The sequence below is a fragment of the Alcanivorax hongdengensis A-11-3 genome (assembly GCF_000300995.1).
GTDB classification, from domain to species: domain Bacteria; phylum Pseudomonadota; class Gammaproteobacteria; order Pseudomonadales; family Alcanivoracaceae; genus Alcanivorax; species Alcanivorax hongdengensis.
Map to the genome: position 1 here is coordinate 56,583 of NZ_AMRJ01000007.1, position 57,671 is coordinate 114,253.

47 protein-coding genes and 4 tRNA genes (2 of these 51 cut by a window edge) are annotated in these 57,671 nt (G+C 60.6%); 33 read left to right on the forward strand and 18 right to left on the reverse strand.

All coding sequences use genetic code 11. The features are described from left to right. The 11 genes from trpA to A11A3_RS06575 all read left to right on the forward strand — a co-directional run. Positions 1 to 677: the 3' portion of a tryptophan synthase subunit alpha gene (gene trpA / locus A11A3_RS06525; protein WP_008928485.1), read on the forward strand. 130 nt of this gene lie to the left of the window's left edge; the window shows 677 of its 807 coding nt (coding positions 131–807); its start codon lies beyond the left edge, outside the window; its stop codon occupies positions 675 to 677. Between the two features lie 11 nt (positions 678 to 688). Further along, positions 689 to 1,567 carry an acetyl-CoA carboxylase, carboxyltransferase subunit beta gene (gene accD, locus A11A3_RS06530; RefSeq protein WP_008928486.1) on the forward strand — a complete coding sequence of 293 codons (879 nt, stop codon included), beginning with the start codon at positions 689 to 691 and terminating at the stop codon, positions 1,565 to 1,567. After that, positions 1,560 to 2,789, forward strand: coding sequence for a bifunctional folylpolyglutamate synthase/dihydrofolate synthase (locus A11A3_RS06535; protein WP_008928487.1), 1,230 nt, complete (start codon positions 1,560 to 1,562; stop codon positions 2,787 to 2,789). Before accD ends, A11A3_RS06535 begins: the two co-directional genes overlap by 8 nt. A 32-nt stretch (positions 2,790 to 2,821) precedes the next feature. Continuing rightward, entirely contained in the window at positions 2,822 to 3,400 is a 579-nt protein-coding gene (locus A11A3_RS06540) for an SPOR domain-containing protein (RefSeq protein ID WP_040296826.1), read from the forward strand. Between the two features lie 135 nt (positions 3,401 to 3,535). Next, positions 3,536 to 4,030 carry a CvpA family protein gene (locus tag A11A3_RS06545; RefSeq protein ID WP_008928489.1) on the forward strand — a complete coding sequence of 165 codons (495 nt, stop codon included), beginning with the start codon at positions 3,536 to 3,538 and terminating at the stop codon, positions 4,028 to 4,030. 12 nt (positions 4,031 to 4,042) lie between these two features. Continuing rightward, positions 4,043 to 5,566 carry an amidophosphoribosyltransferase gene (purF, locus tag A11A3_RS06550; RefSeq protein WP_008928490.1) on the forward strand — a complete coding sequence of 508 codons (1,524 nt, stop codon included), beginning with the start codon at positions 4,043 to 4,045 and terminating at the stop codon, positions 5,564 to 5,566. A 23-nt stretch (positions 5,567 to 5,589) separates the two neighbouring features. After that, positions 5,590 to 6,801 carry an O-succinylhomoserine sulfhydrylase gene (locus A11A3_RS06555; protein ID WP_008928491.1) on the forward strand — a complete coding sequence of 404 codons (1,212 nt, stop codon included), beginning with the start codon at positions 5,590 to 5,592 and terminating at the stop codon, positions 6,799 to 6,801. Between the two features lie 31 nt (positions 6,802 to 6,832). Beyond that, on the forward strand, positions 6,833 to 7,747 hold the full coding sequence (locus tag A11A3_RS06560; protein ID WP_008928492.1) for an AAA family ATPase: 915 nt from the start codon (positions 6,833 to 6,835) through the stop codon (positions 7,745 to 7,747). Positions 7,748 to 7,752: 5 nt separating this feature from the next. Further along, entirely contained in the window at positions 7,753 to 8,709 is a 957-nt protein-coding gene (locus A11A3_RS06565) for a DUF58 domain-containing protein (protein WP_008928493.1), read from the forward strand. Then, entirely contained in the window at positions 8,709 to 10,748 is a 2,040-nt protein-coding gene (locus A11A3_RS06570; RefSeq protein WP_008928494.1) for a transglutaminase TgpA family protein, read from the forward strand. The genes A11A3_RS06565 and A11A3_RS06570 overlap by 1 nt, the downstream gene beginning before the upstream one ends. A 67-nt stretch (positions 10,749 to 10,815) precedes the next feature. Next, the gene (locus tag A11A3_RS06575; RefSeq protein WP_008928495.1) at positions 10,816 to 11,553 is read left to right on the forward strand and encodes an iron-containing redox enzyme family protein; all 738 of its coding nucleotides are present in this window, start codon (positions 10,816 to 10,818) and stop codon (positions 11,551 to 11,553) included. A 94-nt stretch (positions 11,554 to 11,647) separates the two neighbouring features. Here A11A3_RS06575 and A11A3_RS06580 read toward each other — a convergent pair whose 3' ends face one another. Then, entirely contained in the window at positions 11,648 to 12,214 is a 567-nt protein-coding gene (locus A11A3_RS06580; RefSeq protein WP_008928496.1) for a hypothetical protein, read from the reverse strand. A gap of 135 nt (positions 12,215 to 12,349) precedes the next feature. Here A11A3_RS06580 and hrpB point away from each other — a divergent pair, with 135 nt between their 5' ends. Further along, entirely contained in the window at positions 12,350 to 14,788 is a 2,439-nt protein-coding gene (hrpB, locus tag A11A3_RS06585) for an ATP-dependent helicase HrpB (protein ID WP_051011760.1), read from the forward strand. A 9-nt stretch (positions 14,789 to 14,797) separates the two neighbouring features. Here hrpB and A11A3_RS06590 read toward each other — a convergent pair whose 3' ends face one another. Further along, positions 14,798 to 16,102, reverse strand: coding sequence for an MFS transporter (locus tag A11A3_RS06590; protein WP_051011761.1), 1,305 nt, complete (start codon positions 16,100 to 16,102; stop codon positions 14,798 to 14,800). 237 nt (positions 16,103 to 16,339) lie between these two features. Continuing rightward, positions 16,340 to 18,037 (reverse strand): sulfatase family protein, encoded by a 1,698-nt coding sequence (locus tag A11A3_RS06595; protein ID WP_008928499.1) that lies wholly within the window; start codon positions 18,035 to 18,037, stop codon positions 16,340 to 16,342. Positions 18,038 to 18,153: 116 nt separating this feature from the next. On the opposite strand from A11A3_RS06595, the gene A11A3_RS06600 reads away from it, so the two are divergent. Then, positions 18,154 to 19,056, forward strand: a complete 903-nt coding sequence (locus tag A11A3_RS06600) for a LysR family transcriptional regulator (RefSeq protein ID WP_008928500.1) — start codon at positions 18,154 to 18,156, stop codon at positions 19,054 to 19,056. A 68-nt stretch (positions 19,057 to 19,124) separates the two neighbouring features. Here the strand turns inward: A11A3_RS06600 and A11A3_RS06605 are convergent, their stop codons facing one another. Both A11A3_RS06605 and A11A3_RS06610 read right to left on the reverse strand, forming a co-directional pair. Next, complete coding sequence (locus A11A3_RS06605) at positions 19,125 to 21,725, reverse strand: bifunctional aconitate hydratase 2/2-methylisocitrate dehydratase (RefSeq protein WP_008928501.1); 2,601 nt, start codon at positions 21,723 to 21,725, stop codon at positions 19,125 to 19,127. A gap of 156 nt (positions 21,726 to 21,881) precedes the next feature. Then, on the reverse strand, positions 21,882 to 22,796 hold the full coding sequence (locus tag A11A3_RS06610; RefSeq protein ID WP_040296829.1) for a lysophospholipid acyltransferase family protein: 915 nt from the start codon (positions 22,794 to 22,796) through the stop codon (positions 21,882 to 21,884). A 109-nt stretch (positions 22,797 to 22,905) separates the two neighbouring features. Here A11A3_RS06610 and A11A3_RS06615 point away from each other — a divergent pair, with 109 nt between their 5' ends. Then, positions 22,906 to 23,514 (forward strand): MiaE family protein, encoded by a 609-nt coding sequence (locus A11A3_RS06615; protein WP_008928503.1) that lies wholly within the window; start codon positions 22,906 to 22,908, stop codon positions 23,512 to 23,514. 147 nt (positions 23,515 to 23,661) lie between these two features. Here A11A3_RS06615 and A11A3_RS06620 read toward each other — a convergent pair whose 3' ends face one another. The 3 genes from A11A3_RS06620 to A11A3_RS06630 are packed head-to-tail and all read right to left on the reverse strand — an operon-like array spanning position 23,662 to position 25,478. Next, a complete protein-coding gene (locus tag A11A3_RS06620; RefSeq protein WP_008928504.1) occupies positions 23,662 to 24,393 on the reverse strand; it encodes a UDP-2,3-diacylglucosamine diphosphatase in 732 nt (243 codons plus the stop codon). Continuing rightward, entirely contained in the window at positions 24,390 to 24,974 is a 585-nt protein-coding gene (locus tag A11A3_RS06625) for a peptidylprolyl isomerase (RefSeq protein ID WP_008928505.1), read from the reverse strand. The genes A11A3_RS06620 and A11A3_RS06625 overlap by 4 nt, the downstream gene beginning before the upstream one ends. A gap of 6 nt (positions 24,975 to 24,980) precedes the next feature. Continuing rightward, on the reverse strand, positions 24,981 to 25,478 hold the full coding sequence (locus tag A11A3_RS06630; RefSeq protein WP_008928506.1) for a peptidylprolyl isomerase: 498 nt from the start codon (positions 25,476 to 25,478) through the stop codon (positions 24,981 to 24,983). A 129-nt stretch (positions 25,479 to 25,607) separates the two neighbouring features. Between A11A3_RS06630 and A11A3_RS06635 the strand changes: the two genes are divergently transcribed. Next, a complete protein-coding gene (locus tag A11A3_RS06635; protein ID WP_008928507.1) occupies positions 25,608 to 27,290 on the forward strand; it encodes a glutamine--tRNA ligase/YqeY domain fusion protein in 1,683 nt (560 codons plus the stop codon). 93 nt (positions 27,291 to 27,383) lie between these two features. Here the strand turns inward: A11A3_RS06635 and folD are convergent, their stop codons facing one another. Next, positions 27,384 to 28,229, reverse strand: a complete 846-nt coding sequence (gene folD / locus A11A3_RS06640) for a bifunctional methylenetetrahydrofolate dehydrogenase/methenyltetrahydrofolate cyclohydrolase FolD (protein WP_008928508.1) — start codon at positions 28,227 to 28,229, stop codon at positions 27,384 to 27,386. Between the two features lie 207 nt (positions 28,230 to 28,436). Between folD and A11A3_RS06645 the strand changes: the two genes are divergently transcribed. The 10 genes from A11A3_RS06645 (at position 28,437) to A11A3_RS06690 (ending at position 37,699) form a co-directional block, all read left to right on the forward strand. Further along, a tRNA-Pro gene (locus A11A3_RS06645) sits at positions 28,437 to 28,513 on the forward strand. Positions 28,514 to 28,550: 37 nt separating this feature from the next. Further along, positions 28,551 to 28,627, forward strand: a tRNA-Arg gene (locus A11A3_RS06650). Positions 28,628 to 28,785: 158 nt separating this feature from the next. Continuing rightward, positions 28,786 to 28,861, forward strand: a tRNA-His gene (locus A11A3_RS06655). A gap of 158 nt (positions 28,862 to 29,019) precedes the next feature. Next, entirely contained in the window at positions 29,020 to 30,333 is a 1,314-nt protein-coding gene (tig, locus tag A11A3_RS06660; protein ID WP_008928509.1) for a trigger factor, read from the forward strand. A 284-nt stretch (positions 30,334 to 30,617) separates the two neighbouring features. After that, positions 30,618 to 31,274, forward strand: coding sequence for an ATP-dependent Clp endopeptidase proteolytic subunit ClpP (gene clpP, locus A11A3_RS06665; RefSeq protein WP_008928510.1), 657 nt, complete (start codon positions 30,618 to 30,620; stop codon positions 31,272 to 31,274). 118 nt (positions 31,275 to 31,392) lie between these two features. Continuing rightward, positions 31,393 to 32,676, forward strand: a complete 1,284-nt coding sequence (gene clpX / locus A11A3_RS06670) for an ATP-dependent Clp protease ATP-binding subunit ClpX (RefSeq protein ID WP_008928511.1) — start codon at positions 31,393 to 31,395, stop codon at positions 32,674 to 32,676. A 29-nt stretch (positions 32,677 to 32,705) separates the two neighbouring features. Beyond that, positions 32,706 to 35,102, forward strand: a complete 2,397-nt coding sequence (gene lon / locus A11A3_RS06675; protein ID WP_040296831.1) for an endopeptidase La — start codon at positions 32,706 to 32,708, stop codon at positions 35,100 to 35,102. A 183-nt stretch (positions 35,103 to 35,285) separates the two neighbouring features. Further along, the gene (gene hbs, locus A11A3_RS06680) at positions 35,286 to 35,558 is read left to right on the forward strand and encodes a non-specific DNA-binding protein Hbs (RefSeq protein WP_008928513.1); all 273 of its coding nucleotides are present in this window, start codon (positions 35,286 to 35,288) and stop codon (positions 35,556 to 35,558) included. Positions 35,559 to 35,568: 10 nt separating this feature from the next. After that, positions 35,569 to 35,645 (forward strand) — tRNA-Asp (locus tag A11A3_RS06685). A gap of 110 nt (positions 35,646 to 35,755) precedes the next feature. Then, the gene (locus A11A3_RS06690) at positions 35,756 to 37,699 is read left to right on the forward strand and encodes a SurA N-terminal domain-containing protein (RefSeq protein WP_008928514.1); all 1,944 of its coding nucleotides are present in this window, start codon (positions 35,756 to 35,758) and stop codon (positions 37,697 to 37,699) included. A 77-nt stretch (positions 37,700 to 37,776) separates the two neighbouring features. Here A11A3_RS06690 and A11A3_RS06695 read toward each other — a convergent pair whose 3' ends face one another. The 8 genes from A11A3_RS06695 to gloB form a co-directional block, all read right to left on the reverse strand. Next, a complete protein-coding gene (locus A11A3_RS06695) occupies positions 37,777 to 38,580 on the reverse strand; it encodes an enoyl-ACP reductase FabI (protein WP_008928515.1) in 804 nt (267 codons plus the stop codon). A 102-nt stretch (positions 38,581 to 38,682) separates the two neighbouring features. Further along, entirely contained in the window at positions 38,683 to 40,275 is a 1,593-nt protein-coding gene (locus tag A11A3_RS06700) for an ABC transporter ATP-binding protein (protein ID WP_008928516.1), read from the reverse strand. Beyond that, entirely contained in the window at positions 40,272 to 41,300 is a 1,029-nt protein-coding gene (locus A11A3_RS06705) for an ABC transporter permease (protein WP_008928517.1), read from the reverse strand. Before A11A3_RS06705 ends, A11A3_RS06700 begins: the two co-directional genes overlap by 4 nt. Beyond that, positions 41,300 to 42,382 (reverse strand): microcin C ABC transporter permease YejB, encoded by a 1,083-nt coding sequence (locus tag A11A3_RS06710; protein ID WP_008928518.1) that lies wholly within the window; start codon positions 42,380 to 42,382, stop codon positions 41,300 to 41,302. Before A11A3_RS06710 ends, A11A3_RS06705 begins: the two co-directional genes overlap by 1 nt. After that, on the reverse strand, positions 42,379 to 44,217 hold the full coding sequence (locus A11A3_RS06715) for an extracellular solute-binding protein (RefSeq protein ID WP_008928519.1): 1,839 nt from the start codon (positions 44,215 to 44,217) through the stop codon (positions 42,379 to 42,381). The genes A11A3_RS06710 and A11A3_RS06715 overlap by 4 nt, the downstream gene beginning before the upstream one ends. 9 nt (positions 44,218 to 44,226) lie before the next feature. Further along, the gene (locus tag A11A3_RS06720) at positions 44,227 to 46,026 is read right to left on the reverse strand and encodes an extracellular solute-binding protein (RefSeq protein ID WP_008928520.1); all 1,800 of its coding nucleotides are present in this window, start codon (positions 46,024 to 46,026) and stop codon (positions 44,227 to 44,229) included. Positions 46,027 to 46,051: 25 nt separating this feature from the next. After that, positions 46,052 to 47,653 (reverse strand): lytic transglycosylase, encoded by a 1,602-nt coding sequence (locus tag A11A3_RS06725; RefSeq protein ID WP_008928521.1) that lies wholly within the window; start codon positions 47,651 to 47,653, stop codon positions 46,052 to 46,054. A 72-nt stretch (positions 47,654 to 47,725) separates the two neighbouring features. Further along, positions 47,726 to 48,499, reverse strand: coding sequence for a hydroxyacylglutathione hydrolase (gene gloB / locus A11A3_RS06730; protein WP_008928522.1), 774 nt, complete (start codon positions 48,497 to 48,499; stop codon positions 47,726 to 47,728). A gap of 56 nt (positions 48,500 to 48,555) precedes the next feature. Here gloB and A11A3_RS06735 point away from each other — a divergent pair, with 56 nt between their 5' ends. From A11A3_RS06735 to dnaQ, 3 genes are read left to right on the forward strand one after another with little or no spacing between them, the layout of a single operon-like run. Continuing rightward, positions 48,556 to 49,341 carry a class I SAM-dependent methyltransferase gene (locus A11A3_RS06735; protein ID WP_008928523.1) on the forward strand — a complete coding sequence of 262 codons (786 nt, stop codon included), beginning with the start codon at positions 48,556 to 48,558 and terminating at the stop codon, positions 49,339 to 49,341. A gap of 20 nt (positions 49,342 to 49,361) precedes the next feature. Continuing rightward, entirely contained in the window at positions 49,362 to 49,808 is a 447-nt protein-coding gene (rnhA, locus tag A11A3_RS06740) for a ribonuclease HI (RefSeq protein ID WP_008928524.1), read from the forward strand. Further along, entirely contained in the window at positions 49,796 to 50,533 is a 738-nt protein-coding gene (dnaQ, locus tag A11A3_RS06745; RefSeq protein WP_008928525.1) for a DNA polymerase III subunit epsilon, read from the forward strand. The genes rnhA and dnaQ overlap by 13 nt, the downstream gene beginning before the upstream one ends. Here the strand turns inward: dnaQ and nhaB are convergent. Next, positions 50,527 to 52,122 carry a sodium/proton antiporter NhaB gene (nhaB, locus tag A11A3_RS06750; protein WP_008928526.1) on the reverse strand — a complete coding sequence of 532 codons (1,596 nt, stop codon included), beginning with the start codon at positions 52,120 to 52,122 and terminating at the stop codon, positions 50,527 to 50,529. The genes dnaQ and nhaB overlap by 7 nt on opposite strands. 392 nt (positions 52,123 to 52,514) lie before the next feature. On the opposite strand from nhaB, the gene A11A3_RS06755 reads away from it, so the two are divergent. The 5 genes from A11A3_RS06755 to A11A3_RS06775 all read left to right on the forward strand — a co-directional run. Next, positions 52,515 to 54,200, forward strand: coding sequence for a FimL-related protein (locus A11A3_RS06755; RefSeq protein WP_008928527.1), 1,686 nt, complete (start codon positions 52,515 to 52,517; stop codon positions 54,198 to 54,200). Positions 54,201 to 54,204: 4 nt separating this feature from the next. Further along, positions 54,205 to 55,014 carry an NAD(+) diphosphatase gene (gene nudC, locus A11A3_RS06760; protein WP_008928528.1) on the forward strand — a complete coding sequence of 270 codons (810 nt, stop codon included), beginning with the start codon at positions 54,205 to 54,207 and terminating at the stop codon, positions 55,012 to 55,014. Between the two features lie 4 nt (positions 55,015 to 55,018). Beyond that, positions 55,019 to 55,666 (forward strand): hypothetical protein, encoded by a 648-nt coding sequence (locus tag A11A3_RS06765; protein WP_008928529.1) that lies wholly within the window; start codon positions 55,019 to 55,021, stop codon positions 55,664 to 55,666. 74 nt (positions 55,667 to 55,740) lie between these two features. Beyond that, positions 55,741 to 56,793 (forward strand): protease SohB, encoded by a 1,053-nt coding sequence (sohB, locus tag A11A3_RS06770; protein ID WP_008928530.1) that lies wholly within the window; start codon positions 55,741 to 55,743, stop codon positions 56,791 to 56,793. A gap of 9 nt (positions 56,794 to 56,802) precedes the next feature. Next, a protein-coding gene (locus tag A11A3_RS06775) for a YhdH/YhfP family quinone oxidoreductase (protein WP_008928531.1) crosses the window boundary here: on the forward strand, positions 56,803 to 57,671 show its 5' portion. 124 nt of this gene lie beyond the right edge of the window; the window shows 869 of its 993 coding nt (coding positions 1–869); it begins with the start codon at positions 56,803 to 56,805; the stop codon falls past the right edge of the window.

Here is a 57,671-nt window from a genome sequence, read left to right on the forward strand (position 1 = left end):
GGGCCGATATCATTGAGCTTGGCGTACCGTTTTCCGACCCCATGGCCGACGGCCCGGTGATCCAGCTGGCCTGTGAGCGCTCCCTGGCAGCGGGCACCTCGCTGCACGACGTGCTCGATATGGTTCGTGAGTTCCGTCAGCAGGATAACCAGACTCCGGTGGTCCTGATGGGCTACCTGAACCCGGTGGAAGTGATGGGCTACCCGGCCTTTGCAAAGGCTGCCCAGGATGCCGGTGTGGATGGGGTTTTGCTGGTGGACCTGCCGCCGGAGGAGGCGGTGGAGGTCAAGCCGCTGTTTGATCAGCAGCAGTTGGACATGATCTTCCTGGTGGCGCCGACCACCACCGACGCGCGTATCAAGCTGATTGGCGAGGCTGCCTCCGGTTACCTTTACTACGTTTCCTTGAAAGGGGTGACCGGTGCCGCCACGCTCAATGTGGAGGAGGTGGCCGGCCGGGTTGAAACAATTCGCAACCTGGCCAAATTGCCCATCGGGGTCGGCTTTGGTATCAAGGACGCAGACTCTGCGCAGGCAATCAGCCGAGTGGCCGACGGTGTCGTGGTGGGCAGTGCCCTGGTCAACCAGGTCGCTGCCAATCAGGCAACCCCGGATGCCATCAATGGGGCGGTGAGCGAGGTTCTCGCCGCCATGCGCAACGCCATGGATCAGCATTGAGATAGGTGCCAATGAGCAACAGCAACTGGCTGGAAAAAATTCTCCCGGCGGTGCGCCGTCCCCAGGAAAGCCGCCGTAACAACATTCCTGAAGGTCTGTGGCGAAAGTGCCCGCGCTGCGACGGGGTGCTGTACCGGCCGGAGCTGGAGCGCAACCTGGACGTTTGCCCGAAGTGTGATCATCACTTCCGCGTCAATGCGCGCCGCCGCCTGAAGCTGTTCCTCGACGAGGGTCCGCAGACCGAAATCGGTGCCGAGCTGGCGCCGGTGGACCGTCTCAAATTCAAGGATTCCAAGAAGTACAAGGATCGCCTGAACGCCGCCCAGAAAGACACTGACGAGAAGGATGCCCTGGTGGTGATCAAGGGCAAGCTGCATGGCGAGCCCCTGGTGGCCAGTGCCTTTGAATTCAATTTCATGGGCGGCTCCATGGGCTCGGTGGTGGGTGAGCGTTTCGTGCGTGCCGTGGATGTGTGCCTGGAACAGCAGTTGCCACTGGTATGCTTTGCGGCGAGCGGTGGCGCGCGCATGCAGGAAGCGCTGTTCTCGCTGATGCAGATGGCCAAGACCAGCGCCGCGCTGGAAAAGATGCGCCAGGCGGGCCTGCCGTTTATTTCGGTACTGACCGATCCGGTCTACGGTGGCGTCTCTGCCTCCCTGGCCATGCTGGGTGACGTCAACGTGGCCGAGCCCAATGCCCTGATCGGCTTTGCTGGTCCGCGTGTGATCGAGCAGACGGTGCGCCAGAAATTGCCGGAAGGCTTCCAGCGCAGCGAATTCCTGCTGGAACATGGTGCCGTCGACATGATCCTGCATCGCCAATCGCTGCGAGACACCCTGCATCGCCTGCTTGCCAACATGACCGGCAAACCCCTCGCCGTGAATGACTGACACCCCCTTAACCCTGGCGCGCTGGCTGGCGCGCATCGAGGCCATGCACCCGGCGGAAATCGAGCTGGGCCTTGGCCGCGTGCGCCAGGTGGCCGAGCGGCTCCAGGTATTGCAGCTGTCCATGCCGGTCATCACCGTGGCCGGAACCAATGGCAAAGGCTCCACCGTGGCACTGATGGCGGCGCTGGCCGGCCACCAGGGGCGGCGCGTGGCGGTTTATACCTCTCCCCACCTGCACCGCTTCAATGAACGTATCCGCCTGCCCGAAGGACTTGCCAGCGACCAGCAGCTGTGTGAGGCCTTTGAGGTAGTGGAGCAGGCCCGGGGGCAGATTCCGCTGACCTATTTTGAATTCACCACCCTGGCCGGGCTGTGGCTGTTCGCCCGCAGCGGCGCGGATCTGGTGATTCTGGAGGTGGGCCTGGGCGGGCGGCTCGATGCGGTCAATGTGGTCGATCCGGATGTGGCGGTGGTCACGTCCGTGGGACTGGATCACCAGGACTGGCTGGGCCCTGACCGTGAGACCATTGCCGCGGAAAAATGTGGTATTGCCCGGGCCGAGCGGCCGTTGGTCTATGGTGAACAAGCCTGGCCGGCCAACCTGCCGTCGCTGGCACAGCATTACCGGGCCATCCCGGTGTTTGCCGGCCGGGAATTCCTTGTCCAGGAGAGCGGCCTGACGCTCACGGATGGCACCCGGTTGACGTTGCCCTCGCCGGTACCGCTGGGGGAGGACAATCTGGCCACGGCGTTACAGGCGCTGGCGCTGGCCGGGCTGCCCTGCAAGCAGGGGGATCTGACGGTGGCGGCATCGCTGACTCTGCCCGGGCGCTGTGAACATCGTCAGATTGGTAACCGGCATTGCTGGCTGGATGTGGGTCATAATGTGGAAGCCGTGTCACGCTTTCTGGAACGGCTGGGTGGGGTGACCGGGACCCGCCATCTGGTGTTCGGTATGATGGCGGACAAGCCGGTGGCAGAGGTCATGGCCCTGTTTGCCGGTCAGGACGTGCGCTGGTACCTGGCGGCGCCGGCGATAGGCCGGGCCGCGACACCACAACAGCTGGCTAGCTGTGCGCCGCAGGGCGCGCAGGTCCGTTGTTTCGACAGTGTCGCGGCCGCCATGGAGGCGGCTTTGCAAGAGGGCGATGACCAGCCGTTGCTGGTGTTTGGTTCCTTCTATACCGTTGCGGAAGCACGCGAGGTGCTGGCCCGTCAGTGAAGGGCGGTACAGTGACAAGGGAGAGAAAGCAGGTGCAACAACACACCCGACGGCGTCTTGTGGGGACGCTCTTTCTGCTGGTTCTGGCGGCCTTCCTGGTGCCTTTGCTGTTCCGTTCCCCGGAGCAGGTACGTAATGCCCTGGACATGCATATCCCCAAGGCGCCAGCCATGGTCGACATCAAGCCCGAGCCGGTTATCAGCAAGGACGATCAGCAGAGCGCCACGCAGACCATTGAAGAGGATCACCGGCAAATCAGTGAACAGGCTGACAAGGCGCTGGCAGCGCCGACGTCGCCGGAAGCTGACAAGGGAGCATCCGGTGGCCGCAGTGAACCTGACAAGCCCGGTGACCCCTCTCCGGTGCTGGCCGGCTTTACCGTTCAGGTGGCCAGTTTTGTCGATGAGGACAATGCCCGGGCGCTGGTTGCGCGCCTCAAGGAGGCAGAATACCGCGCCTACCTGCAAAAGGAAGCTGACGGCGGGCAGACCCTGTACCGGGTGTTCGTGGGCCCGGATATCCGCAAGGCGGATGCACAGAAGACGCGCCAGACCCTGGCCGATGACAGCCGTTTTGCGCTGCAGGGGCTGGTGCGAACCTATGTGCCCTGATGGGCAACGGCGACAGCCTCTGTTAAACTGCGCCCTCACTGTTTCAAGGCTGCTGCCAATGCCCGCCCCTCTGCTAGGTCGGGCCCGCTGGCGGCACGCCTCCACGCCCAACCCGACGGCAAGAGCGTGCTTTAGATGAACCTTGCAGACGGCATTATTCTGTTTGTGATTGCAGTGTCTGCACTGCTCAGTCTCCGCCGGGGCTTCACTCGCGAAGCCTTTTCATTGCTCACCTGGGTGGCGGCCTTTATTATCGCGCGCCTGTTCAGCCCGGCGCTGGAATTGTTACTGACCGATCAGATTGCGACCCCCAGCCTGCGTATGGCGGTGGCCTTTGGTGCTTTGTTTGCCTTGACCCTGATCGTCGGCGCCCTCATTAATCATCTGCTCGGTGAACTGATCCGGGTAACAGGCCTGAGCAGCACTGACCGGCTGCTGGGCATGGTGTTCGGTGCCCTGCGGGGCATCCTGTTGATGGTGGTTCTGGTGGCCGTGGGCCGCAACCTGTTTGCTTCCGATCCCTGGTGGCAGCAGTCAGTTCTGGTTCCGCACTTCGTCATGTTGGAAGCGTGGAGCCGAGAAGTCGGCGAGAGTCTGCTCGCCTTGGTAATGAACGTTAGCGCCAGCTAGAGGAAAGAAAGCATGTGCGGCATCGTGGGCATTGTCGGCCATAGTCATGTGAACCAGGCGATTTATGACGCCTTGACGGTTCTTCAGCACCGTGGGCAGGATGCCGCCGGGATCGTAACCTGCGATGGAGATCGCCTTTACCTGCGCAAGGACAACGGCATGGTGCGCGATGTGTTCCGCACCCGTCACATGCGTCGTCTGGTGGGCAACATGGGCATCGGCCATGTGCGTTACCCCACCGCGGGCAGTTCCAGCTCCGCCGAGGCGCAGCCGTTCTATGTGAACTCGCCCTACGGCATTACGTTGGCTCATAACGGCAATCTGACCAATGCCGAAGAGCTGGCTGAGCATATTTTCCGGGCGGATCTGCGCCACATCAATACCACCTCCGATTCCGAGGTGCTGCTCAACGTGTTTGCCCACGAGTTGCAAAGCCGTGGCAAGCTGCAGCCCGAGCCTGACGATATTTTTGATGCGGTCAGTGCCGTGCATGACCGGGTGGAAGGCGCCTATGCGGTGGTCGCCATGATCACCGGTTATGGCATCCTGGCTTTCCGTGACCCCCATGGTATTCGGCCGGTCTGTTTTGGCCGCAAGGATACCCCGGAAGGTCCCGAGTACATGGTGGCCTCCGAGTCCGTGGCACTGTCATCGCTGGGTTTTCATGTGGTACGCGACCTGGCGCCGGGTGAAGCCATCTACGTGACCGCCGATGGCGAGCTGCATACTCGCCAGTGTGCCAAACAGCCGTCCCTGCATCCGTGTATTTTCGAGCAGGTATACCTGGCGCGCCCGGATTCCATCATCGATGGTATTTCCGTGTACAAGGCTCGCCTGCGCATGGGCGAGAAGCTGGCCGAGAAGGTCAAGCGCGAGTGGCCGGACCATGACATTGATGTGGTGATTCCGATTCCGGACACCAGCCGTACCTCGGCGCTGCAGATGGCCAACCACCTGGGCGTGAAATACCGCGAAGGTTTCATCAAGAACCGTTATATCGGCCGTACCTTCATCATGCCCGGCCAGCAGCAGCGCAAAAAATCCGTGCGCCAGAAGCTTAACGCCATCGAGCTGGAATTCAGTGGCAAGAATGTGCTGCTGGTGGATGATTCCATTGTGCGCGGCACCACCTGTAACGAGATCATCCAGATGGCCCGGGAAGCCGGGGCCAACAAGGTGTACTTCGCGTCTGCTGCGCCGGCGGTGCAGTACCCCAATGTCTATGGCATCGATATGCCGGCCGCCCGGGAACTGATTGCCCATGGTCGCAGTACCGATGAAATCTGCGAGCTGATCGGTGCCGACCGGCTGATCTACCAGGACCTGAAGGATCTGGTGGATACCTGCAAGGAAGGTAACCCGGATGTGGAAACCTTTGACTGCTCGGTGTTCAATGGGGAGTACCTGGCAGGCAATATTGATGATGCCTATCTGGCCGAGCTGGAGGCCCGCCGTAATGACGCGGCCAAGGGGCAGAGCGACAAGACCCGGGCACTGGCTGACAACGAGATTATCGACCTGCACAACACCAACTGAAACTGACCCATCGAGGCTGTTCAATGTCTGATCTGGATCCGAGTCAACTGGATGTGGAAACCCTGGCCATTCGCACTGCGCAGCTGCGCACCGACGAAATGGCCCACTCGGATCCGATCTTTCTGACCTCCAGCTTTGTCTATGAAAGCGCCGCCCAGGCCGCTGCCCGCTTTGGCGGTGATGAGCCGGGCAACATCTATTCGCGCTTTACCAATCCCACCGTGCGGGCCTTCGAGCAACGGCTGGCGGCCCTGGAAGGTGGCGAGCGTTGCGTTGCTTTTGCTTCCGGCATGGCGGCGATCAGCGGCACCTTCTTCTCTCTGCTGGCACCGGGCGACCACATTGTCAGTTCCCGCGCGGTATTCGGCACTACCAATGTGGTGTTTGACCGTTACCTGAAGAAGTTTGGTATCGAGACCACCATGGTGGATCTCAGCGACCTGTCGCAGTGGCAGGAAGCGATTCGCCCGCAAACCCGTATCCTGTTTCTGGAAACGCCCTCCAATCCACTCAGCGAAGTGGGCGATATCGAAGCGCTGGCCAAACTGGCCCATGACAATGGGGCGCTGCTGGTGGTGGACAACTGCTTCTGTACCCCGGCACTGCAAAAGCCGCTGGAACTGGGCGCGGATCTGATCATCCACAGTGCCACCAAGTACCTGGACGGGCAGGGCCGTTGTCTGGGCGGGGCAGTAGTGGGGCCGGAGAAGCTGCTGGAAGACGTCAACGGCTTTGTTCGCTCGGCCGGGCCCTGCATGAGCCCGTTCAACGCCTGGGTGTTCCTGAAGGGGCTGGAAACGCTGAGTTTGCGCATGTTCGCCCAGAGCGAGCGGGCGTTGGCACTGGCCGAGTGGCTGGAGCAGCAGCCGGGTATTGCCCGGGTGCATTTTGCCGGCCTGAAGAGCCACCCGCAGCACGCACTGGCTGCCCGTCAGCAGCGGGCCTTTGGCGCCGTGTTGTCCATCGAGGTGGAAGATGCGGCGGGCAACCGGGATCGTCAGGCGGCCTGGCGCTTCATCGACGCCACGAAACTGGTGTCCATCACCGCCAATCTGGGCGATGTGAAAAGTACCATTACGCACCCGGCCACCACGACCCACGGCCGGGTAAAAGAAGAAGAGAAACGCAAGGCCGGTGTCACCGAGAACCTCATCCGCATCGCCGTGGGGCTGGAGTCCCTGGACGATCTGAAAGCGGACATGAGTCGGGGACTCAAGGCCATCGCCAGCGCCTGATCCGGCGGCTGGCATCACATCGGGGGAATGCATGCAGGCGCTGGACAAGGCTCTCGCCCAGGTTGGCCGTGTGGTACTGGGCAAGGAAGAACAACTCAAACTGGCACTGGCCTGCATGCTGGCCCGGGGCCATTTGCTGATTGAAGACTTGCCCGGCATGGGCAAGACCACCCTGGCCCATGCGCTGGCCCGGGTTTTCCAGCTGGATTATCGGCGTGTGCAATTCACCAGTGACATGCTGCCGGCGGATATTCTTGGCGTCTCCGTGTTTGATCCGGAAACTCGCCAATTCAGCCTGCGGGAAGGACCGGTGTTTACCCAGCTGTTGCTGGCCGATGAAATCAACCGGGCGACCCCGAAAACCCAAAGCGCCCTGTTGGAAGCCATGGAAGAACGGCAGGTGACCCTGGATGGCAGTACTCGTCCCTTGCCTGAACCCTTTTTCGTGGTGGCTACCCAGAATCCGGTGGATCAGGCCGGTACCTTCGTACTGCCGGAATCCCAGCTCGACCGTTTCCTGATGCGTATTTCCCTGGGTTATCCGTCTCCGGAGGTAGAGCTGGACCTGCTGGCCGGCGGTGATCTGCGTGAACAGGTTCGCGAGCTCAAGGCCGTCATCAATGGCGAGGGGCTGGTTAAACTCGGTCGCATGGTGGAGACGATCCGCGCCACGCGGGAATTGCTGGATTATGTGCAGCGTTTGCTGGAAGCCACCCGGGAAGACGATCGTTTTGTGGCCGGGCTGTCTCCCCGTGCCGGGCTGGGGCTGCTCCGTGCGGCCCGGGCCTGGGCATTGATTGGCGGTCGCGATTATGTGCTTCCCGAAGACGTGCAAGCGGTCTGGCCGGCGGTGGCCGAGCACCGTCTTACTGCTCGGCAGGGGGGCAGTGTGGCGGCCATGACACAGTCATTGCTGCAGTCGGTTCCGGTGGTTCGCCGGGCCTGAGCCAGATGATGCCCGGGCCGCTGAAGCGTCTTTATCGCCGCTGGCTGGCACGAAGGCTGCCGCCTGCCAGACAGATTGTGTTGAGCCAGAAGCGGGTGTTTATCTTCCCCACCGGCTACGGCTTTCTCTACCTGCTGGTAGCCGCATTGCTCTTTGTTGGCGGCATTAATTACGAAAACAATCTGATCCTCTCCCTGTCGTTTCTGCTGGCCAGTCTTTTCATGGTGGCCATTCTTCATACCTTCATGAATTTTTCCGGGCTGGGGTTGCGTAATGGCACCTCGGAATCCGGCTTTAGTGGCGGCAGTGGCGCGCTGCAGGTGATCCTTTTTGCTGATCAGCGCACTCACCACAGCGTTCGTCTCAGCTGGCCCGGCCAGAGTGCCCAGCAAGTGCATGTCATCAAGGGCGAGGAGTGTGCGGTGTGGCTGAATCTTTCCTTGCCCCATCGTGGCCGGATTGCCGCGCCGCGTATTCGCGTGGAAAGCCGATATCCGCTGGGTCTGTTGTGCGCCTGGTCCTACGTCACCCTGGATCATTATTGCCTGGCCTGGCCGCGACCGGTGGCCAGCGACCATTGCCCCGCGGATGGCGGCGAGCACCAGCACAGCGTGGCCAGCAGCGGCCAAGGCGGCAACGAGGAATTCCAGGGCTTGCGTGAATACACTCCCGGAGACTCGTTGCGCAAGGTGGACTGGAAGGGCTATGCCCGTGGCCGAGGGCTTTATACCAAGGTCTTTGCCGAGCCGGCCGGTGGCCGCCTGTGGCTGCGCTGGTCGCTGGTGGAGGGGTTGCCCGAGGAGCAGCGGCTGTCGGTGCTGTGTTACTGGACGCTGGCGCTGGACAAGGAGCAGGCGCCCTACGGCCTGGAGTTGCCGGGGCTGACACTGGCGCCGGACAGTGGTGACGTGCACCGCTGGCGGGTGCTGGATGCACTGGCCTGCTATCCGGAGTTCGACTGATGGCACGGATTTATCAGTTGCCCACCCATACCCGGCTCTGGCTGACCCTGGCCATGTTGCTGTGTTCCTTGCCACAGCTGTTCCGTGGCCCACTGTGGCAGTCCGGTTTGCTGGTGCTGGTGGTGGTCATTCGCATGCTGGTGGATCGCCAGCGCATTGGGCTGCCGGGTCGCACTGCGCGAACGGCGCTGTTACTGATTACGGTGGCGCTCACTTTTTACAGCTTTGGACGGCTTTACGGGCCGGATGCCGGGGTGGCGTTGCTGGTCAGTCTGTTTGCCCTCAAGTATCTGGAAGTGGTCAAGCTGCGTGATGCCTATGTGCTGATGGTGTTGGGGTACTTTGTCTGCGCCACCAGCCTGTTGTTCTATCAGGGCATCCTGATGTTCTTTTACGTGCTGGCCTGCATCACCTTGCTGACTGCCTGTCTGGTGGGGATCAATCACAGCGATACCAGCGCCCGGGCCCCCCAGCACCTGCGTACCGCTGCGGTCATGCTGATGCAGGCCGTTCCGCTGATGGTGGTACTGTTTATTCTGGTGCCAAGGGTGGCGCCGCTCTGGAACATGCAGATCGGTAGTGGCCAGGTGAAAACCGGGATGAGCGATACCCTGTCACCGGGAGAGGTCAGCAGCCTGTCCCGATCCTCGGAGGTGGCATTTCGGGTGGCCTTTGAAGGGGACGTACCTCCCATGGCGCAGCGCTACTGGCGAGGGCTGACCCTGAGCACTTTTGATGGCAGAACCTGGCGGCAGGGTCTGCCAGCAGGAATGTCCGCACAGGACTATCTGGTCGGTGCCAACCAGACGCCCCCGCACTGGTTCTCGGTGCTCAAGAAAGCGGCACTGCAGGACGCGTTGCATTATCAGTACCGGGTAGTGATGGAACCCAGTCATCGCCGCTGGTTGTATGCCATGGCGGTGCCCTTCGTGACCGACCCGGATCTTCGCATGGCCAGGGATTTTCGCCTGGTAGCCGACTCGCAAGTGGATCAACGGCTGGGCTATCAGGTTACCAGTGTGCCCTCGGCCACCGGGGCCATGACCCTGACGCCGCAGGAAAGACAGCTGATGTTGACGCTGCCTGCGTCGGTGGGACCACGGGCCCGTTCGCTGGCCATGCAATGGCGTCGTGATGCCGATAGCGACAGTGTGGTGGTGCAGACAGCGTTGCATTACTTTCACAACGAACCCTTTTATTACACACTCAACCCGCCTCGACTGGAGCAGGACAGCATTGACGATTTTCTGTTTCGCAGTCGTCGGGGCTTCTGTGAACACTTCGCCTCCAGTTTTACCTTTCTGATGCGGGCCGCGGGTATTCCGGCCCGGGTGGTAGCTGGTTATCAGGGGGGACAGCTCAATCCGGTGGATGGTCATCTGGTCGTGCGTCAGTACGATGCCCATGCCTGGTCCGAAGTCTGGCTGGACGGTCGCGGCTGGGTCAGGGTAGACCCGACCGCCGCGGTGGCGCCCCAACGAATCGAAAGCGGTTTGCAGGCTGCCCTGGATGCCCAGGGGAATACGGCTAGCAATTTGGGCCTGGATTTCTCCGGTTTCAGCGGTGCCAGCTGGTTTGGGCAGATAAAGATCTGGATGGATTACGTGGATTTTCGCTGGCAGACCTGGGTGCTGGATTATGACACCGGCCGTCAGTTGGCGTTTCTGTCACGGATTTTTGTCTCCGTCACCCCCATGAAGATCGCACTGGCCCTGCTGGTCTGTCTGGGCCTGCCGTTATTGCTGATTCTTGGCTGGATGCTGTGGCGCCGCGAGCGTCACCCCTTGAGTCAGGAAGAGAAGGAATTCAATCGCTTATTCCGCCTGGTCGAGCGGCGTGGGCTGACGCTGGCGCCCGGTACCACGCCCCGTCAACTGGCCGAGGCTATCAGTGACCGGTGGCCCAAAGCGGCAACACAAGCCCTTCACTGGCGCCAGCGTTACGAGCGATTGATGTATTCCGCGCTCCCCGGAGATAAAAAAAAGCAACTGTATCATTTACGTCGGCTGCGAAATCGCTTATACAAATTGTTGTACTAATGTACGAAGTCTGGCCGGGGGGAACACTGGCCACCAATGACGACTTGAGAGTCAAGGAGATGACGTGATGCGCGCAGCACAATACAAAAAAGCGCTGGAACTGACCGAGCACTCACCATGGGCACAGCAGTTCTGGGATGATCTGGTGCCATTGAAGAATCAGGTAGTGGAACACCCCGTCTTTGTGGAAATGGCCGAGGGGTCACTCAGCCAGCCACGGTTTCGCTGTGCACTGCTGAATTTCTACCCGCTGGTGGAAAACTTCCCCAAGTACATGGCCCTGAACCTGGCCAAGACCCGCCCCGGCCGCCAGCCCGGCCACGAGGAAGCCAAGAACTGGCTAATCGAGAACATCAAGATCGAGCAACGCCACGCCTACTGGTACCAGGATTGGGCCATGGGCTTTGATATCAGCCTGGAAGAGCTCAACCATGTGAGCCCGCCGGCGGCCATGGATGCGGTGAACAACTACCTGTGGTCCATGGGCCATCAGGCCAGCCTGGAGGAGGGCATCGCCGCCACTAACCTGGCTATCGAATGGGCCACGGGGGAGTGGAGCCAGAGCGTGGTGAAGGGCATGGAAAGCTATCAGGAGCGGGGTATCGCCACCATCAACCGTCACTCCATGGCCTGGCTGCGAGCCCATGCTTCCTACGATGACGAGCACCCCCATGAAGCCATGGAACTGGTCAAGCGACTGGCGGTGGACGACGAGCGTCGCGACAAGGCCTTCAAGGCCGCCAAGCGCGGTCTGGAGTACTACATCGTGGCACTGGATCACTGCTACCAGAATTATCCGGGCTAAGGGACCTCTGAAAAACGCCTTGCATACCCAGAGGGTATAAACGCTCAGGCTTTCAGGCTGGTTCAGCCCCTCGGCCAAGGTAAACAGAGGTCCCCTAGAGATAAACTTGCAGCTTTTCGCGGATCACTTTCTGGATCGCCTTGATCTCCATGCTGGAACGATCGGTCAGTTTGGAAGGTTGAATGCGGTGCAGGTGCAGGCAGGGAAAATCCTTGCGAAAAGCTCGCAGGTCGCCCTTGGTAATCACCGGCAGGAAGGGGACCTCATTGGTCTCCTTTTTCATCAGCGCCCATAATCCCACCTTCAGTGGCACCGGCTTGATCACCCGCTTGCCGTATTTGAGCAGGCGCAGGGTCAGAAACAGGCCCTCGTTACCGAACAGATCCCCCGGTACGATATACATCCCCGAAGCGTGCACACTGTGGTCACCGATGCCATTGAAGGTGTCGTGGTAGGCGTAGGGATTGGGGAGAATGATCAGTGATCGGTCGTTGTCTTCCGGCAGGCTGATATCGTAATTGGTATACAGCTGCTCCACCGGTGCACTGTACACGCACAATGTGTCCTGAAATTGCTTGATAAACTCAATGGCCCGCTTGTGGTTATCGAACTCGTTGAGCTGCCAGATCAGATGTTCCGGAATCCCCAAATCTTTAAGCATAAATTGGTAGTGCGTGTTAGTTATTAGTTATTAAGCAGAATATAGCATAGGCAAGCCGTTGCTCCAGTACATTGACCCCGTTGATCCATGTATCAGTGACTGGGGTCACCCGGAAAGTGGGCGCCGGATAACACGATGAGAAAAATGTTCCCCGTTGATGATGTGATTGACGAGCTGCTGTCCCACCTGAACCAGGTTGGGGGAGCTATCCTCGAGGCACCACCGGGTGCCGGCAAGTCCACCCGTGTGCCCCTGGCGCTGCTACGTGATTTGCCCTCCAGCGCCGGCAAGATCCTGATGCTGGAGCCGCGCAGAATGGCGGCCCGGGCAGTGGCCCGCTTCATGGCCAGCCAGTGGCAGGAGCCAGTGGGCGGAACCATTGGTTACCGGACGCGGCTGGACAGTGCCACCAGCGCTGACACTCGCCTGGAAGTGGTAACCGAGGGGGTGCTGACGCGGATGTTGCTGGATGATCCGGCACTGACGGACATCGCGCTGGTGATTTTTGATGAATTCCATGAACGCTCACTGGTGGCGGATCTGGGCCTGGCGCTGTTACAGGAGGTGCGTGGCGCCCTGCGCGATGACCTGCGGCTTCTGATCATGTCTGCCACCCTGGACGGCGATGCCCTGGCCGGGCTGTTGGGCCTGCCGGTGGTCCGCAGCCAGGGGCGCAGCTTTGCCGTTGATGTGGCGTACCGGCCGGTACCCGCAGGGCAGGACTGGCGCGATCATTGCGCCCGTGAGGTGATGGCACTGGCGCCCCATGCCGGCGTGATGCTGGTCTTCCTGCCCGGTCAGCGTGACATTCGCCAGCTGCAGCAGCGATTGTCCCTGCCGGCAGTCATGCCGTTGCATGGTGGCCTGCCGCCGGCTGATCAGCAGGTGGTGCTGGAGCACGCCCGTCAGCATGGCAAGGCCGTGATTCTGACCACCAATGTGGCCGAGACCAGTCTCACCATCGAGGGCGTGACCCACGTGATCGATACGGGCTGGGCCCGTGAGCCGGTCTACGACCCGGCCCGCCACCGCAGTCGCCTGGTGACCCGACGCATCAGTGAAGCCAGCGCCCGGCAACGTGCCGGCCGTGCCGGTCGACTCGGGCCCGGCCAGTGCCTGCGGTTGTGGCCGGACAGTGAAGTGATGGCCGCCTACCGGGCCCCGGAAATCCAGCGGGTGGCGCTGGATGCCCTGGTACTGGATCTGGCCCGCTGGGGCTGTCGCGACCCGTATCAACTGGACTGGCTGGACCCGCCGCCACTGCCGGCCTGGGAGAGTGCGGTGCTACGGTTAAAGCAGGCCGGGGCACTGGATGCGGAAGGCGCCATCACGGACCTGGGCAAACAGTTGGGCCGCATCGGCATCGAGCCGGCGCTGGCCATGCTGGTGCTGGCTGGCCGCAAGCAGGGGCTTGGCGTCAGCGCCGCAAGACTGGCCGCCCTGATGGCCGACCGGGATCCGCTAATGGGTGCCGGGGTGGATGCCGGGGTGCGCCTGGCGGCCATGGAACAACAGCCTGAACGCCACCGTGGCCTGCTGCGAGAGGCGGCTCGACTGGCCGGGGGCCGCGCCACGGATAGCCGTGATTGGCGCGATGCCATGGGGGGCTTGCTGGCCGATGTTTACCCCATGCAGATTGCCGAACAAAGGCCCGGTCAGCCGGGGCGTTATCGCATGGCGGACGGGCCGGGCCTGCTGCTCGATAACCGGGATGCCCACTTTGGCGCGCCCTGGTTGCTGGTGCTGGATACCGACGGCGAGCCCCGCGATGCCCGCATTCGTCTTGCCTGGCCCTTGCAGGAGGAACAGGTGATGGCCGTGGCTCAACAGTACGGCCGTTGGCAGGCAAGCTGCGGCTGGGATGGCCGCCTGGAGAAGGTCGTTGCCCGGCGGGAATTCCGTCTTGGTGGCCTGGTACTCGAGACCCGGTCGATCCCCGAGCCGGCCCCCGAGCAATTGATCGCCGGCTTGATCGACGGCATTCGTCAGCAGGGATTGTCAGTCCTGCCCTGGACCGACGGTCTGCGCCAGTGGCAGCACCGTGCCCGGATGCTGGCTACTTTCTCCGGCGAGCAATGGCCGGCCATGGATGACGCCAGCCTGTTGGCGGACCTTGAGGTCTGGGCCGGCCCTTATCTGGCCGGCATGGTCGGGTTGCGGGACCTGCGCCGCATGCCATTACAGGCTGCATTGCAGGACCGTTTGAGCCCGCAACAGCAACAGCATCTTGCCGAGCAGATGCCGGCCCGGATCCCGGTGCCTTCCGGTCGTGACGTCGCTCTGGATTACAGCGGCGCGGTGCCGGTACTGGCGGTAAAATTGCAGGAGCTTTTCGGGTTGGAGTCGCTGCCGCTACTGGCCAATGGACGGCTACGCATACAGGCGCAGCTACTGACTCCGGCGGGTCGGCCCGCGGCCATCACCGATAACCTGGAGCGATTCTGGCGGGAAAATTATCCGGCCGTGCGCAAGGACCTGCGTGGCCGTTACCCCAAGCATCCCTGGCCGGAAGATCCTCTCGGCGCCGTGGCTACCGGTAAAACGAAAAACCGGCTGGCCCGGGACGGACACTGATTTGCAGAGCTAGGGTCGGTGACGCAGGCGCCGCAGACTGATGGCGGCGGCAACCGTATCGAAGCCCGCCGCCATCAGCAGTGCCGGCGTGATTCCTCCGGGCACCAGGCCAAATACCAGGGCCGTCAGCGCCGCGCCCACGGTCTGGCCAAATAAGCGGGCGGTGCCCTGCATGCCGCCGGCGCTGCCACTGCGATGACGGGGCGCCGAGCCGATGATGGCGCGATTGTTGGGTGACTGGAACAGGCCGAAACCGATTCCGCACAGGCCCATGCAAAGCAGGATCGGCCACAATGGCGGCTGCTCCGGCAGCAGAGCAATCAGCACCAGGCCAGTGAGTTTGATCAGCAACCCCAGCGAGCAGAGGACTCCCACCGGATAACGATCCGCCAGCCGACCGGCAACGGGGGCGGTCAGGGCCACGGCCATGGGCCAGGGGGTCATCAGCAGCCCGGTTTCCACCGGGCTGTAACCCAGCACATCGTGCAGGTAGAAGGGCAGCGTGATAAAGGCCGCCATCTGGCTGGCAAAGGCGCAGGTGGAGGTGCTGATGGCCAGATAGAAAGGCCGTATTCGCAGCAGATCCACGGGTAACAGCGGCGATGGCAGAGCCAGCTGGCGGCGCACCAATATCACCATCACCACCGCCGCCACGGCCATCTCCGTCAGGGCGATGGCCGGGTTGATGCCGTGGGCAAAACTGTCGATGGCCATTACCAGCAGGCCGATGCCGACGGCGTTGAGCACGGCACTGATGCCGTCAAAGCGGTGGCTGGCACGCCCGGTGATGGGCAGATTGTACGAGGCCAACAGTAGTGCCATGAGTCCCAGTGGGATATTGATGGCAAACAGCCAGGGCCAGTCACCCACCGACAGGATGCCGGACGCCACGGTGGGGCCCATGCCGGTGGATAACGCCACGATCATGGCAATCAGGCCGATGCCCTTGCCCAGCTCCCGGGACGGATAGATAAAGCGCACCAGCGCCGCATTGACGCTCATCACCCCGGCCGCGCCCAACCCCTGACAGAAACGGGCGGCGGTCAGCGTTACCAGGGAGTCGGCAACCGTACAGGCCAGGGATGACAGGATGAAGAGGCTCAGACCGGTCTGATAGACCCGCCGGTAGCCGACGATGTCGCCCAGTGAAGAGAGAGGCAGCAGCGTGATGGCTACGGCCAGCAGATAAGCGTTGACCACCCAGACCGACTGGGACGGGCTGATGCCGAGATTATCGGCAATGGTGGGTAGCGCCACATTGACGATATTGTTGTCCATCACCGCCATGCCAATGCTGACGGCAATAGCCAGCATGGCCCAACGCCGCTGGGCGGGCGGCAAACCATCCTGTTCGGTTGGCGGGACAGGGACAGGGTCAGACAAAGCGGGCTCCGTTGACGTACTGCAGATCTCAATGGCTGGCCATGATACCCGTGTCCCGGCATGCAGGCCCATTGAATCTGCCAATGCGCGGCAGAGCCGGTAACCGTGAAGAAATGGGGAGGCGGCCGTTTTCCCCAAGGCGATGCTGCCAGCCGCCTCCCGCTTAACCTAAAGCTTGTAGAGGAAAGTGGGCCCGGGAAACTCGCTGCCATCATCCACGCCGACCTCGTAGTCCACCAGGGCATTGGTCTTGTCGTTCATGGTCAGCAGCAAGTCCTTCACCGACTCCGGATTGGCCGCCAGGTTCACCATTTCCTGTGGGTCGGCGTGGGTGTCATAGAGTTCCAGGTCGTTATGTTCGGTGAGGGTGGCCCAGTCCGCCGGGCGATGATGGCTGTCGGCACTGAAGTAACGGACAAACTTGTAGCGCCCGTCATAACAGCCGCGGTGCAGGCCGCGATTACTCAGTGCCGGGCCCAGCTTCAGTTCTTTCAACGCCTCGGTCATCAGGCGCAGTGGCGTGATCTCGTCGCCTTTGCTAACCAGCGCCCGGGTGATCTCCGGGTCCGTGTAGAGCGTCACACCGTAGGCAAACAGATGGCCCTTGCGGTCCCGTTCCGTGTCCTGGCCGTTGAGCACCGGTGACAGGTCGATCCCCGGTGTTTCGCTTTTGGCCTGGCCCTCGGTGGCCAGGCCCAGCAGTGTCGGCACCAGATCCACGGCGGAACCCAGGTTGTCGATGTTGCGCCCCTGGCGACTGTCCGGGTGACTGATGATCAGAGGTACCCGGCTGTTTTCCTTGTAGGCAAAGGGGCCCTTTTGGCGCAAACCGTGGGCGCCGGCCATTTCTCCGTGATCGGCGGTGTAGACAATGATGGTGTTGTCGGCCTGGCCGCTTTCCTGCAGGGCTTGCAGGACCTGTTCCACCTGCCGGGAAACATCACGCAGGCAGTTGAAATAATAACTCTGGTTGGCCAGCCAGGCGGCGGCGTCGTTCTTGTCGATATGGCCATAGAGACTGTCCACCAGGCCGGCATAGGCCTGCTGGCACCAGGGTTTGCCGGCAAGGTTGTCGTGAAAGGATGCCGGTAGCGGCACGCTCGACCAGTCCTTGCGGTAAATCGGGTCATGGGGGGCCGGGCGCAGCGGTGCCATGAAATCCGGGTTGGTGCGCGAGCGCGACTGTTTTTCGCCGGTGGAGAAAAACATGATGTCGTGGGGGTTGACGAAATTGACCGCCAGCAACCAGGGCTTGTCCTGCTGCTGCCCGGTGCCCAGTAACCAGCGGCAGGCTTCCGCGCTGACCATGCGGTCGGCGATGTAGCCCTGCCAGACGCTGCCATGCACATCACCGGTCAGGTTGTAATCACTGAAACCGTAATCCTCCAGGGCGCGGTTCTGTGACGGGTAGTTGCCGTAGATCAGCCCCGGCCCATCCTGAATCTCCGACAGATGCCATTTTCCCTTGTAGGCAGTGTAGTAACCCTGTTCCCTGAAATAGTGGCCCAGGGTTTTCAGGTCACGATTGAGGGTCGGAAAGGGCGGGGCGCCCAGGTTGGCGGTCATGTGGGTCTGCATGGTGTGGTGACCGGTGTACATCACCGAGCGAGACGGCGAGCAGGGCGAGGTATTGACGTAATACTGGTTAAAACTGGTACCTCGCTGACGCAGCCATTCATGGGCCGGCAGGTCCAGCGCGGCGGGCAGGTCCATGGCGGAGCGTTCCTGATCGGAGACCAGCAGCAACACATTGGGTCGGGTTTTGCTCCGCAGGCCGGGGGCACCTCTAACAGCGCCTGCTGCACCCAAGGCGGCGGCGCCCAAGCCCAGCTGCTTGAGTGCGTGGCGTCGACTGATTTTTTTCATGGTGCCCTCCCGCTCTGTCCATGCCTTCGCTGTGTTCGTTGTGGCGATGGATGGACGCAGTATGGCGGGCTTTGTTATAAGCATGGGGTATAAATCCATGCAAAAAGGCTATGCCTATGTGGCAATTGCAACAGCTGCGCCATTTTCTGGTGATTTACGATCAGGGCAGCGTATCCGCAGCCGCCCGCCAGCTGGGGCTGTCGCAGCCGGCGTTGAGCCGCAGTATCGGCAAGCTGGAAGCGAGCCTGGGCATGGTGTTGTTTCAACGTGATACCCGCCATCTGCGGCCCACGGATGCGGCGGATGCGCTCTATCGCCAGGCAAGTCGGGTGCTGCAGGAAAACGCCGGGCTGGAGCGTCTGGCCCTGCGTTTTCGCGAGGGCCGGGCCGGGGTTGTGCGTATTGGTTGCGGGCCCTTTGTGCCGGATATGCTGGCGCAGCTACTGGCCAGCCCTTCCCTGACACCGGGCATCCGCCTGGATATTCAGGTCGAGGCGTTTCATGCGCTGCAAAAGGGGCTCTATGCCTACCGCTACGATTTCCTGGTCTATGACATGCGCCGCCGTGAGCGATTGCCGGATCAGGATGATCTGGTCGTCCAGCCGCTGGCACCGTTGCCCCTGCGCGTGGTGGCGCCGGCGGCCATGGCCTGCGAACTGGAAGGGCGGGATGAAACGAATCTGATACGTTTTGTTGACCAGCAGCCCTGGGCGCTGCCAAGGGTCTCCCGGGATTATCGTCGTGATACGGCCGACTGGTTGACGGGGTTGCTCAATGAGCGGGGCGGGCCGGATTACCAGCTGGATACCATCAGTTCCTGTCTGGCCCTGTGTCGTCAGGGCAGGGCGCTGACACTGGCGCCGGATTCCATGGTGGCAGCGGATGTGGAAAGCGGGGCCCTGTGCCTGGCCGCGCTGGATGCCGGTATTGATGCTCAGCCGAGCATGTATCGGTTACGTTCGCACCCGTTGTCCGACTCCGCTCGCCAGGTCTGGCAGTTGATTGCCCGACACTGGTGATAGGGGCAGGCACAAAAAAGCCCGGCAAATGCCGGGCTTTTTTGTTGCCGCGAAGCGGTCAGCCAGCCTTAGACGGACTGGGCAACCGGGATCTTCACGGTGTCGGCCACGTCCTGATACTCCGGCATTTGGTCGAAGTTCAGGTAGCGGTAGATCTCGGAAGACATGGAGTCGATGGTGTTTGCATACTCCATGTATTCCTCTGCGGTCGGCAGTTTGCCGAGAATGGACGCCACGGACGCCAGCTCGGCGGACGCCAGGTACACATCCGCACCCTGACCCAGACGGTTCGGGAAGTTACGGGTGGAGGTGGATACCGCCGTGGACTTCGGCGCGATGCGAGCCTGGTTACCCATGCACAGGGAGCAGCCCGGCATCTCGGTACGCGCACCGGCGCTGCCGAAGATGTTGTAGTAGCCTTCCTCGGTCAGCTGGTGCTGATCCATCTTGGTCGGCGGAGCGATCCACAGACGGGTCGGCATGGTGCCGCTTTCCACTTTCTGCAGCAGCTTGCCGGCAGCGCGGAAGTGACCGATGTTGGTCATGCAGGAACCGATGAACACCTCATCGATCTTGGCGCCGGCCACGTCGGACAGGGTCTTGGCATCGTCCGGGTCGTTCGGGCAGCACAGTACCGGCTCTTTGATCTGGTCCATGTCGATTTCGATGACGGTGTGGTACTCGGCATCGGCGTCGGCACGCATCAGGCTCGGGTTGGCCAGCCACTCTTCCATGCCCTGGATGCGACGCTCGATGGTACGGGCATCGCCGTAACCGTTGGCAATCATCCACTTGAGCATGGTGATGTTGGACTTCAGGTACTCGGCCACGCTGTCTTCGGACAGGGTGATGGTACAACCGGCGGCGGAACGCTCGGCGGAGGCGTCAGACAGTTCGAACGCCTGCTCCACGGTCAGCTCTTCCAGACCTTCGATTTCCAGGATGCGACCGGAGAACACGTTGACCTTGCCAGCTTTGGCGACGGTCAGGTGACCTTCCTTGATGGCCTGCAGCGGAATGGCGTGCACCAGGTCACGCAGGGTGATGCCCGGCTGGCGCTTGCCCTTGAAGCGAACCAGTACGGATTCCGGCATGTCCAGCGGCATCACGCCGGTGGCGGCGGCAAAGGCGACCAGACCGGAACCGGCCGGGAAGGAAATGCCCATGGGGAAACGGGTGTGGGAGTCACCACCGGTACCGACGGTATCAGGCAGCAGCATGCGGTTCAGCCAGGAGTGGATGATGCCGTCGCCCGGACGCAGGGACACACCGCCACGGTTCATGATGAAGTCGGGCAGGGTATGCTGGGTTTCCACGTCAACCGGCTTGGGGTAAGCGGCGGTGTGACAGAAGGACTGCATCACCAGGTCCGCCTGGAAGCCCAGACAGGCCAGGTCTTTCAGCTCGTCACGGGTCATCGGACCGGTGGTGTCCTGGGAGCCTACGGTGGTCATCTTCGGCTCGCAGTACATGCCGGCGCGCACGCCGTCCATGCCGCAGGCCTTGCCGACCATTTTCTGGGCCAGGGTGTAGCCCTTGTTGGAATCACCGGGCTGCTCCGGCTTGCGGAACAGATCGGAGGGCGCCAGGCCCAGCGCTTCGCGGGCTTTGGTGGTCAGACCACGACCGATGATCAGGTTGATACGGCCGCCGGCACGAACTTCATCCAGCAGAACCTGTGAACGCAGGTCGAATTCGGCGATCACTTCGCCGTTCTTTTCTACCTTGCCTTCAAACGGGAAGATGTCGATCTGGTCGCCGGTTTCCATTTTGGAAACGTCGCACTCAAAGGGCAGAGCGCCGGAATCTTCCATGGTGTTGAAGAAGATCGGTGCGATCTTGCCGCCGATGCACACGCCGCCGGCGCGCTTGTTCGGTACATAGGGAATGTCATCGCCGAAGTGCCACAGTACGGAGTTGGTGGCGGACTTACGGGAAGAACCGGTACCCACAACGTCACCCACGTAGGCAACCGGCAGGCCCTTGGCCTTCAGTTCTTCCATTTGCTTGAGCGGGCCGATTTCGCCGTCTTTCTCGGGGAAGATGCCTTCGCGGGCATTCTTCAGCATGGCGTTGCCGTGCAGCGGGATGTCCGGGCGGCTCCAGGCGTCCTGGGCCGGGGACAGGTCATCGGTGTTAGTCTCGCCGGACACCTTGAAGACGGTCAGAGACATTTTCTCTGCCAGATCCGGGCGCTTGGTGAACCACTCGCCTTCGGCCCAGGATTCGATCACTTCCTTGGCCTTGGCATTGCCGGCTTTCATCTTGTCTTCCACGTCGTGGAAAGCATCAAAAACCAGCAGCGTGTGCTTGAGTTGCTCGGCGGCCACTTCGGCCAGCTCGGCATCGTCCAGGGCTTCGATCAGCGGGGCCACGTTGTAGCCGCCCTGCATGGTGCCCAGCAGTTCCACGGCACGCTTCTTGTCGATCAGGGGAGAGCTGGCGTCGCCTTTCACGATTGCGCTCAGGAAGGCGGCCTTCACGTAGGCAGCCTGGTCCACACCCGGCGGAACGCGGTTTACGAACAGATCCTGGATAAATTCTTCTTCGCCGGCCGGCGGGTTCTTGAGCAGTTCAACCAGGTCGGCGACTTGCTGCTCGTTCAGCGGCTTCGGCGGCACGCCTTCGGCGGCGCGCTCTTCAACGTGTTTGCGATAGGCTTCTAGCACAGCGTTTCCCTCGTTCTCGTCTTGGCTGATTTCTTTTGGAAATCAGTCTTTTAGGGTGTTACTGGGGGTTGGAATTGCGCGCGGAGTATAGCGGAAACGGCATCAACTGTTAAGTTAAACCCGGTGTCAGAGCATTCATGTCATGAATACTCATAATCATTGAGAGTAGGGGCTATCCATACCCGCCGGCGGTCGACGGAAACGCTTGTAGCTCCACAGATACTGCGCCGGGTCCTCGTTGATTAGCCGGGCGATGTCCGCATTCATGGCCGTCAGGGCCGCTTCCAGATCCGCATCGGCGCTCACCGGCGTGGCTTGGCGAACGCGGATTTCGAATCCCTGCGTGCCGGGCAGGCGACGGGCCCAGGCCAGGAAGGTGACCGCACCGGTCTGGCGGATCAGTTTGCTGGCCAGGGTGCCGGTGTAGGCAGGCTGCCCGAAGAAGGGCGCATGCACGCCACTGCGCCGGTCCGGCACCTGGTCGGGCAGGATGGCGGTAAGGGCGCCTTTCTTCATGGCCCGCACCAGCCCGGCCACGCCCCGGGCCGTGGTCGGGTACATGGTGGAGCCGAAGTGCTCGCGGCCGGTGCGGATCAACTGGTCCACCTCCGGCAGCCCGGATGGCGCAAACATGGCATGCAGGCCGAACTCGCTGGCCAGCCAGAAGTTGAGCACTTCCCAGCAGCCCTGGTGGGGCGCCAGAATCATGATCGGTTTGCCATCGGCTACCGCCTGGCGCAGGGGCGCGTCGCCATCAATGGCGACAATACGCCTGAGCCCCTGGTCGGGATGGCGCCAGAACAGGGCGATCTCGAAGGTGTTCTTGCTGCTTTCCACCAGTGAAAGCCGGGCCAGCTGGCGGCGCTGGTTTTCATCCAGGTCCGGGTAACACAGGCGCAGGTTGGTATCGGTGACCCGGCGGGCTTCGCCGGGCAGGCGGCTGATCAGTCGCCCCAGCAGGCTGGCGATGCCCCGGTTAACGGCGAAAGGCAGCAGGGCCACCAGGCGCAGAGCCGCCACGGCCAGCAGGCCTTTGAGTCGTTGTATGCGAGGATTGGTTCGTCGTCCCATGGCGCGACAGTATACGGTGCCCCCGTGACATGCACAGCCGCTTTGGCAACAAAGTATGTAAAGCCGATATAATGCGCGCCCGCTAATGACAGCCAGGCCGGTCAGCCCCATGCATGATATTTCCGCCATTCGAGACTTTCTTCCCTGCGCCACCCCGGACGCCTGGATCGGCTGGGCCCTGCAGCACCCGGACATCCTGCTGATCGACCATGCGCATTGCGAGAAGAAAGCGGCCAGCACCGCCTTGAACCTGATGTTTCGTTACGTGGATCGCCCGGATCTACTGGATGCGCTCAGCCAGCTGGCCCGCGAGGAATTGCTGCATTTCGAGCAGGTGATACAGCTGATGCGCCAGCGCGGCGTTACCTATGATCACCTGTCACCGGCCCGTTATGCCCAGGGCCTGCGCCAGCACGTGCGCACCAGTGAGCCGGGTCGGCTGGTGGATACCCTGATCGTCGGCGCCCTGATCGAAGCGCGCAGCTGCGAACGCTTCGCCGCCCTGGCCCCCCACGTGGACGAGGAACTGGGCCGCTATTACCGCTACCTGCTGAAAAGCGAATCCCGTCACTTCGAGGACTACCTGCGGCTGGCTGAACAGTACGCCGGCGAGCCCATCGACGAACGGGTGGCATTCTTCAAGGCGGTGGAGCAGGAACTGGTGGAGTCACCGGATGAGGTGTTTCGGTTTCATTCGGGTATGCCGGGAAGTAATTGATAATTGAGAATGGATAATTGATAGTTCGCGTGCGAGCTTTATTCTGTCTCAAAGCAAAGAGGCCGCGCCCAACATTGGGCGCGGCCTCTTGCGTTTAATGGACTAACAATCACTGATCGCGCGTTATCAATTATCCATTCTCAATTATCAATTAACCCCAAAGCTTTCCAGCCGCAACCCCGCATCACTATCCGCCACAATCTGCCACCCAAGCTTCCCCCAATCCCCCAGCACCCAGCGTTTGCCCTGGCCGCCGGCCAGTTCGACGTCGTGGACATCCGGGCGGTGGGTGTGGCCGTGGATCAGGTGTTGAACACCGGCCTCGTCCATGACCCGCACCACTTCTTCCGGGGTCACGTCCATAATGTTCTCGGCCTTGTTGGCATTGTTACCCTGGCTTTGCATGCGCATGCCCTGGGCAATCATGCGGCGCTCTTCCAGCGGTTTGGCGAGCATGCCCTGTTGCCATTGCGGATTGCGCGCCATGGCACGAAATTGCTGGTAGGCAGTATCCAGGGTGCAGAGGCTGTCGCCATGCATCAGCAGGGCCGGGGTGCCGTAGAGGTCCACCACGGTGCCTTCCGGCAGGATCTGCCCGCCGGTGGCAGCGGCAAAGCCGTCACCAAGCAGGAAATCCCGGTTGCCATGCATGAAGAACAGCTCGCTGCCGCTGTCGGCAAAGCGCCGGAAGGCGGCGATGGCCTGCAGGTTGAAAGGGCTGTCGTCATCATCGCCGATCCAGGTCTCAAACAGGTCTCCGAGCACATACAGTCGCTCGGCCTGGCCGGCATGCTTGTCGAGCAGGCTTTCCAGCGCCTGCAGGTGTTCCGGCCGGGCCGGGTCCAGATGCAGGTCGGAAATGAACAGGCTGTAACTCATGGTTGCTCGCTGTCCTTGCCATCAAGACGGTAGGCGCGCTCGATGATCACCGGAGTGGCCGGCACATCGCGGGCCATCATGCCGCTCAGGCGCTGGGACGTGGTTTGCACCTCGGCAATGCGGTCCACCACGTCCATGCCGCCGGTGACCTTGCCGAAGACCGCATAACCCCAGCCACGCATGCTCTTGCCGGTGAAATCCAGATTGCGGTTATCCACCAGGTTGATAAAGAACTGGGCGGTGGCCGAGTCCGGGTCCATGGTACGGGCCATGGCCAGGGTGCCGCGGCGGTTTTTCAGGCCGTTATCGGCCTCGTTGGCGATGGCCGGCCGGGTGGCCTTGCGCTGCCCGCTCTGATCAAAACCGCCACCCTGGATCATGAAACCGGGAATCACGCGGTGGAACAGGGTGCCGTTGTAGAAACCGTCATCCACGTATTGCAGGAAGTTGGCCACCGTCTTCGGGGCCTTGTCCTGATACAGTTCCACGGTGATATCACCGGCGCTGGTTTCCAGTTTTACCTGGGGGTGGGCCCACAGCAGGGTGGGCACCAGGGCGATCAGGGCAACGAGCAGACGCATGGTGATTTACTCCTCCAGCAGGGTGGCGGATTCGATCAGCACCGGCTCTACCGGCACGTCCTGGTGGAAACCGCTGTTGCCGGTCTGCACATTGCGGATCTTTTCCACCACGTCCATACCGTCTGCCACCTTGCCGAAGACCGCATAGCCCCAGCCGTCCTGGCTGCGTTCCTTGTCCAGGAAGTGGTTATCGGCCACGTTGATGAAGAACTGGGCGGAGGCGGAGTGCGGGTCCGGGGTGCGGGCCATGGCGATGGCGCCGGTCACATTGGACAGGCCGTTGCCGGCCTCGTTCTGGATCGGTGCGCGGGTGGGCTTCTGCTGCATGTCTTCGGTGAAGCCGCCGCCCTGAATCATGAAGTTGCTGATAACACGGTGGAAAATCGTGCCGTCAAAATGGCCGTCCTTCACGTACTGAACGAAATTCTCGCAGGTGCCGGGGGCCTTGTCCGCGTCCAGTTCCAGGGTGATTTTGCCGTAGGTTGTATTGAGCACCACTTTCATCGGGTCTTCTCCACAGGGTGGGGCCGGCCGGCGGGCTTATTTGCGCCGGGACAGGCCCTGAGTCTTTGACTGAAGGGGAGGGTACATTACACTAGCGCACCTTTATTTTCACCGTAGTTGGCCAAGGCAATGAGCGAAACAAAAGCGCCCAGCAATTTTATCAGACAGATCATCGACCGCGACCTTGCCGAGGGCAAAAACGATGGCCGGGTGGTCACCCGGTTTCCGCCGGAGCCCAATGGCTACCTGCATATCGGCCATGCCAAGTCCATTTGTCTGAATTTCGGCATTGCCGAAAGCTACAACGGCAACTGTAACCTGCGTTTTGACGATACCAATCCGGAAAAGGAAGAAGAGGAGTACATCCAGTCCATTGAGCGGGATGTGCAATGGCTTGGTTTCCAGTGGAGTGGCGATGTCCGCTTTGCCAGCAACTACTTCGATCGTCTCTACGAGCTGGCTGTGGGCCTGATCAAGAAGGGCCTGGCCTACGTGGATAGCCTCAGCCCGGAGCAGATTGCTGAATATCGCGGCAATTTCACCACCCCTGGCAAGGACAGTCCCTACCGGGGGCGTTCCGTGGAAGAGAATCTGGCCCTGTTCGAGAAGATGCGGGCCGGGGAGCTGGACGAGGGCGAGGCGGTGCTGCGTGCCCGCATCGACATGCAAAGCCCCAACCTGACCCTGCGGGACCCGATTCTCTACCGTATTCGCAAGAAGGTGCACCACCAGACCGGTGACAAATGGGTGATTTACCCCATGTACGACTTCACCCATCCGCTCTCGGATGCCATTGAGGGTGTCACCCACAGTCTGTGTACGCTGGAGTTCGAGGAGCACCGGCCCTTCTATGACTGGGTGGTGGCCAACACGGATGTAGAGGCCGCACCGCGCCAGTATGAATTCGCCCGCCTCAACCTGAATTACACGGTGACCAGCAAGCGCAAGCTCAAGCAGCTGGTGGACGAAGGCCATGTGCAAAGCTGGGACGACCCGCGCATGCCAACCATCTCCGGCCTGCGTCGCCGTGGCTACACCCCGGCCTCCATCCGTACTTTCTGCGAATCGGTGGGTGTCAGTCGGGCGGATTCCGTGGTCGATATGGGCATGCTGGAAGCGGCCATCCGTGATGACCTCAACCAGCATGCTCCCCGGGCCATGTGTGTGCTCAACCCCCTGAAAGTGGTGATCGAGAACTGGCCTGAAGATCATGAAGAGTCTCTGACCGCACCGGTGCACCCGCAGAATGAAGCCATGGGTACCCGTCAGGTGCCGATGACGCGGGAGGTCTATATCGACCGTGAAGACTTCCGCGAAGAGGCCAACAAGAAATTCAAGCGTCTGGTGCTCGGTGACCGGGTACGGCTGCGCTATGGCTATGTGGTGCGCGCCACGGATGTGGTCAAGGATGCCGATGGCGACATCGTGGAAGTTCGCTGCAGCTACGACCCGGAGACCCTGGGCAAGAACCCGGAGAATGATGAAGGGCAGGGCAAGCTACGGGGCGTGATTCACTGGGTCAGCGCCAGCAAGGCGCTGCCCTGTGAAGTGCGCCAGTATGACCGTCTGTTCCTGACCGCCAACCCCAACAAGACCGGGGAGGGCGGCAGCTTCCTGGACAACATCAACCCGGATTCGCTAAGGGTGCTGGATCAGTGTCTGGTGGAGCCGGGCCTGCGTGGCGTGCTGGCAGAAACCCGCTACCAGTTCGAGCGCGAGGGTTACTTCTGCGTGGACCCAAGCAGTACTGATGACAAGTTGGTGTTCAACCAGACGGTGGGCTTGCGTGAATCCTGGCCCCGTCAGGATTGAGGCGGATCCTCCCAGTCCAAACAAGGCCGCGATTGCGGCCTTGTTTGTATGAGTGCCATGCCTCAGGTTTTGGTGGGCCGGTCCTGAAAGCGGTTACCCGAAGGCCTTCTCGCCAGACTGTAATGTCTGGAAAATCAGCGTGTTGATAGTCATCGGCCCCACGCCGCCGGGCACCGGGGTATAGGCGGCAACGCGATCCACCAGCGGCGCCAGTTCGATGTCGCCGCATTTTTCCGGGTGGTAACCGGCGTCCACGACGACGGCACCATCCTTGATCCAGTCCGCCTTGATGAATTCCGGACGGCCCACCGCGCCGACGACGATATCCGCCTGTTTGACCAGCTCAGGCAGATTCTGTGTGCGGCTGTGACAGATGGTGACGGTGGCATTGGCCTCCAGCAGCATCATGGCCATGGGCTTGCCGAGAATGGCGCTGCGGCCGACCACAACGGCATGTTTACCTTCCAGCGGCACCTGGTAATGCTCCAGCAGACGCATGATGCCCTTGGGCGTGGCACAGCCGTAGGCCGCCTCGCCCATGCTCATGCGACCAAAGCCCAGGCAGGTGACACCGTCCACGTCCTTGTCCAGGCTGATGGCGTCAAAACAGGCCCGCTCATCGATCTGTTCCGGCACCGGATGCTGCAGCAGAATACCGTGCACGTCAGGGTTGTTGTTGAGTTCGTCGATTTTTGCCAGTAGTTGCTCGGTGGTGGTGCTGGCTGGTAGCTCAATGGCCTCCGATTCCATGCCAACGCGTCGGCAGGCGTTGCCTTTCATCTTTACATAGGTGGCGGAGGCCGGGTCGGCGCCCACCAGGATGGTGGCCAGAATGGGAGTGCGGCCGTCAGCCTTGGCCTTGAGCGCCTCCACACGGGTGCGCATTTCGTCTTCGAACTGCTGGGCCAGGGTCTTGCCGTCGAGAATCTGGGCAGTCATGGAATGTCTCTCTACAATGGCGGTCACGTGAGGGTGTGAAAACGGCGCGATTCTCGCACGCAGCGCCGGTGGGCGCAAAAGACCGCATTAAAAGTTGCCTAAAATCTGAACGTTAGGAATATTTTTGTTGCCGGTTCCGTTGACGCTCCCCGGGGTGCCGAGTATTATGCGCGCCTCGCTTTCAAGCCCGCTAGGCGTGATCGCATTCGGGGTGTAGCGCAGCCTGGTAGCGCGCCTGCTTTGGGAGCAGGATGTCGGGGGTTCGAATCCCTCCACCCCGACCATCTTGGTCTGGCAAGAAAGGCGAAAGAGAACCTGCATGCGCCTGTAGCTCAACCGGATAGAGCAACGGCCTTCTAAGCCGTCGGTTGCAGGTTCGAGTCCTGCCAGGCGCGCCATTCGTTTGAGAATGACGCTTTGCAGGACTACCGGCCCTTCGGCTAGCATGCCTTCGGGCGTTTTTCGGAACGAAGCGATGCTTCGCTGAAACCGGAAAAACCCTGCCAGGCGCGCCATTCGCGGTGGTGTGGCAGGAAAGAAAGCAGACAGTTTTATGGTGACTGTAGCTCAGTTGGTAGAGCCCCGGATTGTGACTCCGGTGGTCGGGGGTTCAAATCCCCTCAGTCACCCCAATATCAAAGCCTCCGGGTCACCCCCGGAGGCTTTTTCGTATGGGCGCCCTGTGTAGGCACGGGCCGCGCCTTTGATTATAATCTGCGCCCTTATACAGGCCGTCCCTTCGTGAAGGTGGGCGGCGAGCAGAGAGAAAAGTCTTTTTAAAGAGGATGTTATGCAGGTTTCTGTTGAAACGACTTCAGGTCTTGAGCGCCGTCTGACGGTGGGTGTACCGGCGGAGAAGGTGGATACTGCGGTACAAAACAAGCTGCAGGAAGCCCGGAAGAATATCCGTCTGGACGGTTTCCGCCCGGGCAAGGTGCCGATGACTGAAGTCAAGCGCCGTTTTGGCAGTGCCGTGCGTAACGAAGTTCTGGCCGACGTGATGCGCGAAGCCTTCATCGAAGCCGTTGAGCAGGAAAAACTGCAGCCGGCAGGCATGCCCGGTTTCGAAGCCACCAAGAACGAAGCGGGCAAGGACCTGGAGTTCGTGGCCACCTTTGAGGTCTACCCGGAGGTTGAGCTGGCCGGTTTTGATGCCATCGAAGTGGAAAAGCCGCAGGCGGAAGTGTCCGACGCGGACGTGGACACCATGATCGACACCCTGCGTCAGCAGCGTGCCCAGTTTGAAGTGGTGGAGCGCGCCGCCGAGACCGGTGATCGTGTCAATATCGACTTCAAGGGCCTGAAGGACGGTGAAGCGTTCGAAGGCGGTGCTGCCGAAGGGCAGAACCTGGAGCTGGGCTCCGGCCAGATGATCCCGGGTTTTGAAGACGGCATCGTCGGCATGAAGGCGGGTGACGAGAAAGACATCGATGTGACCTTCCCGGAGGACTACCAGTCCGAAGAGCTGAAAGGCCAGGCCGTGGTGTTCCAGATCAAGGTCAACAAGGTGGAAGGCAAGCAGTTGCCGGAAGTGGACGCGGAGTTCATGAAGGCGTTCGGCGTGGATGATGGCGATGAAGCCAAGTTCAAGGCCGAAGTGCGCAAGAACATGGAGCGCGAGCTCAAGAATGCCATCCAGGGCAAGGTCAAGGAGCAGGCCATGGACGGACTGGTCAAACTGCACGAGTTCGACCTGCCGGCGTCCCTGGTGACTCAGGAAATCCAGCGCATGCGCCAGCAGATGGTGCAGCAGTTCGGCGGTGGTCAGCAGTTTGATGCCTCCATCCTGCCGGATGACCTGTTCAAGGAGCAGGCGGAACGTTCCGTGCGTCTGGGTCTGGTGGTTCGCACCATCCTCGACAAGCACGAAGTCAAGGCGGATGCCGACAAGGTCAAGGCCCGCGTTGAGGAAATCGCCGAGCAGTACGAAAAGCCCGAAGAAGTGGTCAACTGGGTATACAGCAACCCCCAGCAGCTGCAACAGATCGAAGGCGCCGTGCTGGAAGATCAGGTGGTTGAACTGGTACTGGATGCCGCCAAAGTGGAAGAAAAAGCCATGTCCTACCAGGACGCGGTCAAGCCCCGGGAGCAGGCTGGCGAATAAAACGCCTGTCAACGGGAGTCAAAACGGGGCCATTTGGCCCCGTTTTGCGTTATAAATGCCCAATCTGCGCAACTTTTGTGCACTTGAACGCAGCCGCACGGCAGGCATATAGACGCCCTCCAAGATACCGTCATAAGATGCCAGAAGACCTGTTCGTCGCCGGCCGGCTTGATAATCCTTCTCCGGCCCCCATAGAGACGATAAACCCGGGCTGATGGGATGCCATTGGTGTCGTCACCCCTGTGTGACCCGCCCGCAGACGTTCAACGATAAGGAAGCGCTACATGATTGATTTGAGCAACATTACCTCCCTGACGCCGGAAATGACCAAGCTGATCCAGGATCCGACCAACCTGGGGCTGGTACCGGTGGTGATCGAGCAGACATCCCGCGGGGAGCGTTCCTTTGATATCTATTCTCGCCTGCTCAAGGAGCGGGTCATCTTCATGATCGGCCAGGTGGAAGACCACATGGCCAACCTGATCGTGGCGCAGATGCTGTTCCTGGAGTCCGAGAACCCGGACAAGGATATCCACCTCTACATCAACAGCCCCGGCGGCTCTGTGACCGCGGGCATGTCCGTGTACGACACCATGCAGTTCGTCAAGCCGGACGTATCCACCATGTGTGTGGGCCAGGCGGCCAGCATGGGCGCCTTCCTGCTGGCGGCCGGTGCCCACGGCAAGCGTTTCGCGCTGCCCAATGCCCGGGTGATGATTCACCAGCCACTGGGCGGCTTCCAGGGCCAGGCCTCGGACATCGAGATCCACGCCAAGGAAATCCTCAAGATCAAGGGGCAGCTCAACAATCTGCTGGCGCATCACACCGGTCAGCCGCTTGAGCGCCTGGAAAAAGACACCGATCGTGACAATTTCATGGGCGCTGAAGAAGCGAAGGAATACGGCCTTGTTGACGCTGTGTTGAGCCGCCGTCCGGTCTAAATGGGCTAGCGCCAGTATAAAAACTGGCCAAAGTCACCATGGCGGCGTTCAACGGGCTTGAAAAACGCCCGTTGACGCTGCATCTTCAAAGCAAATACACAGGTTTAGAGGCGATTCAATGACCGATTCCACCGGAAAGAGCGACGACGGCAAGCTGCTGTACTGCTCGTTCTGCGGCAAAAGCCAGCATGAGGTCCGCAAGCTGATTGCGGGTCCGTCGGTCTTTATCTGTGACGAATGCGTGGATCTGTGTAACGACATTATCCGCGAGGAAGTGCAGGAAGATAGCGGCGATAGCGATTCCGAGCGCCTGCCCAAGCCCAACGAGATCAAGACCACGCTGGACGAGTACGTCATCGGGCAGGAAAGGGCCAAGAAGGTGTTGGCCGTTGCGGTATATAACCACTACAAGCGCCTGCGCAGCAGCACTTCGCGCAAGGGTGACGAAGTCGAGCTTGGCAAAAGCAATATTTTGCTTATTGGTCCCACCGGCAGTGGCAAGACCCTGTTGGCCGAGACCCTGGCGCGCCTGCTTAATGTGCCTTTCACCATCGCCGACGCCACCACGCTCACCGAAGCGGGCTACGTGGGCGAAGACGTGGAAAACATTATCCAGAAACTGCTGCAAAAATGTGACTACGACGTGGACAAGGCCCAGCGTGGCATCGTCTACATCGACGAGATCGACAAGATCTCCCGCAAGTCCGACAACCCCTCCATCACCCGTGATGTGAGCGGGGAGGGTGTGCAGCAGGCGCTGCTCAAGCTGATTGAAGGCACCGTGGCGTCCGTGCCGCCCCAGGGCGGTCGCAAGCATCCCCAGCAGGAGTTCCTGCAGGTGGACACCTCCAATATGCTGTTCATCTGTGGCGGCGCCTTTGCGGGCCTCGACAAGGTGATCCGCGATCGCTCCGAAAAGGGCGGTATCGGTTTCTCCGCCGAGGTGAAAAGCAAGGATGACAGCCGCAACCTGGGGGAAACCCTGGTGGATGTGGAACCGGAAGATCTGGTCAAGTACGGTCTGATCCCGGAATTCATCGGCCGCCTGCCGGTGATTGCCACCCTTGAGGAGCTCAGCGAAGACGCGTTGGTGCAGATTCTCACCGAGCCGCGTAACGCGCTCACCAAACAGTATGCCCGCCTGTTCGAAATGGAAGGCGTGGAGCTGGACTTCCGCGATGACGCCCTGCGTGCGGTGGCCCACAAGGCCATGGAGCGCAAGACCGGTGCCCGGGGGTTGCGCTCCATTCTCGAAGGCGTACTGCTCGACACCATGTATCAGGTGCCGTCCATGGATGATGTGGCCAAGGTGGTTATCGACAGCCACACCATCAAGGGCGAATCCGACCCGTTGTTGATCTACGAAAACAGCGAGCAATCCTCCAAGGTGGCGCCAGACTGAGGCGCCACCGACCAGATATAGAGGCAACCGTGCTGAAAGATATCCCGCTTTTACCACTCCGTGATGTAGTGGTGTATCCGCATATGGTGATCCCGCTGTTTGTTGGCCGGGAAAAATCCATTGCCGCTCTGGAAGCGGCAATGGCAGCGGACAAGCAGATCATGCTGGTGGCGCAGCGCAATGCCTCCGACGACGATCCGGGTGTCGACGACATCTATCGCGTGGGCACCGTTTCCACCATCCTGCAGATGCTGAAACTGCCCGACGGCACCGTTAAGGTGCTGGTCGAAGGCAGCCAGCGTGCCCATGTGATCAAGGCCGAATTCGGCGATCAGGGGGCGGTGGCGGATGTGCGCGAGCTCAACGAAGAGCTGCCGGACGAAAGCCAGCAGGATGCGCTTCGCAAGTCGCTGCAGTCCCAGTTCGAGGACTACGTCAAACTGTCCAAGAAAGTGGCACCGGAAGTCACCGGTTCCGTGTCCTCCATTGATGATCCGAGCCGACTGGCCGATACCATTGCCGCCCACCTGCAGCTCAAGCTGGAAGAGAAGCAGGATGTACTGGAAATGGTGGAAGTGCAGGAGCGGGTCGAACACCTGATTGCGCTGATGGAATCCGACATTGATGTGCTGAAAGTGGAAAAGCGCATCCGTGGCCGGGTGAAAAAGCAGATGGAGAAAAGCCAGCGCGAGTATTACCTCAACGAACAGATGAAGGCCATCCAGAAAGAACTGGGTGATCTGGACGAAAGTGGTAACGATCTCGATGAGCTGGAAAAGAAAATCAACGGCTCCGGCATGCCCAAGGATGCCAAGGACAAATCCCTTGGCGAGCTGAACAAGCTCAAGATGATGTCCCCCATGTCCGCCGAGGCCACCGTGGTGCGCAGCTACCTGGACTGGATGACCTCGGTGCCATGGAAGAAGCGCAGCCGTATTCGCCATGACCTGGCCTATGCCCGTGACGTGCTGGACCAGGATCACTACGGTCTGGAAGAGGTCAAAGACCGCATTCTCGAGTTTCTCGCCGTGCAAAGCCGGGTCGGCAAGGTCAAGGGGCCGGTATTGTGTCTGGTAGGCCCGCCGGGCGTGGGCAAGACCTCTCTGGGGCAGTCCATTGCCAAGGCCACCAATCGCAAGTTTGTGCGAATGGCGCTGGGCGGCGTCCGTGATGAGGCGGAAATTCGCGGCCACCGCCGGACTTATATCGGCTCCCTGCCGGGCAAGATCATCCAGAAACTGGCCAAGGTGGAAGTTCGTAACCCGCTGTTCCTGTTCGATGAAGTGGACAAGATGGGCATGGACAATCGCGGTGACCCGGCATCAGCGCTGCTGGAAGTGCTTGACCCGGAACAGAATGACACCTTCAGCGATCATTACCTGGAAGTGGATTTCAACCTGTCCGAAACCCTGTTTGTCTGCACATCCAACTCCATGAATATTCCGGCACCGCTGCTGGACCGCATGGAAGTGATTCGTCTGCCGGGCTACACCGAAGACGAGAAGGTCAATATCGCCCTGCAATACCTGGTACCCAAACAGATCAAGAACAACGGTCTCAAGGACGGAGAGCTGGTCTTCAATGATCAGGTCATGCGACACGTGGTCCGTCACTACACCCGGGAAGCGGGGGTCCGTGGCCTGGAGCGTGAAATCAGCAAGGTTTGCCGCAAGGTGGTCAAGGAGCACCTGCTGGCCGATGACACTTCGCCGGTGGTGCTGGATGAAGCCTCCGTGGAGCACTACCTGGGCGTACGCAAGTTCAGCTATGGCCGTGCCGAAGAGAAAGACCAGATCGGTCAGGTGACCGGCCTTGCCTGGACGTCCGTGGGTGGTGAACTGCTGACCATCGAAAGTGTCTCTACACCGGGCAAGGGGCGTGTGATTTCCACCGGCTCGCTGGGTGATGTGATGCAGGAGTCGATCCAGGCGGCCTGGACCGTGGTGAAAAGCCGGGCAGCCAGCCTGGGTATTCGCCGCCGTCTGCTCGAACGAAGCGACCTGCACATGCATGTGCCCGAGGGCGCCACACCCAAGGACGGCCCCAGTGCGGGGATTGGCATGTGCACCGCCATGGTGTCGGTACTGACCGGTAGCCCGGTCCGTGCGGACGTGGCCATGACCGGCGAAATTACCCTGCGTGGACAGGTGCTGCCGATCGGTGGCCTCAAGGAAAAATTGCTGGCCGCCCACCGTGGTGGCATCAAAACCGTGCTGATTCCGGAAGAAAATGAACGGGATTTGAAAGAAATCCCGGAAAACATTAAATCTTCGCTGGACATCAAGCCGGTAAAATGGATTGATCAGGTGCTGGAAGTGGCCCTGACACACCAACCTGACCCGCTCAGTGATGCCGAGCTCGAAGAAGACCTGGCCCTGGCGGAAGGTAAAAATGTGGAAGAGGACAAACGTCCCAATACACATTAACAGGTCGAATTTAAACCTTTTTAAATTATTGATCTGTAAAGTTTTTCGTTTTTCAAGCACCGGGCAAGATTGCACTTCTCCTTTCTTGACGCCCCTGATACCCGTTGGTATAAAGGCGGCTTCGTCATAAGGAGAGTGCATCGCGCCTCGACCAAAAACCGGGAAAATAGAAAGGGGAATTTTGTGAATAAGTCCGAGTTGATTGATGCGATTGCCGCTGCGGCAGATATTTCCAAAGCCGACGCTGGCCGTGCTTTGGACGCAACTTTGGAAGCGGTAACTGGCGCTCTGAAAAAAGGCGACAGCGTTTCTCTGGTAGGTTTCGGTACTTTCGCTGTGAAAGAGCGTGCTGCCCGTGAAGGCCGTAACCCGCAGACTGGCCAGACCATCCAGATCGCCGCTGCCAAGGTGCCGGGCTTCAAAGCCGGTAAAGCCCTGAAAGATGCGGTGAACTAAACTGTTTGCGGGAGCGGTAGTTCAGCTGGTTAGAATACCGGCCTGTCACGCCGGGGGTCGCGGGTTCGAGTCCCGTCCGCTCCGCCAGTTTGAAAGCGTATCCTGACGGGTACGCTTTTTTGCGTTTTAAGGAACCGGTCCTCAACCCCCTGTTCCAATAACAAGATTGATTACTGAGTATCCCTACGGAGTTAACCATGCAGGAGTTCAGACGGTTTGTCCGCGGTCCCGTGGGCAAGGTCCTGCTTGCCGCCATTATCCTTCCTTTCGTCGTATCCGGCTTTTATGGCTACTTCACCAGTAGCAGCAGCGGTAACGTGGTGGCGGAAGTGGAAGGCGCTAAGATTACCCGCAGTTATGTGAATGCCCGTGTTGAACGTGTGCGCAACATGCTGCGTCAGAGAAGCCCGAACATCAGCCCGGCCATGCTGGACTCCTTCGTGCGCCCGGAAATGGTGCTCGAGGGCATCGTCAACGAGCAGTTGATCCAGGCGGCCGCCAATGATGCGGGCATGATCTACAGCGACCAGCAGGTTTCCAACGGTCTTTACAGCTCGCCCATGTTCCAGCAGGACGGCAAATTCTCCGAGCAACAGTTCGAACGTGTGCTGCGCAGCAATGGCATGACTCCCAGAAGCTACGTCAAAGGGCTGAAAGAAGAAATGATCGCCCAGCAGTACCGTACCGGTTTCGTGCTGAGTGACTTCGCTCTGCCATCCGAGCTGGACGAACAGCGCCGCCTTGGCGAGCAAAAGCGTGATATTCGCTTTGCCAAGCTGGATGTGAACAGCCTGCGTGACCACTTCACCATCAGTGATGATGATGTGGCGGCTTTCTTCAAGGCCAACCAGAGCGATTTCATGAAGCCCGAGCAGTTCCGTCTTGCCTACATTGAACTGACGGCGGATCACTACGCCAAGGACATCAGTGTGTCCGATGCGGAAGTGAAAAAGGAATATGAAGCCCGTAAACGCACCATGGAACAGGCCGGTGCCGGCACCGAAAAGCGGGTGGCACATATTCTGATCGCCGTGGGCGGTGACCGGGACATGGATCAGGCCAAGGCCCGTGCGCAGGAAGTGGAAAAGGCACTTGCCGGGGGAACCAGTTTCGCCGAGGCGGCCAAAACCTACTCTGATGACCTGTCCACTGCCAAGCAGGGCGGTGATCTGGGTGTGCTCTCCAAGGGGGCGTTGCCGGAATCGCTGGAACAGGCAGTGGCGTCTCTGAAAGCCGGCCAGGTTTCTCAGCCGGTCGAGTCAGAAGCGGGCATCCACATTCTCAAGGTGGAAAGTGCCAGTAACGCCAAGGCGGTAATTCCCAGCTTTGCGGAAATGTCTGGCCAGATCCGTGCGGACCTGAAAAAGGCCCGTATTGATGCGCGCATGAACGATGACATGACGCAGCTTGAAGACCTGCTGTATGAGCATTCGGACCTGGCCTCGCCGGCGGAAAACCTGGGCCTGAAGGTGAAAACCACTGACTGGACCGACCTGGCCAATCTGCCGGCGCCGCTGGACAACGACAAGATTCAGGAAGCGCTCAACAGTGACGACGTGCGCCAGCAGGGCCGTAACAGCGACCTGCTCGAAATCGGTCCGCAGCATTACGTGGCCGTGCGCGTAGCCAAGGAAAAACCGGCTGAACCGCTCCCCCTGGCGACTGTGGCGGATGATATCCGCCAGCGGTTGAAGGGCGAAAAAGCACAAGCCAAGGCCGCCGAGCTGGCCGAGCAGGCTGACAAACTGGTTGCCGATGGTGCGGATCTGGCCAAGGTGGCCGCACTGTTCAAGGCCAAGGTCGAGGAGCAGGATGGCCTGCAGCGTGGCGGCGACGAGCCGGACATGAAAGTGGTTAACGATGTCTTTGCCACGCCACGTCCCCAGCAGGGTGACACCTCCGGTATCAGCTTCACTCATCTGGATGATGGGTCCGTGGTCGCTTTCCAGCTGACTTCGGTGACCGACGGTAATGTGGATGGCCTGACCGACGAGCAGCGTAATGCCGCTTTGTCGCAATTGGCCAACGTGGAAGGGCAGCGCGGTTTCCGCCAAATTGTGGCGATGCTTCGTGATGAGGGCGACATCACCCTTTATCCCAAACGCTTATCGACCACCGCGGATGAGGCCGGGCAGCAGTAGGGCCCGCTTCATGCCACAAAAAAGCCCACCAGATGGTGGGCTTTTTTGTGGGCGGCTATTACCGGTTGGCTGGAGGCCTAGCCGATCATGTCTTCTTCGAACGGCATGGAAACGGTACTGGCGCCGGCATCCACATAGGTGATTTCGCCGGTGATGCCGGAGGCCAGGTCCGAGCACAGGAAGGCGGCGGCATTGCCGACTTCCTCGATGGTTACATTGCGACGCAGGGGCGCCTTGGCGGCATTGTAGTCCAGCATGGTGCGGAATTTCTTGATACCGGACGCTGCCAGGGTGCGAATGGGGCCGGCAGAGATGCCATTAACACGGATGCCTTCCGGGCCCATGCTGGAGGCAAGGTAGCGTACGGAAGCCTCCAGGCTTGCCTTGGCCATGCCCATGACATTGTAATTGGGGACGGTCTGGCGGGCGGCGTGGTAGGTGAGCGTGAGCAGAGAACCGTTGCGGCCGGCCATCATGGCGCGGCCGGCCTTGGCCAGGGCCACGAAGCTATAGCTGGAAATATCGTGGGCAATTCTGAAGCCGTCACGGGTGGCCACGTCAACGAAGTTGCCGTCCAGCTCGTTGGCCGGGGCAAAGCCCACGGCGTGAATGATGCCGTCCAGGCCATCCCACTGTTTGCCCAGGGCGACAAACACCTGTTCGATTTCCTCATCGGAAGCCACATCACAGGGGAAGCACAAGGCTTCGCTGCTACCATAGCGCTCGGCGGCCTTGACCACGCGGCTTTTCAGTTTGTCATTCTGGTAGGTGAAGGCCAGTTCGGCACCTTCTCGGTGCATGGCTTCGGCAATGCCGGTGGCGATGGAGCGATCGCTGGCGATGCCTACCACCAGGTATCGCTTGCCTGCGAGAAATCCCATGTTGTTCCCTCGGTCGGTCTTTTCAGGTGTGCCCAGTATAGGTAATTCAGGCCGGCTCGCGTACCGTCCCGGGCACGCAAAATGCAACGGCGTGTTTCTCTGTCAGCGCGGTAATGTGTCGCCGGCAAAAGCCGCATGGAGCAGGGTGCGGGTATAGGGTTGCTGCGGCGCATCAAATAGCGTGGACGTGTTGCCCTGTTCCACGATACGGCCAGCACGCATGACCAGCACCCGGTGACAGATGGCGCGAATCACTTTCAGGTCATGGCTGATGAACAGATAGCTAAGCCCATGTCTGGCCTGGAGTTTTTTCAGTAACTCGAGAATCTGATGCTGCACGCTGCGATCCAGCGCCGAGGTCGGTTCATCGAGAATCAGCAGGCGAGGCTCCAGAATCAGCGCACGGGCAATGGCAATGCGCTGGCGCTGGCCGCCGGAAAACTCATGGGGGTAGCGGTGACGGCTGTCCGCTGACAGACCCACTTCCTCAAGCAGCTGACACAGTCGCGTATCGCGCTGCTGGCGATCAATGTCAGGGAAATGCAGGGACATGCCCTCGGTGATGATCTGGCCGACGGTCATGCGCGGGTTGAGGCTGCCATAAGGGTCCTGGAAAACCACCTGGATATGGCGACGCCACTGTCGTAATTCACTTCGTTTCAGGGCGCGCAGGTCCGTGCCATCGAAGAGGATGCGACCGTCACTGCCGATCAACCTCAGCAGGGCCAGGGCCAGGGTGGATTTGCCGGAGCCGGATTCACCCACAATGCCCAGGGTTTCACCCTGACGCAGTTGCAGATCGACACCGTCCACGGCATGAAAGGCCGGGGCAGGGCGAAACAGGGACGGGCGTTGACCCTTGAAACTGACGTGGATGCCTGAGGCGTTCAGCAGCACCGGGGCGTTTTCAGGTAGCGGATCGGCCCGTCCACTGGGTTCGGAGGCCAGCAGATGGCGGGTGTAGGCGTCCTGTGGCGCAGAGAGTACCCGATGTGTTGGACCGGCCTCGACCTTGCGGCCGTTATGCATGACCAGCAGATCCTCGGCAAAGCGACTGACGACCCCCAGATCATGGCTGATCAGCAGCACCGACAGGTTCAGTTCCTTCTGTAGGCGCTTGATCAGGGTGAGAATGGTTTCCTGCACCGTCACATCCAGCGCCGTGGTCGGCTCATCGGCAATCAGCAGGCGGGGGTTGTTGGCCAGCGCCATGGCGATCATGACACGCTGGCGCTGGCCGCCGCTGAGCTGATGGGGATAGCGTCTGAGCATGTCCTCAGTGGCGGGCAGTTCCACCTGGGTGAGCAATTCCATGCAGCGTTGCCGGGCGGCACTGCGGCTGAGGCCCTGGTGGATAAACAGGCTTTCGCTGATCTGCTTTTCCACGTTATGCAGCGGATTCAGTGCGGTGAGAGGCTCCTGGAAAATCATGCCCACCTTGCCGCCGCGCAGGCGGCGCTGTTCCCGGTCCTTGAGACCGAGCAGGCTCTGCCCATCAAGCACCAGCTCGTCGGCCTGCCAGTGGGCAGCATCCGGCAGCAGGTTAAGCACGGACAGCGCGGTGAGCGACTTGCCGGAGCCGGATTCGCCCACCAGGGCCAGCATGCGTCCGGCTTCCACATCCAGATCCAGCCCGTCAACGGCGCGCTGGTCGCCAAAGTGGATGCCCAGGTTGCGTATGCGCAGCAAACTCATTTCAGAAACTTCCTGGTATCGAAGGCGTCGCGCACGGCCTCGCCGATAAACACCAGCAAGGACAACAATATGGTCAGGGTGATGAAGGCACTGATACCCAGCCAGGGAGCCTGCAGGTTGGCCTTGCCCTGGCCAAGCAGGCGCCCCAGGGAGGGGGCATCGGTGGGCATGCCGAAGCCGATGAAGTCCAGTGATGTCAGTGTCACCACGGCACCATTGAGAATGAAGGGCAGAAACGTCAGGGTGGCAACCATGGCATTGGGCAGCATATGGCGAAACATGATCACCGGAGTGCGCACGCCCAGTGCCTGGGCCGAGCGCACATAATCCATATTGCGGCCACGCAGAAATTCCGCGCGCACCAGGTCCACCAGGGTCATCCAGGAAAACAGCAGCAGAATCAGCAACAGACTCCAGAAACCGGGCACCACGAAGCTGGACAGCACAATAATCAGGTACAGGATCGGCATGCTCGACCAGACCTCCAGAAAGCGCTGGCCGGCCAGATCCAGCCAGCCGCCGTAGTAACCCTGTACGGCGCCCACGATGATGCCGATGGCGCTGGCCAGAATGGTCAGTATCAGGCCAAACAGAACAGAGATGCGAAAGCCATAGATCAGCCCGGCGAGCACATCCCGGCCCTGATCATCCGTGCCCAGCCAGTTGTCGGCGGAGGGCGGGGCCGGGGCTGGCACCTGAAGGTCGTAATTAATGGTGTTATAGCTGTAATGGATGGGCGGCCAGATCATCCAGCCCTTGCCATTGATCAGGTCTTTGACCACCGGATCTCGGTAATTGGCCTCGGATTCGAAAAAGCCGCCAAAGGCGGTTTCCGGGTACTCGACCACCACCGGGAAATAGAAATGGCCGTCATAACGCACCAGTAGCGGCTTGTCGTTGGCGATCAATTCAGCGCCCAGGCTGAGGACAAACAGCAGCAGGAAAATCCACAGGGACCAGTAGCCCCGGCGGTTACGCTTGAAGACCTGCCACTGGCGTTCCCACACCGGGTTGCGAAAGGCCATCAGCTCTGCCTCCGCTCAAAGTCGATACGCGGGTCCACCCACATGTAGGTCAGATCGGAGACCAGCTTCAACAGCATACCGATCAGGGTGAAGATGAAGAGCGTGCCAAACACCACTGGGTAATCACGGTTGATGGCCGACTCAAAGCCCAGCAGGCCGAGCCCGTCCAGCGAAAAGATATATTCGATCAGCAGGACACCGGTAAAAAAGATGCTGACAAAAGCGGCGGGGAAGCCGGCAATGATGATCAGCATGGCGTTGCGGAATACATGGCGGTAAAGCACCTGCTTTTCTGCCAGCCCCTTGGCCCGGGCGGTTTGCACATACTGTTTGCTGATTTCATCCATGAAGGAATTCTTGGTCAGCATGGTCAGGGTAGCGAAACTGCCAACCACGATGGCCAGGGTGGGCAGGGTGATATGCCAGAGATAGTCGCCCATGCGGGCAAAGAAGCCCAGTTGCTGGAAATTGTCCGAGGTCAGGCCCCGCAGCGGGAACCAGTCAAAATAAGAACCGCCGGCAAACAATACCACCAGCAAAATGGCAAACAGAAAGCTGGGCACGGCATAACCGATGACAATGGCGGCACTGCTCCAGACATCAAAATGACTGCCGTTGGTGATGGCCTTGCGAATGCCCAGCGGAATGGAGATCAGGTAACTGATCAGGGTGCTCCACAGCCCCAGGGAAATAGACACCGGCAAACGCTCGATGATCAGCTCGGTCACCGAGCGGTCCTTGTAGTAGGACTCGCCGAAGTCGAAATGCAGGTAATTCTTGATCATCAGCCAGAAGCGCTCCGGCGCCGGCTTGTCGAAGCCGTAGAACTTTTCGATACGCTCCACCAGTTCCGGCGGCAGACCCCGGGACCCTCGATAGTGGCTGTCGGTGTTGACCATCTCGGCACTGCCACCGGCAAAGCTGCTGCCTGCCCCCCCGGTATCCACGCCCTGGAGCTTGGCCAGGGTGCGCTCCACCGGCCCGCCAGGCGCCGCCTGCACGACCATGAAGTTGAGCAGCATGATGCCGAACAGGGTGGGAATAATCAGCAACAGCCGCTTGGTGATATAAACCCGTTTCATTGAGCGCTGCTGTCCCACCAGGTATCAATGGCGGCATCCAGGCTGACATAGGCGCCCAGGGCGGGATGCTTGAGCCGCGACTGGTACGCGACACGGTAACGGTCCACATACCAGTTGGGAATCACGTAGAAATTCCATTGCAGTACGCGGTCCAGGGCGCGGCAGGCGGTGACCAGCTGCCCACGGGTCGTGGCGCTGATAATGTCATCGACCAGCGCGTCCACGGCTGGATTCTGGATGCCGATGATGTTGCGACTGCCGGTCACCTCCGCGGCCTTGCTGCCCCAGAATTCACGCTGTTCGTTGCCCGGCGAGGTGGATTGCGGGAAAGAGGCAATCACCATGTCGAAATTGAAATTGCGGTAACGCTGCAGGTACTGACTGCTGTCCACGCGAACGACTCTGGCATCCACGCCCAGTGCCTTGAGGTTGCGAGTGAAGGGCTGAACGATGCGGTCAAAATCTGGTAAAGATGTCATGATCTCGAAGCGCACCGGCTTGCCGTCCGGAGTGTAGAGCTGATTGTCACGAATGCTGTAACCGGCCTCCTTGAGCATAACCTGGGCGTGACGAAGGTTGGCACGGGGGCGGCCGGAACCATCGCTTTTCGGCGGCTGATAACTTTCCGTGAAAACTCGCTCGGGAAGCTGGTCACGGAAGGGGGTCAGCAGTTTCAGTTCTGCTTTGGAGGGCAGGCCGGTGGCCGCCATTTCGGAATTCTGGAAGTAGCTGCGGGTGCGTTTGTACTGCCCGTAGAACAGGTTGGCGTTGGTCCATTCAAAATCGAGCGCGTAGGCCAGTGCCTCACGCAGCACGCGGGACTGAAATATGGGCCGACGCAGGTTGTAGGCCAGCCCCTGCATGCCCGCGGGATTCTGGTGATGGATTTCTTCCTTCACCAGAGTGCCATCGTCGAAGGGCTTGCCCTGGTAGGCGGTAGCCCATTTCTTGGCCGTCATTTCCGAGCGCCAGTCATAATCGCCGCGCTTGAAGGCCTGCAGGGCCACGGTGTCATCCAGATAATAGTCGAAGCTGACCGTATCGAAATTATAGCGCCCCTTGTTGACGGCCAGGTCCTTGCCCCAGTAATCCTGACGACGTTTGAAAACGATGCGCTTGCCGGGTTCCACCTTGCTGACGGCATAGGGCCCGGAGCCCACCGGCGCATCCAAGCCGGTCTTGGCGAAGTCCCTGTCTTTCCAGTAATGCTCGGGAAGCACCGGTAGCTGACCGATGATCAGAATCAGTTCACGATTGTCGCCGGGCTTGAGGTGGAAGGTCACGGTATGGGTATCGTTGACCTCCACATGATCCACGCTGTGATAGTAGTAACTATAAAACGGCGCCCCCTTGTTCATCAGGGTCTGGAAGGTCCAGGCCACGTCGCTGGCGGTAACCGGTTTGCCGTCGGAAAAGGTGGCGGCCGGGTTCAGGTGGAAGCGAATCCAGCTGCGATCATCCGGCCACTCCATGCTCTGGGCCAGCAATCCGTATTGGGTGAAAGGCTCGTCATCGCTGCGAATGGTCAGGCTTTCGTACACATAGGCACCGATGCCGGCGGCTACGTCACCCTTGGGGATAAAGGGGTTGAGCGAGTCGAAGGTGCCGATGAGATGGCGACGCAAGCTGCCGCCCTTGGGCGCCGCCGGGTTGACGAAGTCGAAGTGGTCAAAGCCGGCCGGGTACTTGGGTTGCCCATACATGGCAATGGCATGACTCTTGTGGACCGCAGCCAGCGTGGTAGCAGGCATGGCGGCCAGCAGGCAAAGCGCCAGCAGTGTCAGCCAGTGAAACGGGTGGGACAGCGCTGTCTTGGGGTGACAAACGGCCTGCATGCATGCTCCTTATTGTTTTTTCATCCACCAGGTGTCCAGACCCAGCGCGTAGGGCAAAGGTTCCGGCGGGCGCCCGAATTTATCCCACCAGGCCAGGCGATGGTAGCTGATGTAGTAATTGAGTACGCCATAGTGCTGGTATCGCAACAGACGGTCCAGTGCCTGAAGGGCCGCCACATAGGTTTGTTCATTGTCGGTGCTCAGGGCCGTGTGGATCAGGGCGTCCACCGCCGGGTCATTGATACCGGCCAGGTTATGACTGCCGGTAATCTTGGCGCTGCCGGAACCGAAATAATCATTGAGCTCTGGCCCGGGGTAGGCGCGCATGGGTAGTACAAAAAGCACCATGTCATAGTCGAAATGATCCAGGCGTTGCTTGTAGGCAGAGGGGTCCACCTCCCGGTATTCGGCCTCGATGCCCAAACGTTTCATATTGCGGAACCAGGGCGCCAGGATGCGGTAGATGCCCGGGTTGTGATAATTGAGCACGGTAAAGCGCAGCGGCTGCCCCTGGGCATTGACCAGTGTCTGGTCCTTAAGGTGCCAGCCGGCCTCGCGAAGCAGTACCAGCGCCTGACGTAGACGGTCACGAATCTGGCCGCTGCCATCGTTGACCGGCTGGGATATGTCCGCACTCAGCAGGTCCGCGGGTAGCTCGCTCTTCAAGGGTGCCAGCAGTTGCCTTTCCGCCTCGCTGGGCAGGGCGGGGGCGCGGTAGCGGCTGTTGACAAACCAGCTCCCGGTGCGGGTATAGGCTCCACTGAACAGTTGTTTGTTGGTCCATTCAAAATCGAACAGTAGGTTCATGGCCTTGCGCACCCGCAAATCATCAAAGGGCGGGCGACGAGTGTTGAAGAAAAAGGCCTGGGTGGGGCGCGGCATCTGATGGGGAATTTCCGCGCGCTTCACCCGTCCATCGCGCATGGCCGGAAAGTCGTAGGCGGTTTTCCAGTGCTTGGAGCTGTAATCGTAATTGACGTCATAGGCGCCGGTCTTGAAGGCTTCGAAGCCCACATCCGCATCCCGGTAGAACTGGAATTCCACCCGGTCGAAATTGTAGCGCCCCTTGTTGACCGGCAGATCCCTGGCCCAGTAATCCCGGACCCGTTCCAGTACCAGCTTTTTACCTGCCTCCACGCGGGCCACCCGGTAGGGGCCGCTGGACAGCGGAGGCGTCAGGTCGGCGCTGCTAAAGTCATGCTTTTGCCAATAGTGCCGCGGCAGAATCGGCAGGGCGCCGACCACCAGGGGCAGGTCCCGCCCCGGTCGGCTGAAGGTGAATTTCACCCGTTGGGGATCCAGTGCTTCCACTTTTTGCACATCCGACAGCTTGAGCGCGTATTCCGGGTCGCCCTGTTCACGCAGCAGGTTGACGGTGTAGACCACGTCGTCGGCACGGATTGGGTGACCATCGTGGAAGCGCGCCTGCTGGCGAATATGAAACGTGCACCAGCTGCGATCATCCGGGTATTCGATCCAGTCGGCGATCAGCCCGTAGGCGGCGCCAGCTTCATCCCCCAGTGGATTGTTGTCCTGGGCGCCCATCATCAGGCTATCGGCCATGTCGGTGAAGGTATACATCTGCAGGCCCGGGACCTTGTTGGTGCCGATGCCCTTGAGAATGTAGGGATTGAGGCTGTCAAAGGTGCCCTGGGCAAACAGGCGCAGCGTGCCGCCCTTGGGGGCATCGGGATTGACGTAATCGAAGTGGCGAAAGTCGGCGGGATAATGCAGTTCCCCGAAGGGATGGTAGCCGTGGCTGCGGTGGATATCGGCGTAGACCGCCATGCTGGTCATCAGCACCAGCACGGCGGTCAGCCATTGAGAACAGGCCCTAGTTGGTTTGGCGAATATCAACGTAAAGGGTCAGCCGTTGTCCGGGTTGCAGATAGCGTTTGCGGGAAACGCTGTCATTCCAATTGGTGATGTCGTTTACCGATACATTAAAGCGGTCGGCAATGGCATACAAGGAATCGCCGTTGCGCACCGCGTAGTGCACCTTGCGGATCATGTTCGGGTTATCAGCATTATTGCTGGCAACCTGGGTGCCATGGGTCCAGATGGCCAGCGACTGGCCGATATGCAGGCTGTCGCGGGGCGCCATGTTGTTCCACTTGGCCAACTGGGACACCTTGACGTTGTTGCGGCGGGCGATATCCCAGAGTGTATCGCCGGAACGTACCGTGTAATTGACCCGCTGGCGGCCTTCGCTGCCCCGGGCCTGGGTCTGGGCCAGGCGCTGGGATTCGCTCAGCGTGTAGCTGTTGCCGGACGCCGAGGGGCCTGGAATCAGCAGGGTGCGACCGGCAATGATGGTGTTGCCGTTGAGGTGATTGATGCTGCGCAGCACCTGTGGCGTGGTGCGGTATTGCCGGGCAATGGCGATGAGACTGTCACCGGGGCGAATCTGATAGCGGGCCCATTGCATGCGCTGGTCCTTGGGCAAACTGGCCAGCCGGGTACGGAAGCCGTCTGCCTTGTCCACCGGTACCAGCAGCCGATGGGGGCCATCCGGTGAGGTTGCCCAGCGATTGAAGGACGGGTTGAGCAGATATAGCTCTTCCACCGAGATACTGGCCAGCTTGGCGGCCTGGGCCAGGTCGATCTGGCCGCCGGTGTTGACCGTGGCGAAATAGGGCTGGTTGGGAATCGGGTGCAGGGCAACGTTGTAATCCGCCGGGTTGGCGACAATTTGCGCAATGGCCAGCAGTTTGGGTACGTAGGCGGACGTTTCCCGCGGCAGGTCCAGGTGCCAGAAATCGGTTGGCCGGCCGGCCTCCTCGTTACGGCGAATCGCCCGTGACACGGTGCCGCCGCCGGCATTATAGGCCGCCAGCGCCAGCAGCCAGTCGCCATCGAAACGTTCGGACAACTGCTGCAGGTAGGTCAGGGCCGAATTGGTTGACTGGATGATGTCGCGACGCTGGTCCTGCCACCAGGTGCGTTTCATGCCGAAATGGTCACCGGTGGAGGGGATGAACTGCCAGGGGCCGGATGCGCGGCCATGGGAGTAGGCAAAGGGGTCAAAGGCGCTTTCCACCATGGGCAACAGTGCCAGTTCCAGAGGCATATTACGCTCCTGGGCCTGGTCGACGATGTAATCCAGGTAACGCTCGGCGCGGGTGGTGACGCGCATGAAATACTGGGGGTGACGAGCATACCAGTCGCGCTGGATACGAATACGGTCGTTCTGAACGCTCAGGTCCAGGGCAAACCCCTGACGCATGCGCACCCAGAGATCTTCGGTAGGGGCGTTCTGTGTCGGGCTGTCGTTGCTTTCCGGGGCCGGCTCATCCATGCCGTTGGCCAGGTTGACGTCATCCACGGACGGGTCCGCCGCCGGCATGGGTGGCATTTCATCCAGTGATTGTTGGGAAACACAGCCCCCCAGAATGCTGACTCCGCCAAGGAGCAGCAGAATAATAATTTTTTTCATGACATCAGGTTAGAGCCGAGTATTTGAGCCAATTCTAGGCATGGGAGTGCCGTAACAGCAAGGTAACACGGGTTAAAAGTTGTCCTTCCAGCGACGCAAGGTAGCAAAAGTGTCGACCGGGTTGTCCCCTGACTGGGGCTCGCGTTGTCGGCACGCCGTCTGGATGGCCGGGTTGTCCGGGCGCAGAAAGGGGTTGCTGGCCCGTTCCTCGGCGAGCGTGGTGGGCAACGTAATGCGGTCAGCTTCGCGCAGGGCGATAACCTGGCGCTGGCGTGCCAGCACCGCCTGGTCGTCGGGGCTGACCGCGGCGGCAAAGGCCAGATTGGCCTGGGTATACTCGTGGGCACAGAACACCCGGGTATCGCCGGGCAGGGCGGCCAGACGCTGCAGCGACGCGTGCATTTGCGCGGCGGTGCCTTCGAACAGGCGGCCACAGCCGCCGGCAAAAAGGGTGTCACCACAGAACAGCCAACCCGCGTCCGGGCTGTAGAAGGCAATATGCCCGAGGGTATGGCCGGGTACGGCGAGCACCTGGAAGGACAGATCCAGGCCCTCCGGCTCAACGGTGTCACCATCCACCAGGGCCCGGGTGCGACCGGGAATGATCTCGTCCGCCGGCCCGTACACGGGCACCGCGCCGCGCTCCAGCAGGCGCAGGATGCCACCGACATGATCCGGATGGTGGTGGGTGATGAGAATGGCACTCAGGGAGAGCTGATTGTCATCCAGAAAGGCTTCTACCGGTGCCGCATCACCGGGGTCTACCACCACACAGTGCCGGCCATGGGGCAGGGCCCAGATGTAATTGTCGCGAAATGCCGGGATGGCCGTGGGGGAGGACTGCATGTCGTGCTACTCTGGCTGAAAATGACAGGTTAACAGACACAGGGAAAATGTCAGCGATGCAGCTACCGCCGCTTAACCGGGTTCCCTTCAGTGCCCCTCCGCCGGACAGCGCCGAGCGCTTTGATGCCTGGCTGGAAGAAGAGCCGGGCCAGGCGCTGCTCGCCGAGGAGCGAGACATGCTGGCCGACTGGTTGCCCCGCCAGGTGGGGCAACGGGCCGTAGAGGTGGGCTGCGGCCGTGGCCGTGACATGTTGTCAGGCATTCCGTTGCCCTGGCGCACTTCGGTGGCGGCGCCGGGATTCGAGGGGGCCGGCATTATCGGGGAACCACACCAGCTGCCTCTGGCCAAGGCCAGTGTGGATGTGATGCTGTTGCACCACTGCCTGGAATTTACCCGTGATCCGCATCGGGTGCTGCGTGAAGCGGCCCGCACGGTGGCGCCGGGCGGTGCCCTGGCGGTGATGGGCTTCCACCCGGTCAGTGCGCTGGGACTGAGCCGCTGGCTGCCAGGTCGGCCGCGCCCGCCCTGGGCGGGTCGCTACTTTACCCCGGGACGAACCACTGACTGGTTGCAGGTGCTGGGATTTGAGGTCGATGGCATGGCCAGTGGCTTTTATACTGTGCCGTTTTCGGCCCTGGCGCGGGGGCGCCTGCGTCTGCTGGCCTGGCTGGGACACTTTCTCTGGCCCCGCCATGGAGGCAGCTATCTGCTGGTGGCTCGCAAACGCGCCGGCATGATGCGGCCCTTGCCCAGCCGGCAACGGGGGGCTCGCCGGCCCACGGTGATCCCGGTGCCGGTGGCCCGCTGGCGGGGAGTCAGCCGACTGGACGGTGGCGAATAGCGTAATACGGGAGTAACGCCTTGAAGCGTGTGGAAATTTTTACTGACGGGGCCTGCAAGGGTAACCCGGGGCCCGGCGGCTGGGGCGTACTGATGATTTACGGCAGCCGGGAGAAGACCCTGTGTGGCGGTGAGGCCCAGACCACCAACAATCGCATGGAGTTGATGGCCGCCATCCAGGCCCTGGAGGCGCTCAAACAACCCTGCCAGGTGGCACTCACCACGGATTCCCAATATGTGCGCAAGGGCATCACCGAGTGGATGCCCAACTGGAAACGACGGGGCTGGAAGACTGCTGCCAGGCAACCGGTCAAGAATGCGGATCTCTGGCAGCGGCTGGATGCGGCAACCCAGCGTCACGACATCCAATGGCACTGGGTCAAGGGGCACAGCGGGCACCCGGGTAACGAGCGGGCCGACCAGCTGGCCAACCAAGGTATTGATGAGGTAACGGCATGCGCCAGGTAGTACTTGATACGGAAACCACCGGCCTGGAGCCCGCGGAGGGCCACCGGGTGATTGAAATTGGTTGTGTGGAGGTGGTCAACCGCCGCCTCACCGGTAACAACCTGCACCTTTATCTTAACCCGGAGCGGGACATCGACGAGGGGGCCCTGGAGGTCCACGGTATTAGCCGTGAATTTCTGGCTGACAAGCCGCTCTTTTCCCAGGTGGCCGAGGAGTTCATCCGCTTTATCGATGGCGCGGAGCTGGTGATTCACAACGCCCCCTTCGATGTGGGCTTCCTCAACCACGAGCTGCGCCGTCTGGGTAGCCAGTTCGGCACCATCGAACAGCGTTGCGGTATTCTCGATACCCTCAAGATGGCGCGGCAGAAGCATCCCGGTCAGAAGAACAACCTGGATGCCCTGTGCCGTCGTTATGACGTGGAAAACGGTCACCGTGAGCTGCACGGCGCCTTGCTGGATGCGGAAATTCTGGCCGATGTCTATCTGGCCATGACCGGTGGCCAGACGCGCCTGTCACTGAGTGCCAACGAGGATGCCGGCGAAGGGGGCGGCGCCGTGGCCGAAGCCATCCGGCGTCTGTCCGCCGATCGGCCGGCTCTCAAGGTGGTGAGCGCCACCGATGATGAGCGCCAGCGCCACCAGAGCAAGCTGCAGGCGATTGCCAAGGGCAATGACGGTGTGGCGCTATGGCTGAACGAGGCGGAGCCCACTGCGGATCAGTGATCGCCGCTGCTGCCGCCGACCGGGTGATATTCCGCCACCTCGTGATGGGCTATCCAGCCCTGGCGATACATATGCTCCGTGGCCGGCTCCAGTACCGTCATGGTCATCAATAACCCGGTAACGGACATGACCAGGGTGTAGGGCAGGGCCATCAATACCATGCGCCCATAGGACAGCCTGACCAGCGGAGCCAGTGCCGATGTCAGCAGAAACAGAAAGGCCGCCTGGCCATTGGGGGTCGCCACCGAGGGGATATTGGTGCCGGCATTGATGGTGATGGCCAGCATGTCGAAGGTGTCCCGGCTGATTTCTCCCTTGAGCAGGGCATGGCCCACCTCATCAATATAGACCGTGGCCACGAAGACATTGTCCGACACCGCTGACAACACGCCATTGGCCAGATAGAAGGCCGGCCCCTGAATGTTGTGGTCCAGGTGCAGAACGTACTCGATCACCGGCACAAACAGTTGTTGATCGGAAATCACCGCCACCACCGCAAAGAACACCGTCAGCAATGCGGTAAAGGGCAGGGCTTCCTCGAAGGCGCTGCCCAGCCGGTGTTCCTCGATGATCCCGGTGAAGGCCGTGGCCAGAATGATCACGCTCAGGCCGATCAGGCCTACGGCGGCGGCGTGGGTGGCCAGGCCGATCACCAGCCAGGCCGCCGTGAGCCCCTGTACGATCAGGGCCGCCCGGTTCTGATCGGTGCGTTTGCGGTCCTGGGCGCTGGCATAGCGACGCATGATGGCGCGTACCTTGCGCGGTAGTGGTTGCCCGTAACCGAACCACCCTTGCCACTCCAGCACCACACAGGTAAGCAGCCCCGTTACCAGCACCGGCAGGGTGATGGGCGCCATGCGCAGGAAGAATTCCACAAAGTGCCAGTCCGCCTTGGTGGCAATCAGCAGGTTCTGGGGTTCGCCCACCAGGGTGCAGACGCCGCCCAGGGCCGTACCCACTGCCGCATGCATCAACAGGCTTCGCAGGAAAGCCCGGAAGCGCTCCAGGTCTTCCTTGTGCAACGGCTCCACCGCGGTGTCATCGCCATGATCATGGGATTGCTGGAAGCTCTTTCCCGATGCCACCTTGTGATAAATCCCGTAGAAACCGGTGCAGACGGTGATGACCACCGCGGTGACCGTCAGCGCATCCAGAAACGCGGACAACAACGCCGCAGCCAGGCTGAACAGCAGACTGAGCAGCAATTTGGAGCGCACCCCGAGCAGCAGGCGGGTGAAGACATAGAGCAGCAGATCCTTGAGGAAGAAAATGCCGGCAACCATGAAGATCAGCAGTAGCATGACCTCGAAGTTGGCTTCCATCTTGTGCAGTACGCTGGCCGGTGAGGTGAGACCAATGGCAACCGCTTCGATGGCCAGCAGGCCGCCCGGTTGCAACGGGTAGCACTTGAGCGCCATGGCCAGGGTAAAGATGAATTCGCCGAGCAGGATCCAGCCGGTCAGGGCCGGGCCCATTGTCCACATCAACAGTGGGTTGGCCAGCAGAAAGAGGACGATGGTGATTTTGTACCAGGCCGGCGCCTGGCCAAGAAAATTATGTATAAATGCGCGCCCCTGCGGTGCGGACATAAGCATGCATCCTGCAATATCGTTTGAATATAACCGCTGGAATCCTCATAATAGCCTATTAAGCGGTTACACGCAACCGTGGAAACAACCGGGCCGTATCGTGGCTGGCATCAGGCGCCTTGACCTCTAGCAGAGTGGCGGTGGCGCGCCGGCAAGGCCCGTCTGGGAGCAGGCCGCAAGCACACGCTCCGGGGTAGATTGTGCAGGGGTTAACAAAAAGCCGATAAATCAGTTGCTTACATTTGAAAGTTGACGCAGTGTTGAATGAGTGCAAGAGTTGATAGACCATTTTTGAGAAACTATTCTCATGTTCTGTCTATCCGGGGGCTTTGCACAGCTTGCGGGTAAGTTGGCCCGAAGATAATAACAGTGTAGGTGCTTGCGGAGAGTCCATGGTCGCCATAACGAATACCACCTCCCTGACTTTTCTCAAGGAAGCGATCGACGCCACTCTGACAGAAGCAGAAGCCAGTCTGGAAGCGTTTTCCGATGATCATTCCCGTGTTGAGGAACTGACGCGCTGCGTGGATGGTTTCCAGCAACTTCGCGGGATCTGTCAGGTGCTGGAGCTGCCGGCGGCAGCCTTGATGAGTGAGGAAATGGCCCTCACCGCCCAGGAATTGCGTGAGCGGGTATCGGATAGCCGCATTCAGGCACTGGGTAATGCCATTGTCCTGCTGACTCGCTATTTCGATTACGTCCAGCTCAAGAACCGGACCTTGCCGGCATTGCTGATCGACGGCCTGAATGAATTGCGTCGCGCGGCGGGCAAGCCGTTGATCCAGGAGAGTCATTTCTTCAGCGCGGATCTGTCTCGCCCCAGGGCGCCTGCCGCTGCCGAGAGTGAGGTCGCCCGCAATGAGTTGCCGGCGCTGGTTCGTCGTCTGCGCCACATGTATCAGGTCGGCTTGCTGGGCGTGCTGCGTGGCCAGAGCGCACCTACCAACCTGAAGTTGATGGCCCGTGCCCTGCATCGGGTGGACCGTGCCTGCGGGGAATGCGGCATGAGTCGTTTCTGGTGGATATCGTCCACCGCCGTGCAGGCCATGGTCATGGAGGGCATGGCCCTCACTCCGGCCAGAAAGAATCTGCTTGCCCAGTATGACCGTCAGCTCAAGCGTGTCGTCTACGAGGGCGAAAGGGCGCTGGCATCGGAGGCGCCCTTGCTGTTGATCAAGGAAAGCCTGTACGTGATTTCCCTGAGTCGCTCCACGGAGGGGCGCATTCAGGAAGTGAAAACCGCCTTTGACCTGCCGGAAACCACCTCGGATGCCTTCCTGCAGCAGGAGCTGGCACTGATGACCGGTTCCAGTGGATCGGTGATTCGCTCCGTGGCCAAGGCGCTGCGTGACGAGATCGGTGAACTGAAAGAGACGCTCGACCTGGCCTCCCAGGGTGTGGCCGATACCGACTACGCCTCGGTGTCGGATGGGCTCAACCGCGTGGGCAGCACCCTCAGCATGATCGGCAAGGAAGAGGACGCCCGGGCGGTGAAGCGTCGCGCCGAGGAAGTGCGACGCTGGAAAGCGGACCAGGACGTGGAAGGTCAGGACTTTCAGACGCTGGTGGATGAGCTGCTCAGGGTGGAAAACGTGGTGGCCAGCCTGGAGCGCAGCCTGGCGCCCGCCGACGATGTGCACAAGGCCGCACACAATACCAACATTTCTCTCTACCAGCTGGACGATGCACGCATGACAGTGGTGGGCGAGTGCCGTGCCGGCCTGGCACTGGCCAAGCGTTCGCTAAGTGCCTTCATGGAAAACAACTGGGACAGCATGCACCTGAGCAATCTGCCGGGCACCTTTTCATCCATTGCCGGCGGTCTTATGTTCCTGGAGCTTGATCGTGCCCGGGCGGTGACCGCCGCCTGTCATCAGTACATCAATCAGCGTTTGCTTGCCGGTGATCAGGCGCCCACCCAGGAGAACATGGAAACCCTGGCTGATGCGCTCACCGGTATCGATTACTACCTGGAAAGCATGGAGGAGCAGAAGCCCATCGGTGAAGGGGTACTGGACGTGGCGGAATTGAGTGTTGCCACTCTGGGGTTCCCGGTCGCCAAGGCCGCCTGCGCCTGAATATATGATAGATCTGTCCAGCCCGGAGCCGCGCGAAGGTGACCTGGCCCGCTGCTATGTGATTCATCAGCAGGATTTGTGCATCATCAGCGAGGCCGACGGCTGGCAGTGGCCCCGTTTGCCGCTGCAGGCACCGCGTCACCATCCCCATTATCACTTCCTTGGCATGCTTGGCAGCGAGCCGTGCTATGTCTGTGAGCTGTCTTCCCATGAGCTCGATGAGCAGCCCTTGCAACGGGTTCCGTTGCGGCGCCTGGTGGGCGCCTTTGATGAAAATGAATTCGCCATGGCCAGCCGTGCCCTGCAGTTTCTCAGCTGGCAGGCCAATCACCGTTTCTGCAGCCGTTGTGGTCAGGCCACCGAGACTCATGGCCGTGAGCTGGCCATGGTATGCCCGGCCTGTGACTATCGGCAGTACCCACGTATTACTCCCTGCATCATTACACTGGTGACACGCGGAGATCATGCCTTGCTGGGGCGCTCGGCGCGCTTTCCGGAGGGCATGTATTCCTGTCTGGCGGGCTTCATGGAGGCCGGAGAAAACGCCGAACAGGCGCTGGTGCGTGAGGTCATGGAAGAGGTCGGGGTCCAGGTGCAGAACGTACGTTATTTCAGCAGCCAGTCCTGGCCGTTTCCCCACTCACTGATGCTGGGTTTCCATGCGGATTATGCCGACGGAGATATCCGCATCGATGATGATGAAATTGTAGCCGCGGACTGGTTCCGTTTTGATCAGCTGCCCATGGTGCCACCACCGGGCAGCATTGCCCGCAGTCTGATCGACCACTGGGTGGCCGGTTGCCAACAAGGATAATCCAATGAGTTACGGACTTGCTCCCTTCGTGATCTTCGCGCTGAGCCTGGCGCTGGTGTTGCTGGGCGCCTGGGTACTGCTGCGCCAGCAATGGCTGTTGCAATGGCTGAAGGGGACCGCCGGGCTGCTACTGGTGGCCATGGCCATTTACATGACGATCTTCGGTCTCAATCTGTATGGCTATCATGAGTACACCCGCGAAGTACCGGTGGCCACCATCAGCTTTAGGCAGTCCGGTGAGCAGTCCTATATCGCCACGGTGACCCGCACCGATGGCAGCGCCGAGGATTTTCGTCTCAAGGGGGACCAGTGGCAGCTGGATGCCCGTATTATCAAGTGGAAGGCGCCATTCAGCCTGCTCGGGCTGAAGCCCGGTTACCAGCTTGATCGGATTTCCGGACGCTATTACGCCCTGGAAGACGAGCGCTCCAGCGAGCGGACGGTCTACAATCTGCATCGCAAGCCGGTAGGTCTGGATATCTGGTTGCTGGCAAAAGAGGGCTGGAGTTTCCTCATCGATGCGCGCTATGGTAGCGCGGCTTACCTGCCCATGGCGGATGGCGCCCTGTTTGAAGTGAACGCAGGCCCCACCGGGCTGGTTGCCCGCCCCATGAATGGCAGTGCCCAGCAGGCGGCAGCCGGCTGGGACTGAGCGGTTCCCCCACGAATACCCTGCACAGGCCCCGGTCACGCCGGGGCTATTGCTGTAATGAAGAGAGCAAAACGGTGATCGAATTTCTGACTGAATACGGTATGTTCCTGGCCAAGGTCGCCACCCTGGTGGTGGCCGTATTGTTTGTGGTGGGCGGCATTATCGCTGCCGCATCGCGCAACAAGGGCAGGGCGGATCAGGATGGTGACCTCAAGGTACGCTATCTCAATGACGAGCTGGATGAGCTGAAAGATTCGCTGGAAGATGCCATTTTGCCCGCCGCGGCCCGCAAGAAGGCCCTGAAGGAAAAGAAAAAGCAGGAAAAGGCCCAGGCCAAGCAGAAGAAAAAGGCCGGCACCGAAGAGAAAAGCAAACCTCGTCTGTTCGTGCTGGATTTCAATGGCGACATCCAGGCCAGTGGGGTGGAGCATCTGCGCCGGGAAATCAGTGCGGTACTGCAGGTGGCCAGCGCCGCCGATGAGATTCTGCTGCGCCTGGAAAGCCCCGGTGGACTGGTTCACAGCTATGGCCTGGCGGCTTCCCAGCTGCGCCGGATTCGCAACCAGGGTATCAAGCTGACCATTGCCGTGGACCAGGTGGCCGCCAGTGGCGGTTACATGATGGCCTGCATCGCGGACCGTATCATTAGTGCGCCATTTGCCATTATCGGCTCCATTGGCGTGGTGGCCCAGATTCCCAACTTTCATCGTCTGCTCAAGAAAAACGATATTGATGTGGAATTGATGACCGCCGGTGAGTACAAGCGCACGCTGACCATGCTGGGTGAAAACACCGACAAGGCTCGCGCCAAGTTCCAGCAGGAACTGGAAGAGACTCATACCCTGTTCAAGAGCTTTGTGCGCGACAATCGCCGCTCACTGGATCTGGACAAGGTGGCCACCGGCGAACACTGGTTTGGCAGTCAGGCCAAGGAGCTGGGGCTGGTGGATGAGCTGATGACCAGCGACGAGTTGTTACAGCTGCGCAAGGACAGCCAGGAGATTTATCAGGTAGAGTGGCATACCAAACGCAAGCTGGCTGATCGCCTGGGCTTTTCCATGGAAACGGCCCTCAACCGCGTACTGGATCGCTGGTTGCATCGCGGTAGTCAGCGTCAACTTTACTAGGAGATGGCAATGACCACCTTTCGTGCCCTGCAGACCCGCCAGACCGATGACGGTTTCATCAATGAGATGGTGGACCGCAATGTGGGTGAACTGGGCAACAGCGGTGTGCTGGTTCGGGTGGAATGGTCATCGTTGAACTTCAAGGACGCGCTGTCCGCCACGGGTAACAAGGGGGTGACTCGTCATTTTCCCCACACCCCAGGCATTGATGCCGTGGGCGTGGTGGAGGCTGCCGATGACGGCCCGTTTAGCGTCGGCGATCGGGTGACCTGCACCGGTTATGACCTGGGCATGAATACCGATGGCGGCTACGGCCAGTACATTCGCGTACCGTCCGAATGGCTGGTGCCGCTGCCTGCGGGGCTGGCCCCCCGTGATGCCATGGTGTTCGGCACCGCCGGCCTGACCGCGGCCCTGTGCGTGGAGTCGCTGCTGGATACCGGCCTGCAACTGCAGCAGGGCGAAGTGGTGGTCACCGGGGCCACCGGTGGCGTGGGCAGTGTGGCCGTGGCCATTCTGGCCAAGCTGGGCTTTGAGGTAGTGGCGGTAACCGGTAAAAAGGATGCCCATGACTGGCTCAAGGCCCTGGGAGCCACTCGCATTATCAGCCGCGAAGAGATGCTGGAAGGGGCTGACAAGCCCATGATGAAACCGCGCTGGGCTGCGGCGGTGGATTGTGTCGGTGGCGATATGCTGACCGCGGCACTCAAGAGTGTGGAATATGGAGGCAGTGTGGCCTGCTGTGGCCTGGCCGGCTCGCCCAAACTGGAAATGACAGTGTTCCCCTTTATTCTGCGCGGTATCAACCTGCTGGGTGTGGACAGCGTGGAGCTGCCCTGCGAGATCAAGCAACAGATGTGGCAACTGCTGGCGGATGA

What these genes read in the sequence shown, in the direction of transcription:
- A11A3_RS06765 (WP_008928529.1), top strand. Translation starts at nt 55,019, where the DNA reads ATGAGTTACGGACTTGCTCCCTTCGTGATCTTCGCGCTGAGCCTGGCG.
- A11A3_RS06555 (WP_008928491.1), top strand. Translation starts at nt 5,590, where the DNA reads ATGTCTGATCTGGATCCGAGTCAACTGGATGTGGAAACCCTGGCCATT.
- A11A3_RS06715 (WP_008928519.1), bottom strand. Translation starts at nt 44,217, where the DNA reads ATGCAGGCCGTTTGTCACCCCAAGACAGCGCTGTCCCACCCGTTTCAC.
- A11A3_RS06590 (WP_051011761.1), bottom strand. Translation starts at nt 16,102, where the DNA reads ATGCTGGCTATTGCCGTCAGCATTGGCATGGCGGTGATGGACAACAAT.
- dnaQ (WP_008928525.1), top strand. Translation starts at nt 49,796, where the DNA reads ATGCGCCAGGTAGTACTTGATACGGAAACCACCGGCCTGGAGCCCGCG.
- A11A3_RS06725 (WP_008928521.1), bottom strand. Translation starts at nt 47,653, where the DNA reads ATGAAAAAAATTATTATTCTGCTGCTCCTTGGCGGAGTCAGCATTCTG.
- A11A3_RS06620 (WP_008928504.1), bottom strand. Translation starts at nt 24,393, where the DNA reads ATGAGTTACAGCCTGTTCATTTCCGACCTGCATCTGGACCCGGCCCGG.
- hrpB (WP_051011760.1), top strand. Translation starts at nt 12,350, where the DNA reads ATGAGAAAAATGTTCCCCGTTGATGATGTGATTGACGAGCTGCTGTCC.
- clpP (WP_008928510.1), top strand. Translation starts at nt 30,618, where the DNA reads ATGATTGATTTGAGCAACATTACCTCCCTGACGCCGGAAATGACCAAG.
- folD (WP_008928508.1), bottom strand. Translation starts at nt 28,229, where the DNA reads ATGACTGCCCAGATTCTCGACGGCAAGACCCTGGCCCAGCAGTTCGAA.
- A11A3_RS06560 (WP_008928492.1), top strand. Translation starts at nt 6,833, where the DNA reads ATGCAGGCGCTGGACAAGGCTCTCGCCCAGGTTGGCCGTGTGGTACTG.
- A11A3_RS06630 (WP_008928506.1), bottom strand. Translation starts at nt 25,478, where the DNA reads ATGAAAGTGGTGCTCAATACAACCTACGGCAAAATCACCCTGGAACTG.
- A11A3_RS06695 (WP_008928515.1), bottom strand. Translation starts at nt 38,580, where the DNA reads ATGGGATTTCTCGCAGGCAAGCGATACCTGGTGGTAGGCATCGCCAGC.
- nhaB (WP_008928526.1), bottom strand. Translation starts at nt 52,122, where the DNA reads ATGTCCGCACCGCAGGGGCGCGCATTTATACATAATTTTCTTGGCCAG.
- clpX (WP_008928511.1), top strand. Translation starts at nt 31,393, where the DNA reads ATGACCGATTCCACCGGAAAGAGCGACGACGGCAAGCTGCTGTACTGC.
- A11A3_RS06535 (WP_008928487.1), top strand. Translation starts at nt 1,560, where the DNA reads ATGACTGACACCCCCTTAACCCTGGCGCGCTGGCTGGCGCGCATCGAG.
- A11A3_RS06700 (WP_008928516.1), bottom strand. Translation starts at nt 40,275, where the DNA reads ATGAGTTTGCTGCGCATACGCAACCTGGGCATCCACTTTGGCGACCAG.
- nudC (WP_008928528.1), top strand. Translation starts at nt 54,205, where the DNA reads ATGATAGATCTGTCCAGCCCGGAGCCGCGCGAAGGTGACCTGGCCCGC.
- A11A3_RS06690 (WP_008928514.1), top strand. Translation starts at nt 35,756, where the DNA reads ATGCAGGAGTTCAGACGGTTTGTCCGCGGTCCCGTGGGCAAGGTCCTG.
- A11A3_RS06600 (WP_008928500.1), top strand. Translation starts at nt 18,154, where the DNA reads ATGTGGCAATTGCAACAGCTGCGCCATTTTCTGGTGATTTACGATCAG.
- A11A3_RS06545 (WP_008928489.1), top strand. Translation starts at nt 3,536, where the DNA reads ATGAACCTTGCAGACGGCATTATTCTGTTTGTGATTGCAGTGTCTGCA.
- A11A3_RS06575 (WP_008928495.1), top strand. Translation starts at nt 10,816, where the DNA reads ATGCGCGCAGCACAATACAAAAAAGCGCTGGAACTGACCGAGCACTCA.
- A11A3_RS06595 (WP_008928499.1), bottom strand. Translation starts at nt 18,037, where the DNA reads ATGAAAAAAATCAGTCGACGCCACGCACTCAAGCAGCTGGGCTTGGGC.
- A11A3_RS06755 (WP_008928527.1), top strand. Translation starts at nt 52,515, where the DNA reads ATGGTCGCCATAACGAATACCACCTCCCTGACTTTTCTCAAGGAAGCG.
- A11A3_RS06580 (WP_008928496.1), bottom strand. Translation starts at nt 12,214, where the DNA reads ATGCTTAAAGATTTGGGGATTCCGGAACATCTGATCTGGCAGCTCAAC.
- accD (WP_008928486.1), top strand. Translation starts at nt 689, where the DNA reads ATGAGCAACAGCAACTGGCTGGAAAAAATTCTCCCGGCGGTGCGCCGT.
- A11A3_RS06625 (WP_008928505.1), bottom strand. Translation starts at nt 24,974, where the DNA reads ATGCGTCTGCTCGTTGCCCTGATCGCCCTGGTGCCCACCCTGCTGTGG.
- A11A3_RS06610 (WP_040296829.1), bottom strand. Translation starts at nt 22,796, where the DNA reads ATGGGACGACGAACCAATCCTCGCATACAACGACTCAAAGGCCTGCTG.
- purF (WP_008928490.1), top strand. Translation starts at nt 4,043, where the DNA reads ATGTGCGGCATCGTGGGCATTGTCGGCCATAGTCATGTGAACCAGGCG.
- A11A3_RS06570 (WP_008928494.1), top strand. Translation starts at nt 8,709, where the DNA reads ATGGCACGGATTTATCAGTTGCCCACCCATACCCGGCTCTGGCTGACC.
- A11A3_RS06615 (WP_008928503.1), top strand. Translation starts at nt 22,906, where the DNA reads ATGCATGATATTTCCGCCATTCGAGACTTTCTTCCCTGCGCCACCCCG.
- gloB (WP_008928522.1), bottom strand. Translation starts at nt 48,499, where the DNA reads ATGCAGTCCTCCCCCACGGCCATCCCGGCATTTCGCGACAATTACATC.
- A11A3_RS06705 (WP_008928517.1), bottom strand. Translation starts at nt 41,300, where the DNA reads ATGGCCTTTCGCAACCCGGTGTGGGAACGCCAGTGGCAGGTCTTCAAG.
- tig (WP_008928509.1), top strand. Translation starts at nt 29,020, where the DNA reads ATGCAGGTTTCTGTTGAAACGACTTCAGGTCTTGAGCGCCGTCTGACG.
- A11A3_RS06565 (WP_008928493.1), top strand. Translation starts at nt 7,753, where the DNA reads ATGATGCCCGGGCCGCTGAAGCGTCTTTATCGCCGCTGGCTGGCACGA.
- A11A3_RS06735 (WP_008928523.1), top strand. Translation starts at nt 48,556, where the DNA reads ATGCAGCTACCGCCGCTTAACCGGGTTCCCTTCAGTGCCCCTCCGCCG.
- A11A3_RS06635 (WP_008928507.1), top strand. Translation starts at nt 25,608, where the DNA reads ATGAGCGAAACAAAAGCGCCCAGCAATTTTATCAGACAGATCATCGAC.
- A11A3_RS06710 (WP_008928518.1), bottom strand. Translation starts at nt 42,382, where the DNA reads ATGAAACGGGTTTATATCACCAAGCGGCTGTTGCTGATTATTCCCACC.